The sequence below is a fragment of the Intestinimonas sp. genome, assembly GCF_026169115.1.
Classification (GTDB): domain Bacteria; phylum Bacillota; class Clostridia; order Oscillospirales; family Oscillospiraceae; genus Intestinimonas.
Map to the genome: position 1 here is coordinate 1 of NZ_JAPFEA010000048.1, position 54,530 is coordinate 54,530.

Genomic DNA, 54,530 nt, shown 5'->3' on the forward strand with positions numbered 1-54,530 from the left:
CACCGTCTCCGAAGAGGCCTCCCTCCGGGTCATCAATCAGCTCTATGAGACCCTGGTGGGCACCAATCCCGACATGACCTACTACGGCGAGCTGGCCGAGCGCTGGGAGATCCCCGACGACGTCACCTACATCTTCTATCTCCGCCAGGGCATCAAGTTCCACTCTGGCCGTGAGATGACCGCCGCCGATGTGGTCTACTCCTTTGAGCGGGTCCTGGGCCGCACCGACGCCGGCGACATCGGCGCCCTGGGCAGCAAGGCCAGCTACTACGGCGGCATCGACACCATTGAGGCCGTGGACGACTACACCGTGAAGTTTACTCTCCAGGCCCCCAACGCCGCCTTCCTTGGCACCCTCACCAGCAACTACGGCGCCATCGTGGACAAGGACGTCATCGCCGAAAAGGGCGACCTCATGCGCGCCGACGGCGGCACCGGTCCCTTCATGCTGGGCGAGTGGCTCCCCGACAACTATGTGGAGCTGCCCAAGTTCGCCGACTACCGCCAGGAGGTCAAGCTGGACGGCATCACCTACTACCTCATCGGTGACGAGGCCGCCCGTCTGGCCGCCCTGCGCACCGGCCAGATCGACATCGCCAACCTCTCCTCCACCAACGTCACCGCTGCGGAGAAGGAGGAGAACCTCCAGGTCATCGGCTATCAGACCAACAACTACCTGGCCATCGGCTGCAACCTCTCCACCCCCGCCCTCCAGGACAAGAACGTCCGCCAGGCCATGAGCTACGCCCTGGACCGCCAGGCCATCATCAACGTGGTCTACAACGGCCAGGCCGTGGTCAGCTCCATGATGCCCCCCGCCATGGGCCACTGGTCTCTGGATGTGGCCGGCATGGACCTCTATCAGACCAATGTTGACAAGGCCAAGGAGCTCATGGAGGCCGCCGGCTACAATGACAGCAACCGCCTCACCCTGAAGCTGGCCGCCGGTCTGATGGACGCCATCCGCCAGTCTGCCGTGGTCATCCAGCAGCAGCTCGCCGAGATCTACATCGACGTGGAGATCACCAACCTGGAGTCCGGCGAGTACGTGGACGTCTGGGGCAAGATGAGCACCCCCGAGGCCGGCTTTGACCTCATGGTGGTCCATGACGGCGCCGGCACCGACCCCAACCGCGCCATCTCCTTCTTCTTCGGCACCGGCTCCAGCGCCAACGTCTTCGGCTTCTCCAACGAGCGGGTCGACGAGCTGTGCGCCCTGGGCATCTCCACCCCCGACGAGGCCCAGCGCGAGGAGTACTACAACGAGGCTCAGGAGATCTGCATCGACGACTGCCACAAGCTCTGCATCGCCAGCCCCATGAGCTACTTCGTCTCCAGCACCCGTCTCCAGGGCTTTGCCCCCTCCGCCGCCGACGCCAGCGACTTCCGCGGCGCCTATTTCGCCGAGTGACCTGATGTGACTGGGGGCGGCGGGTAACGCCCCGCCGCCCCATTCCCTATTCTGCCCATCCTCCTCCTTGGAGGTGGACGAGTTTCGATCGCCGCCCGCTGCGCGGTCGGCGCTCGTCGGTCTCCAACGTGTTTTTCCAGGAGTGTGACGATATGAAAAATTACGCCATCCGCCGTATCCTCCAGCTGATCCCCGTCCTGTTCGGCATCAGCGTCCTCATCTTCGCCGTGATGAAAATGGTCCCCGGCGATGTCATCTCCGGCATTCTGGGCATCGAAGCCACCCCGGAGCTCCGGGCCCAGCTGGCCGCCAAATACGGGCTGGACCGCCCCTACGTGGTCCAGTATCTGGACTGGATCGGCGGCGTGCTCCGGGGCGACTTCGGCGAGTCCATCCGGACCTCCGCCCCCATCCTCCCCGAGATCCTCACCCGCTTCCAGGTCACCGCCGAGCTGACCATCCTGGCCGCCGTCATCTCCTGGTTCATCGCCATCCCTCTGGGCGTGCTGGCCGCCGTCAAGCGCAATACCCTGGTGGACCGCTTCGTCCGGGTCTTCGCCCTGCTGGGCGTGTCCGTCCCCGGCTTCGCCCTCTCCATCCTCCTCATCCTGGTCCTCTCTCTGGCCTTCAATTACTTCCCGCCGCTGGGCTATGTGAGTCTCTTTGAGGACCCCCTGCGCAATCTCCAGATGATGATCCTCCCCTCCGCCATCCTGGGCGTCTCCATCTCCGGCTCCGTCATGCGCATGACCCGCTCCTCCGTGCTGGAGGTCCTGCGGCAGGACTTTATCAAGACCGTCCGGGCCAAGGGCGCCAGCGAGCGGGTGGCCATCTTCAAGCACGCCCTCCGCAACGCCCTCATCCCCATCATCACCCTGGTGGGCATGCAGATCGGCTCCCTGCTGGGCGGCGCCGTCATCGTGGAGCAGATCTTCTCCCTGCCCGGTCTGGGTCAGATGACCCTCACCGGCATCAATCAGCGGGATTATCCCGTGGTCCAGGGCTGCGTCCTCTTCATTGCCTTCGTCTACGTCCTGGTCAATCTCATTACCGACCTGCTCTACGCCTACATCGATCCCCGGATCTCTTACGACTAAGGAGGCGCCTGCATGAAACGACTCTCTCAGACCATCCGCGACCTGTGGCGGGACCCTATGGGCCGCATCGGAATGCTGGGCATCCTTCTTGTGATTGTCATTGCCATTCTGGCTCCCATGGTGGCCCCCTTCGGCCCCGACAAGATGGTGGCCCTCCCCAAGGCGCCCCCCAGCGCCGAACACTGGTTCGGCACCGATTACTACGGACGCGATGTTTTCAGCCGTATCCTCTACGGCGCCCGGGTCTCTCTGGAGGTGGGCATCATCGCTGTGGGCATCGGCGCCACCGCAGGATATGTCCTGGGCCTGATCGCCGGCTACTTTGAGGGCTGGGTGGACCGGATCATCATGTGTATCATGGACATCCTCTTCGCCTTCCCCTCCATCCTGCTGGCCATCTTCATCTCCGCCGTTCTGGGCCGGGGCATCGGCCCCACCATGGTGGCCATCGGCATCGTCAACATCCCCGTCTTCTGCCGCACCGTCCGGGCCGCCGTCATCTCGGCCAAGGGCCTGGAGTACGTGCAGAACGCCAAGAGCGTGGGCGTCAAGACGGGCGCACTCCTCATCCGCCACATCTCCCCCAACGTGGTGGCCCCCTTCACCGTCCAGGCCACCCTGGCCCTCTCCAGCGCCATCCTGACGGAGGCCTCCATGAGCTTCCTGGGCCTGGGCATCCAGCCCCCCGACCCATCCTGGGGCTCCATGCTCTCCGAGGCTCGCTCCATCATGGAACAGGCCCCCTGGACCGCCGTTTTCCCCGCGCTTTTCATCATCGTGACCATCCTGCTCTTTAACATTCTGGGCGACGCCCTCCGAGACGTGCTGGACCCCAAGCTCAAAACCTGAGGGAGGAAGTGTGGATATGGAACATCTGTTGGAACTGAGAAATGTGTCCATCGATCTCCCCAAGGGCAAGCGCAAGCCCCCCGTCAAGCTGGTGGAGGGGGTGGACCTCTCCATCCGCAAAAAGCAGAATTTCGGCGTGGTGGGCGAGTCCGGCTGCGGCAAGAGCATCACATGCTCGGCCATCATGGGCCTTTTGTCCTACCCCCTCACGATTGGGGCGGGCAGCTCCATCCGCTTTCAGCGGGAGGACGGCTCTGAGGTGGAGATCACCTCCCTGCCCAAGTCGGAGCTGCGCAAGCTCCGGGGCAAGGACATCTCCATGATCTTTCAGGAGCCCATGACCGCCCTGGACCCCATGTATACCATCGGCGAGCAGATCAACGAGACCCTGCGCTTCCACACCAGTCTCACCAAGGCCGAGATGTACGACACCGCTCTGGAGATGCTCAAAAAGGTCAAGATCCCCCGTCCGGAACAGATCTTGGCCGACTATCCCCACCACCTCTCCGGCGGCATGCTCCAGCGGGTGATGATCGCCATCGCCCTCATCAACAACCCCCGGCTCCTCATCGCCGACGAGCCTACCACCGCCCTGGACGTCACCATCCAGGCCCAGATCCTGGACCTCATGAACGAGCTCCGGGAGAGCTATGACACCTCGGTCATCATGATCACCCACGACCTGGGCGTCATCGCCGAGACCTGTGAGGAGGTGGCCGTCTTTTACGCCGGCCAGGTGGTGGAGCAGGCCAGCGTGGACGTCATCTTCCACGAGACCGCCCACCCCTACACCACCGGGCTGCTGCGCTCCGTCACCTCTCTGGGGGGCGAGCGGAAGGAGCTCTACACCATCCGGGGAACCGTGCCCACAGCCGGTAATTTCAGCGCCGGGTGCCGCTTTGCAGACCGGTGCGAACACTGCATGGAGATCTGCAAAAAGGCGCCTCCCGCCCTGACGGAGGTGGCCCCCGGGCACCTCTGCCGCTGCTGGCTCCACGCCGGCGAGGCGGAACAGGCAGACAAGGAGGCGGCGGTATGAGCGAACATCCCGTGCTGCTGGACGTGCAGCACCTCAAGACCTATTTTCCCGTCAAGGGCGGCGTGGTCCGCAAGACGGTGGGCCATGTCCACGCGGTGGAGGACGTGTCCTTCCAGATCCGGGAGCAGGAGACCTTCGGGCTGGTGGGCGAATCCGGCTGCGGCAAGTCCACCACCGGGCGGAGCATCCTGCGTCTCATCGAGCCCACCGCCGGCACCATCACCTTTGACGGCGTGGACCTCCACGACCTGGACAAGGAGTCCCTCCGCCTCAAGCGGCGGGACATGCAGCTGGTCTTCCAGGACCCCTACTCCTCCCTCAACCCCCGGATGACGGTGCGCCGCCTGCTGGAGGAGCCCCTGCGGACCCACTTCTCCCTCTCCCAGGCGGAGCTGGACGAGCAGGTGCTGTGGATCTCCGGCGCGGTGGGGCTCTCCCCCGAGCAGCTGGAGCGGTACCCCCACCAGTTTTCCGGCGGTCAGCGCCAGCGCATCTCCATCGCCCGGGCCCTCATCACCAAGCCCCGCTTCGTGGTGGCCGACGAGCCGGTGAGCGCCCTGGACGTGTCCATCCAGGCCCAGATCCTCAACCTCCTCATGGCCCTCCAGCAGGAGTTGAAGCTCTCCTACCTCTTCATCAGCCACGACCTCAACGTGGTCCGCCACATCAGCAACCGGGTGGGCATCATGTACCTGGGCCGGATGGTGGAGCAGGGGGAGACCGAGGAGGTCTACCGCAATCCCATCCACCCCTATACCCAGGCCCTTCTCTCCGCCATTCCCAAGCGGGACCCGTCGGAGGACAAGGTCCGCATCCACCTGGACGGCGACGTGCCCAACCCCGCCGATCCCCCCAAGGGCTGCCCCTTCCATGACCGCTGTCCCAAGTGCATGGAGGTCTGCAAAAGCGAGCTGCCCGTCACCCGTGAGGTCGCGCCGGGCCATTTTGTCTCCTGCCACCTCCTGGACAAGTGAACCGCCCAAGACCGCAGCGCCGAAGGGGCGCACCCTGACAGGGGCGGCCCTTCCGGCGTTTGAATCCCCGGCAGATATTGCTTCGGCAGTATTTGCCGGGGATTTTTTTGCTTCCCGTCAGAACTCGTATCCATCATTTTCAAGGGGGGTGGGGAACATGCTCTATGGATATATACGAGTGTCTGCAAAGGACCAGAATGAGGCCCGGCAGCTGCTGGCGATGCGGGAGTTTGGCGTGCCCGCGGGGCAGATCGTGGTGGAAAAGTGCTCCGGGAAGGACTTCCGGCGGCCCTGCTATCAGAAGCTGTCCAAAAAGCTGCGCCCCGGCGATTTGCTCATCATCAAGAGCATTGACCGCCTGGGCAGGAATTACGAGGAAATTCTGGAACAGTGGCGGGTACTGACCAAGGAGAAGGGGGTGGACATCGTGGTGCTGGACATGCCCCTGCTGGACACCCGGCGGGGCAAGGACCTGATGGGGGCTTTCCTCAGCGACATTGTGCTCCAGGTGCTCTCCTTCGTGGCGGAGAACGAGCGCAGCAGCATCCGCCAGCGGCAGGCGGAGGGGATCGCGGCCGCCCGGAAGCGCGGGGCCCATCTGGGGCGGCGGCCCCTCCCCATGCCGGAGGGCTTCGAGGCGCTGGCCCGGGCGTGGCAGAGGGGGGAGGTCTCCGCCCGGTCCGCCGCCGGGCAGCTGCGCATTTCCCATCAGACCTTCCTGCGCAGGGCAAAGGAGCTCTGCATCAAGGGCGCGTGACCACCCGGACAGACAAAGAGCCGGGTCTCTGCTTTTCGCAGAGACCCGGCTCTTTGTGTTTTTTGGCGGAAAGGGCGGTCCCAAAGGTGTACCTTTTGGAACGTGACCCCAGCGACCTTTCCGCTCACTGTTCAATACTGTTATCGTCTGATTTTCCGCAAAGTTAAGGGTCTCCCGCGAAATTTTTTTGCTTCCGGACGGCTGTTCCAAAAGGTACACCTTTTGGAACAGGGCCGCCGGGCCGGTGGACAGATGCGGGGAGGGAGGGCCGTCATGAAGGGGAACAGACAGGGCGGCCAGCCGGACCGGGTCACCCAGTACAACACCATCAAGGTCCGTCTCTACCCCACGCCGGCGCAGGAGGAGCTGTTCCAGAAGACCTTCGGCTGCTGCCGGTACATCTGGAACCGGATGCTCTCCGACCACGAGCGGTTTTATATCGAGACCGACGCCCACTTTATCCCCACCCCGGCCAAGTACAAGAAGGAGGCCCCCTTCCTCAAGGAAGTGGACAATCAGGCCCTGACCCAGGAGTACAACCAGCTCTCCCAGGCGTTCCGCAATTTCTTCCGCAATCCGGCGGCCTTTGGCTACCCCAAATTCAAGCGGAAGAAGGATGACCGGGACAGCTTTACCGCCTGCAACCACGTGATGGGCACAAGCGCCACCATCTACACCACCCGGGACGGGCTGCGCATGACCAAGGCCGGGCTCATCCGGGCCAAGTTCCCCCGCCGCCCCCGCAGCGGCTGGCGGCTGACCCGTGTGACGGTGACCCGGACCAAGACGGGCAAGTATTACGGCTGTCTGCTCTACGCCTGCCCCGTGCGCCGCCCGGAGCCGGTGGCTCCCGCCGAGGAACGCACCATCGGGCTCAAATACTCCCTCGCCCACCTCTATGTGACCGACCTGGGCGACGCCGCGGACCCGCCCCGGTGGCTGCGGCAGTCCCAGGAAAGGCTCTCCGCCATCCAGAAGAAGCTCAGCCGGGCCCAGCCGGGCTCCCGGAACTATCAGGAGCTGGTGCAAAACTATCGCCTGCTCCATGAGCACATCGCCAACCAGCGGCGCGACTTCCTCCACAAGGAGTCCCGGCGGATAACCAACGCCTGGGACGCCGTCTGCATCCGGGGGGACTCCCTCCGGGCCATCTCGGAAGAGCTGGGGGGGAGCGCCGTCCGGGACACCGGCTTCGGGATGTTCCGGGAAATGCTCCGCTACAAGCTGGAGCGGCAGGGCAAGCAGCTTTTGGAGGTGGACCGGCTCTCCCCCACCACCAAGGTCTGCTCCGCCTGCGGCGCGGTCAACGAGACCCTCTCCCCCAGGGCCCGCCGCTGGGTCTGCCCCGTATGCGGGGCGGCGCACGGGCGGGACGTGAACGCCGCCGCCAACATCAAGGCCCGTGGGCTGGGGAAGTACCAGTCGGAACAGGCCCCGGCGGCCTGCTGAGGGCCCCTCTTACACAAACTCATTTTGCCGGTGGGAACGCCGGTGCAGGCCCATGCTCCCCGTCCGGGAGCGTTGAGCGGAGCGGCACAGCCTGTGCCGCCGCGCTCAGCGTTCTCCGGCTGCGGGAGACCGTTGGGAAACGAGAGGCCGCCTCCCCCCTGGGGGCCGCGTCCGAAGCCCCGTTCTGGGGGCGTTCCAAATATTATGACGATGAACCTTTTTTCTCTGGTTTTCACCCAGCCGACGGGCCGGTTGAAATAGACCCCCGCGCAGGGCGGCATGCTTTGCCAAAGGCCACGGCGGACCATGCCGAACTGCACCACGCGACGCGGCGGGAAGGAATCCCGCCGCAAGGGCAACGCCCCAAATATCATTTCTAATATGAAAGGAAGCAATTAGAATGAGGATCCAGCATAACATCATGGCCATGAACGCCTACCGCAACTTTGGCAACAACACTTCCGCCCTGTCCAAGAACCTGGAGAAGCTCTCCTCCGGCTACAAGATCAACCGCGCCGGTGACGACGCCGCCGGTCTGGCCATCTCCGAGAAGATGCGGGCCCAGATCACCGGCCTGAAAGCCGCCCAGAAGAACGTGAAGGACGGCATCTCCCTGGTGAAGACCGCCGAGGGCGCCATGCAGGAGATCCACGACATGCTCAACCGCATGGACTACCTGGCCACCCAGTCCGCCAACGGCACCTATGATAACGAGGTGGACCGCGCCAACCTCCAGAAGGAGGTCGAGTCCCTCAAGTCCGAGATCGACCGCATCTCCAAGTCCGCCAACTTCAACGGCCAGAAGCTCCTCGACGGCTCCCTGGATCAGCCCAAGCTTGAGATTACTAGTAGCCTTGGTGCTACAACAAACGTTCCCGCAACGTCGGCGATCTCCACAACGGGTGCAGTCACTGCCGGCACTACTGACAAAGCTACTCAGACTTTGACAGTTGAGTATCTTGACGCCAACGGCAAATCCCACAAGGTTGATGTCGAGTATGAGAGCAGTACTACTAAAGCGACCAACGCCACTAATATGATTAACGCATTGAAGGGCAACAGCGAGCTGTCCGCTCTGTTTGATATCGGTGGCAGTGACACTGGTATCACCTTCACCAACAAGCAGGCTGGCGATATCGAAATGAAAGTCATCGGTGTTACCGATACCGATGGCAAGGTCGCTGCGATGGCGAATCCTACGTCCGGTGCGAACGCTAAGAGCGAAGTGGCAGTTGGCAATCTGAATGCGGATCCTGCTCAGAGTAATGTACTGGTTGCGAACGCTACCTTTACCATCAACGGCACCACCTACCAGCTGGTGGCTGATAAGAACGCAACCGTCAAAGAAGGCACCGTGGCTGTTCAGGTGGGCAAGACCGATAAGGAGACCCTCGCCAATCTGAACAAGGCCCTGGAGAGCGCAGGCATCGAGGCGAAGGCTGAGACTGGCAAACTGGTATTCAGCGGCACCAAGGACGGCACCCCCATGAAGCTCCAGATCGGCGACACCAGCGCCGACTACGAGCAGCTGGAGGTGCGCATCGGCAACATGAGCTCCGCCTCCCTGGGCATCGGTGACCTGAACATCGGCACCCCCGAGGGGGCCCACGCCGCCATCGACAAGATCAAGGCCGCCATCAACTCCGTCTCCGCCACCCGCGGCGACCTGGGCGCCATCCAGAACCGCCTGGAGCACACCCAGAACAACCTGTCCGTGATGACCGAGAACATCCAGGACGCCGAGTCCACCATCCGCGACACCGACGTGGCCGAGGAAATGATGGCTTACACCAAGAACAACATCCTCATCCAGTCCGCCCAGGCCATGCTGGCCCAGGCGAACCAGGTGCCCCAGGGCGTCCTCCAGCTGATGCAGTAAGAAACTGCCTGAGACGGCGTAATTGTTGTCCCGCCTGGGACAGCATGGCCGCCTGACTGGGGGCCCCGCGCGAGCCCAGCGAAGCGGGTCGCGCGGGGAGAGGAGGGGCAGCGAAGTGAACGAGCTTTGCCACCTGCGGCGAAGCGAGGGATACGGAGCTTGCGACGACGAGGCCCAGGCCAACCAGGTGCCCCAGGGCGTCCTGCAGCTGATGCAGTAAGCACCAGACACCATTTATCGCGCAAAATAACAGAAAACAAGGAGCCGGGCTTTTGCCCGGCTCCTTGTTTTTTTACAGTTCCCGTTCCAGATATACCATATCCACCAACCGGACCCCGCACTCATAGATGGGGTGGTCGTAGTGGTCGGTGAAAAAGTTCCTGACCAGATGATGCCTGCGAAAGCCGCAGGACACATAAAAGGGGACGGTGGCCGGGCTGTCCCCGGTGCCCACCTGCAAGCGGGCATACTGCCCGGCGTAGGTCCGGACGAGAAAGTCCACCAGGGCCCTCCCATAGCCCCGGCCCTGGAATTCTGGCTCCACGGCAATGTTTTTCAGCTCCAGGAGCCCGTCCCCCTCGTCGGTCACCACGCACTCGGCCCTGACGCCCCCGTCCTCCAGCACATACATGGTCCCCCGCTCCAGATAGCGGTCCACCATGTCCTCCTGCTCGTCCGCCAGCAGCAGGAGCGCCAGATGACGCTTCTTGTCACAAGTGACCTCTCTGATCTGCATGCGCCCCCTCCTCTCCAGCGGGCCCACGCGGGCCCCATGCCGCCATTATAGGACAGGAAGGGCGGAAGGGCAAGCCCCGCGCCGTTTTGGGTGACCTGGTCACAGAAAAGGGCCGGGCATTGGGGTATACTGGCCACATCAACCAAAACCGAAACAGGAGGAGACGTCTATGAAGGAAAACAAGAAGAAATGGCTGCGGCCCGCCCTCTTTACCCTGGGCGGCGCGCTGGTGGGCCTGGGTTACTACGCCCTGGTGGGCTGCTCCACCGGGTCCTGCGCCATCACCTCCAACCCCATTACCTCCATGGCATACATGGGCTTTCTCGGCTGGCTGCTCTCCGGCGCGTTCGGCTCATGCTGCTGCGGCGGGAGCTGCCGGAGATGACCGCAAAACTAAACTGGCCGCAGGCGGAAACGCCTGCGGCCGGTTTTTCTGTATCGCTGCCCGGAAGGGGGTCAGACGGGCTCCTCCTGCCGGTCTCCCAGGGCCTTTTTGCTGTCTCTGCCGGCGGGCAGCTCCACCGCCAGCAGGGTCTTAGCCAGCCACACAAAGGACAGCAGCACCAGCACCGGAATGACGCAGCAGGTCACCAGCATTACGGCCAGCGCCTCCATAAAGCGGTTGACCATCCGCCCCGCCTTTTCCGCAAGCCCCGAGACCCCGTCCGTCACCGAGGTGACAAGCCCGGACCAGAAGCCCTTGTCCTCTTTCTCCGCCGTCTCCGCCTGGGCTTCGATCTCCCCGGCGGTCTCCTTCGCCGTCTCGATGGTGGCCTCGATGGAGGTCTGATAGGTCGCCTCGATGAGGTCGGAGACGTAGACGCTGGCCGGAATGACCAGCACGATCATCAGCCCGAAGGCGGCCAGCCTTGTCGCCAGCGCCCGCAGGCTTTTCCTCTCAAACAGGCCATAGAGCAGGAGGAACAGGCAGGAGAGCGGGATGAGGACGGAAAAGGTCACCGCCCCGGTGAGGGTCAACAGATATTTTTCCAGAAACACCGCGCACAGCGCCAGCAGAAAGCAGGCGCTCAGGTCGGCCAGCTTTTCGGCGATGGGGGTGGCCACATCGCCGGGGATCAGGGTCACGGCGGCGGAGGCCGCGGCGGAAGCCGCCGACAGCTCCAGCACGGTGGTCTGCTTTTCCTCCAGGGCGGCCAGGGTCTCCCGGTGGGTCTCGGGCGACGACGCAAAGCCCGACAGGACGAACAGCGACACCAGTGCAGCCGCCACAGGCAGAACGAGCCACGGCCATTTCTTTCTCAGTCGTTCCATGAAAATCATCAGTTTTCTCCCTTTTTTCTGTCTCTTTGGCGGCTCACGCCTGGGCCGGGTGCGGAATGGAGATCTTCTCCACCCGGACGGCTCCGTCCGCAACCTCCGCCATCATCATTGTGATCTCCTGGTGGAACCGCCGGGGGCCGCAGGAGCCGGGATTGAGCCACAAAATGCCGTCCCGCTCCTCCTGCACATATTTGTGGGAGTGACCGAAGACCACCACATCCACTCCCGTGAGGTCCGCCGGGACCTCCTTTTTGTTGTGGACCATGCAGAAGGTCACACCGCCCAGCGTGACAGTGAGGTCGTGGGGAAGGCCCTCCGCCCACTCCTTGTCATTGTTGCCCCGGACCACATAGAGGGGGGCGTACCGCTCCAGCTCGTCCAGGACGCTCTGCCTGTTGATGTCGCCGCCGTGGAGGATGGCGTCGGCGGTCTCCAGATGCCCCAACACCTCGGGCCGCAGCAGACCGTGGGTATCGGAAAGGATGGCAAGTCTCATGGATGCTCCTCTCTTCGGGGCTCCGCAGGGCATAGCACGGCCCCCCGATTTCTCTCAATGTTTCGCGCCAGGATGGCCCGGTAAAATTGCCGGGCGTCTGCCAGGTCTGTTTCCTCCGCTTCAATCCGCCTCCTCATCCAGGGCCTCCACCAGGAAGCTCACCGGGCGGAAGCCGTCGTTGCAGGAGAGCATGGCCGACCTGGGGTCCTTCATCCAGCCGTCATAAAAGTTTTCGCCGCCGTGGCTCAGGGCCAGCACGAAGGGGGAGAGGGTGTCCCAGGCGCTCTGGCAGAAGCCCTCCGGCTTTTCCCAGCCGTTGGCGATGAAGCTCTGGCCCACCTCCATGTCGCAGGCGTGGGCGATGGGATTTTCATACCGGGCCATCAGGTCCTCATATCGGGTGATGCGCATGACGGTGATCTTGCACTTTTTCATATGAGAACCCCCTCGCAGTGGTCGAGCTCGTGCTGGATGATCTGGGCGGTCCAGCCGGTGAAGGTCTTGACCCGCTCCTGAAATTTTTCGTTCTGCCAGCGCACCTTGATGGACTTCCACCGCCGTGCGGGGCGGAGACCGGTGAGGGAGAGACAACCCTCCTCCGTCTCATAGGGCCCGGACCTTTTGACGATCTCCGGGTTGAACATGACCAGATAGCTGCCCTCGTTGTCGAAGGCGATGATCCGCTTGTTCACACCGATCATATTGGCCGCCATGCCCACACAGCCGTCCTTGTGGTGCTCCAGGGTCTCCAGCAGATCGGCGGCGGTCTGCCGGTCCTCCGGTCCGGCGGGCTCCGCCCTGCGGGATAAAAGGACCTCGTCCTTACAGATGTCTCGTATCATTTTGATTCACCTCGCGCTGCGGCGTGGCCGTCGCCCCCGCTCGGGGGCAGCGGCCCGACAGGGGCATTATAGCACAGGGGCCGGAAAAATGCCACGGCCCGCCGCTTCACGGGGCGGGGCTGGGCGTCTGCCGGTCCCCCCGGATGGGGATCTCGATTTGCGTGATGTATTCGTCAAAGGAGTGGATCACGCTCTCATTGATCCCCGTCTCATAGGAATATTCCCCCAGGTCAAGCCCGTGGGCGTCGGCATAGGCCAAGATCTCCTCATACCGCCGGGGCAGATCGTCCCACGGCCCCTTGCTGAAGGCCCGCAGGTAGGCCCCGGCAGGCTGGACATGGAGCCCCTTTTGGGAGACGGGCTGGGACAGCTCTACAAACAGCGCGGCATCATGCTCATAGTCCCCCCGGCGCAGACGGTCAACAAGGACCATGGAGCCATAGACGGCGTCGTGGAGCCGCTGGAGCCTGTGCTGCTTGGTGACGGCGATGACCCGCTCCAGCTCCGTCAGGGTGGGGGCCGCCCCCTCCAGCGGGACCACCGCCAGATAGGCCCGTTCCTTCCTGACGACCTGGATCTCGGTCAGGTCCAGGTCCAGCAGGGTGCGCATATCCCGGTGCCGGCTCTCCAGGGTCTTGTGCATCCGTTTCAGATGGGCCAGCCTGTCCTCCAGCGCCCGCTTTTTCTCCCGCAGCAGCCGCTCCATATTGGCGGCGGAGCGGTGCTCCATAAAGGACTTGATCTCCTGGATGGACACATCCAGCTCCCGCAGCATCAGAATTGTCTCCAGCGCGGAGCTCTGCTGATAGGAATAGTAGCGGTAGCCGTTCCCGCCGATGGCGGCAGGCTTGACCAGCCCCATTTCATCGTACCACATCAGGGTCTTCTTCGTGATGCCGTGTATGGCCGCAAACTGGCCGATGGTAAATAATTTCCGGTTCTGCTCCATCCGAAAAATCTCCTCTTGACCGTCCTGTTACAGGATGGTTTATAGTATAGCACAGATGCAAAATAAAAGCAAAGGAGATACCGGTTCTTACCATGAAAACGATTTTTTTCAAAGTGCGTCTGAACGGGCGGCAGATCGCAGGGCTGTCCTTTCTGATCCTGCTCTCGGCCATCGGGCAGATGCTGCTTCCCTCCCTGCTGGCCCAGATGATTAACGGCGGGGTCGCGGTGGGCTCCGAGCGGATGATCCTGGACCTGGCCGTCGTGATGGCCGTCATTACGGTCTTCGCCTGTCTCGTCAATCTGGCGTCGGTCAGGCTGGCCTCCGGCATTGCCACCGACTTTGCGGCGGGGCTCCGCGGGACGGTCTTTGACAGGGTCCAGACCTTCTCCGCCGCCGAAATGGACAAATTCGGCACCGCCAGCCTGGTGACCCGGAGCACCTCGGACATCACCAACGTGCAGAGCTTTCTCACCATGCTGCTGCGCATCGGCCTGCTGGCCCCCATGATGGCGGTGGCCGGACTGGTGTTCTCGTCGGCCACCGGCGGGAAGGTGAGCTCCGTGCTCCTCGTCGCCGTCCCCCTCCTCATCGCCGCGCTGGCGCTCATCGTGGTCCTGGCCTCCCGCTACTCGGTCAGGCTGCGCCGGAAGCTGGACAGGATCAACCATCTGTTTCTGGAATCCCTGGAGGGCGTGCGCGTCATCCGCGCCTTCAACAAGCAGCAAACGGAGAGCGACCGGTTCAACGAGGCCAACGCCGACTATGCCCGCACCGCGATGCTGGCGGGACGGATCACCGGCCTTCTGCTCCCGGCCATCAATGTGATCTTCGGCGTGACCACGGCGGCGGTGCTGGGGCTGGGCGCCCACTATGTGGAGACCGGGGCCATGGAGGTGGGCTCCCTGGTGGCCAACAGCCAGTACATCAGCATGGTGCTCACCTCCGTCATCATGCTCTCCCTGGTCATCATGATGTTCCCCACCACGTACGCCTGTGCCGGACGGATCGCGGAGGTCTTGGAGACGGAGAGCAGCATCCGGGACGGGGACGCCCCCTTTGACCGGCGGCCTCTCCGCGCCACGCTTGAGTTCCGTCATGTGACCTTTGCCTATCCCGGCGCCGACGAACCCATCCTGAAGGACATCAGCTTCGTCTCCCGCCCCGGCGAGGTCACCGCCATTATCGGCGGAACGGGCCGGGGAAAGTCCAGCATCCTGAAGCTCATCCCCCGGCTCTACGACCCCCTGTTCGGAGAGATCCTGATAGACGGTGTGAACATCAAAAGCTATCGTCTGGAGGACCTGCGCTCCATCATCGGCTATGTCCCCCAGAAAAATGTGCTCTTCTCCGGCGACATCGGCTCCAACCTGAACTTCGGCAAGGAGGACGGCACAGAGGACGAGTGGGCCGAGGCCGCCCGGATCGCCTGTGCGGAAGAATTCATCATAAAGAAGCCGGACGGCTACCACGACAGGGTCGCCCAGGGCGGCTCCAACCTGTCCGGCGGCCAGCGCCAGCGCATGTCCATCGCCAGGGCCCTGATGAAAAAGCCGGAGATCTATGTGTTTGACGACAGCTTTTCCGCCCTGGACATGAAGACGGACCAGACCCTGCGCAAAAACCTCAAGGAGAGCACGGGGGAGGCCACCATCATCCTGGTGGCCCAGCGGATCAGCACCATCCTGGACGCTGACCGTATCCTTGTGGTGGACGACGGGCAGATCGTGGGTCAAGGGACCCACCGGGAGCTGCTGGAGACCTGCCCCCTCTATCGGGAGATCGCGGAGATCCAGCTGGGGAAGGAGGCGGTCTGATATGACGAACAAGTCGGTCTGCAAGCGCCTGATGGGCTATCTGAGGGTCCACCGGGTCCCCCTGTTCTTCTGCATGCTCTTCGCTGTGGTCAGCACCGCTTTCATGGTGCTGGCGCCCTTCCTCATCGGCAGGATCACGACGACGCTGTTCGCCAGCATCGCCGACGGCGTCTTTTATTGGGAGACCATCCTGTGGCTGCTGGCCGGTCTGGTCGCCCTCTATCTGATCTCTCAGTTTTTCACCTTTCTCCAGGGCTTTGGGATGGCGAAGATCACCGCCAGCGTCATGCAGAAGCTCCGCAGCGACATTGACCGAAAGATGCACCGGCTGAAGCTGAACTACTACGATACCCATACCCACGGGGACATTCTGAGCGTTATCACCAACGATGTGGACACCATCAACAACACCATCAGCCAGAACCTCACCGCGGCGGTCACACAGATCACCACCGCCGTGGGCGTGCTGCTGATGATGCTGGCCATCAGTCCGGCGCTGACCGTCATTCCGGTCATCATGGTCCCCCTTTCGCTGCTGGGGGCAGCCGGCGTGATGAAGGCCAGCGAGAAGTACTACGGGCAGCAGCAGGATCTGCTGGGCAGCCTCAACGGCTATGTGGAGGAGATGTATCACGGCCAGCAGGTGGTGCAGTGCTTCAACCACCAGAAAAAGGCGGGGGCCGATTTCGCCGCCCTCAACGAAAAGCTGAGAAACAGTGCCCGGAAGGCGGAGGTCACCGCCGGCTCGGTCAGCCCCATCACGACGCTGGTCAACGACCTGGGCTATGTGCTCTGCGCCACCCTGGGCTGCCTCTGGGCCATCGCCGGCAAGATCGCCGTGGGCAATGTGCAGGCCATGCTGGAGTATACCTGGCGCTTTGCCGAGCCCTTCTCCTCCCTGGCCGGGATGGCGGGGAGCTTCGGCGCCGCAGCTGCCGCGGGACGGCGGATCTTCACCCTGCTGGACGCCGAGGAGGAGTGCCCGGACGAAGCCCATGCAATCATTCCCGAGGAGCGGAGCGGCCGGGTGGTCTTCCGCAATGTGAAGTTCGGCTATACCCCGGACCGTCTGCTGATGAAGGGGGTGGACCTGTCCGTCGCCCCGGGGCAGAAGGTGGCCATTGTTGGACCCACGGGGGCGGGAAAGACCACCCTCATCAACCTCCTGATGCGCTTTTACGAGCTCAGCGACGGCTCCATCGAGGTGGACGGCACAGACATCCGCGACATGCCCAGGGCGGAGCTCCGGGATCGGTTCGGCATGGTCCTCCAGGATACCTGGCTCTTTGAGGGGACCATCGCCGACAACATCGCCTATGCCCAGGAGGGCATGGAGCGGGATGCTGTCATCCGCGCCGCACGTTCTGCCTGCGCCCACGATTTCATCAAGACCCTGCCCGGGGGCTACGACATGGTCCTCAGCAAGGGGGCGGAGAACATCTCTCAGGGCGAGCGGCAGCTCATCACCATCGCCCGCGCCATCGCGTCCGCCCCCGAGATCCTGATTTTGGACGAGGCCACCAGCAACGTGGACACCCACACTGAGGTCCTGATCCAGAAGGCCATGGCAGAGCTAATGAAGGGGTGTACCAGCTTCGTCATCGCCCATCGCCTGTCCACCATCCGGGACGCCGATATGATCCTCTACATGGAGGACGGCGACATCAAGGAGGTAGGCAGCCACGACGAGTTGATGGCCCGGCAGGGAAAATACGCCGCCCTCTATAACAGTCAGTTTGATTGACGGGGCCGCACGCCCCCGCAGCTTCCCCAACCTGTATGCAAAAAGGCCCGCTGCCACAGGCAGCGGGCCTGAGCCTGTCGACAAAGTCGACAGGCTCTCTCAAAAATGCAAGCCTTTTTACCCTCAGCGGTCCTGGCCGCTCTTCCGGCGCTGGACCCGCCAGCACAGCCGGGAGAGCACCGGGTCGGGCACGAAACGCTGGAAGAAGTGGACCGCCTTCATCCGCACTCCCGGCAGGATGAGCAGCTGTCCACGGAGGGTCCCCGCCACCGCCAGCCGGGCCACCGAGCGACTGTCCGTCCCCGGAATAGAGAAACGGACGTCGGCCACCTGGTCAAACTCCGTGGGCACCGGCCCCGGACAGAGGACGCTGACGGTCACCTTGCTTTTGGCCCGGCGCAGCTCCTCCGCCACCGCCTCAGAAAGCCGCAGGACGTAGGCTTTGGAGGCATAATAGGAGGACAGGAGGGGACCCGGCAGGAAGGCCGCCGAGGAGGCCACATTCAGGATGTGTCCCCGTCCCCGGGCCTTCATCTTGGGCAGGAACAGCTTGGTGAGGGTGTGGAGGGCCACGATATTGACCTCCAGCATCTCCAGCTCTGTATTCAGATCGGTCTCGTCAAAGGGGCCGAACAGCCCCCGGCCGGCGTTGTTCACCAGGATGTCGATGTCTTGGTCCCGCACCAGCTCCCACAGGGCCCGGACCTGGGCCCGGTCCGTGAGGTCGGCGGGGATCACCTCCACCCGCACCGGCAGCTCCTTCGCCAGCTCCCGCAGGCGGTCAGCCCTCCGGGCCGTCAGGATGAGGTCATAGCCCCGCTCCGCCAGCACCCTCGCAATCTCCCGCCCGATGCCCGAGCTGGCCCCCGTCACCAATGCCTTCATGGTTCCATCTCCTTTTCCGTTTTCCTCTAGTTTACCACGTCCCGCCCCGTCGGCATACCCTCTTTTTTTCCAGCCCCAGCAGCCCCCGGAAGGAGATGCCCTGGGCGGAGAGGGCGGCCAGGTAGACCACGGCCCCGAAAAGGAGGCAGATCCCGCCGCTCACAGCCCCGGACAGTCCCCTGTCCCGGAGGACCCGGAATAGGAGGTTGACATCCAGCCCCATGAGGAGGGCGGAAAGCCCCGGCGCGACCAGCCAGCGGAACCACGCCGGACGCAGACCAGCCGCCCGACACAGGGAAACCAGATTGAGGCCCAGCCCCAGCAGCTCACTGGCCAGGGCGGCGGCCACATAGCCCTGGAGCCCCACCCCGGGGATCCCCACAGTGAGGGCGGTGAGAAGGAGCTCCGCCGCCCCGGCCAGGAGGGCGTTGCGGGCGGCGGCGGCCTGTCTGTCCACCCCGTTAAGGGCACAGGAGAGGACGGAGCGCCAACAGGAGAGGGCCACCATCACCGCCAAGGGCGGCAGACAGGCCCCGGCCTCCGGCTCCCGGAAGAGACGGACGGCCAGGTCTGGCCCCAGCACCGACAGCAGGGCCATAGCGGGGAGCATGAGCACCGAGGCGGCCAGCATGGCCGCACTGACCCTTCGGCGGACCTCCTCCCACCGGCCCAGGGCGGCGGCCCGGGAGAGCCTGGGCATGAGGACCAGCCCCATGGCCGAGACAAAGGCGGTGGGCAGGCTCAGCATGGGCAGGGTCATGCCGAACATGACGCCGAAGGACGAGACGGCCTGTGAGACCTCCATCCCCCCCTCCACCAGCTTCTGGGGGATGAGGACGGCGCAGGCCGAGCCCATCAGGTTGCCCAGCAGGGCGGTACAGGCCACCGGCAGAGCCACCTGGGCGATGCACCGGTCCAGGACCTTCCCCGGCTCCGGCGTCCCTCCAGCCCCCCGCCGCCGGCGCCACAGCAGCGTGAGGGTGCAGGCTGAGCAGACCTCGCAGATCACCATGCCCGCCACGATGAGCCCCACCGTCCGCTCCGGGTTCTGGGGCAGGAAAAGGAGGAGGAGCCCCAGAACGGCGCAGGTGCGGACCACCTGTTCCAGCACCTCGGAAAAGGCGGGTGGCCGGACCAGCCCCGCGCCGTAGAAGGCGTGCTTGTGTAGGTTTTCCACACCGGTGAGGAGGACACAGGGGGGCAGTAGCAAGAGCCCCAGCCGGGTCCGGGCGTCCCCCAGGATGTGGACCGAGATGGGATCGGAAAGAACGAAGATGGCCAGCGCGGGCAGGACCAGGAGACAGAGGAGCAGCCCCAAACAGCGCCCCAGGACCTGCTCCGCCGCTGTCTCCCGACCCAGGGCCCGATATTGGGCGGTCAGGTTGGCCACCGCCGCCGTCAGCCCCACGGCGGTCACGGAGAGCAGTACCGAAAAGACCGGCATGACCAGCTGATAGAGTCCCATGACCTCCGCCCCCACCAGGCGTGAGAGGAGGATGCGGTAGACAAAGCCCAGCAACTGGTTCACAAGGCCGGAGGCGGTGAGCAGCAGCGTGCCGTAACGTACGGATGTCCGGTCCCACTTCAAGGGAACACCCCCTTCCCGGGCAGTATATTCCACACCCTGTGGAAACTTGCCTGCGGCGTCCTCTCCCATTGTCAAGCGGGCTTCCATGGTGTATAATGGTAGCCACAACTGACCAGACCGCCCGGGCCGCCGCCCAGGGCGCAAAACATGGGAAAGGGTGCCATCACATGTCCATGACCTACAAAGAGGAGTTCATCACCTTCATGGTGCGCTCCGGCGTGCTCACCTTCGGCGACTTCACCACCAAGTCCGGCCGCAAGACCCCCTACTTCATCAATACCGGCAACTACAAGACCGGCGCTCAGGCCGCCAAGCTGGGCGACTACTACGCCGCTTGCATCCAGCAGAACCTGCCCGACGGCGTCACCTGTCTCTTTGGCCCCGCCTACAAGGGCATCCCCCTGGCCGTCTCCGCCGCCGCCTCCCTCTACCGCAACTATGACCGTGACCTCCCCTACTGCTTCAACCGCAAGGAGGCCAAGGACCACGGCGAGGGCGGCTCCATGGTGGGCTACAAGCCCCAGGATGGCGACGACGTGGTCATCGTGGAGGACGTGGTCACCGCCGGCACCGCTGTCCGGGAGTCCATTGAGCTCTTCAAGCAGGTGGCCAAGGTAAACATGAAGGCCCTCATCGTCTCGGTGGACCGGATGGAGCGGGGCACCAAGGACTGCTCCACTCTGGACGAGCTGCGCCAGGACCACGGCATCGCCGTCTACCCCATCGTCACCGTCCGGGAGATCATCGCCTTCCTCCACAACCGGGAGATCGACGGCAAGGTCTACATCGACGACGAGATGAAGGCGAGAATGGAAGCCTATCTGGAGCAGTACGGCCCCAAGGTCTAAGCCCATAGTCCCCCGTCCCCTCGGAGAGCGGAGGGGGGCCTCCGGGGGGAACTGGTTCCACCCGGAAAATGCGGCGCGCGAAGCGCGTTGTCTTTCCCGCAGGAAAGACCCGCATTTGGATGGAAGCCTATCTGGAGCAGTACGGCCCCAAGGCGTAAGCAGGCAATTCAGACATCAGGGCGGCCCTCAGCCCCCGCCGCGGCGGGTCCGGCGGAGGGCCGTTTCTCAACTGCACGGGAAAGGAGGTGCGGCGGTGTGGGACTCCACGACGGCCACCGCAAACGGCTCAAGGAGCAGTTTCTTGACCACGGCGACAGCTTTCACGACCATCAGCTCCTGGAGCTGCTGCTGTGCTACGCCATCCCCCAGGGAGATGTGAACGGTCTGGCCCACCAGCTGTTGGGCCAGTTCGGCTCCCTGGCCGGCGTGCTGGACGCCCTCCCGGAGGCCCTCACGCAGGTCCCCGGCGTGGGTATGCACACCGCCGTCCTCCTCAAGCTCATCCCCGTCCTCGCCGGACGGTACCGGGCCGACCGGGCCGGGATGGGCACCATCCTGAACTCCACCCGGGCCGCAGGGCGGTACCTGCGCCCCTTCTTTTCCATGGGTGGCCGGAATGAGATGGCGTATCTGGTGTGCCTGGACGGGAAATATAAAGTGCTGGGCTGCCACAAGCTGGGAGAGGGCTCGGTCAACGCCGCCGAGGTCACCCCCAGGCGGGTGGTTGAGATCGTGCTGGCCCACAACGCCACCGCCGCCATTCTGGCCCACAATCACCTGTCCAATCTGGCCCTCCCCTCCGACGCCGATCTCATGACCACCCAGCAGCTCCGGTCCATCCTCCAGAGCGTGGGGGTGGAGCTGCTGGACCACCTGATCTTCACCGACGACGACATGGTCTCCCTGAGAGACAGCGGCTTCTTCTCCGGTTGCTGAACCCGTTTGCTTTGGGGTTGCAATAGAACAAATGTTTTGGTAAAATGATGGTACGCCCCACACCCAAAGGAGGTCTTTCCCTGTGCCAGATTTTGAAGTTGTCTCCCCTTATGCCCCGGCGGGCGATCAGCCGGAGGCCATCGCCGCCCTGGCCGCCGGTATCGAAAACGGACTCTCTGAGCAGACCCTGCTGGGCGTCACCGGCTCGGGCAAGACCTTCACCATGGCCAAGGTCATTGAGGCCGTCCAGCGCCCCACCCTGGTGCTGGCCCACAACAAGACCCTGGCCGCCCAGCTCTGCGCCGAATTCAAGGAATTTTTTCCCCACAATGCTGTGGAATACTTTGTGAGCTACTACGACTACTACCAGCCCGAAGCCTATATCCCCCACACCGACACCTTCATTGAAAAGGATTCGGCCACCAACGACGAGATTGACCGGCTCCGCCTCTCGGCCACCGCCTCCCTCATTGAGCGGCGGGACGTCATCGTGGTCTCCTCCGTCTCCTGCATCTACGGTCTGGGCGAGCCCGACGACTACGCCAAGATGATGGTCCCCCTTCGGGTGGGGACTGAGTTCCCCCGGGAGGAGCTGCTGCGGCGGCTCATCGAGATCCGGTACGAGCGCAACGACATCGCCTTCGAGCGCAACATGTTCCGGGTCCGGGGGGACACGGTGGAGCTGTGGCCGGCCTACTACAAGGACACCGCCATCCGGGTGGAGTACTTCGGGGACGAGATCGACCGCATCAGTGAGGTCAACGTGGTCACCGGCACCCCTGTCCGGCGGCTGGAGCACATCCCCATCTTCCCCGCCAGCCACTATATCACCCCCAAGGAAAAGATGGACAAGGCCATCAAAGAGATCTACAAGGAGCTGGAGGAGCGGGTGGCCTTCTTCCAGGAGCGGGACATGCTGGTGGAGGCCCAGCGCATCAAGCAGCGGACCATGTACGACATTGAGATGATGCAGGAGCTGGGCTACTGCTCCGGCATTGAGAACTACTCCCGTCCCATCGCCGGTCGGCCCGCCGGCTCCGCCCCCATGACCCTCATGGACTACTTCCCAAAGGACTTCCTCCTGTTCATCGACGAGTCCCACGTCACCCTCCCCCAGGTCCGGGCCATGTATAACGGCGACCGGGCCCGGAAGACCACTCTGGTGGATTACGGCTTCCGTCTCCCCTGCGCCTTTGATAACCGCCCGTTGAAATTCGAGGAGTTTGAACAGAGAGTCAATCAGGTGGTCTATGTCTCGGCCACACCGGGCGAGTATGAGCAGACCCGCTCGGGCCAGATCGTGGAGCAGGTCATCCGCCCCACCGGTCTGCTGGACCCCAGGATCGACGTGCGCCCGGTGGAGGGCCAGATCGACGACCTCATCGGAGAGATCAACCAGCGGGTGGAGCGGAAGGAGCGGGTGCTGGTCACCACCCTGACCAAGAAGATGGCCGAAGACCTGACCGCTTACCTCAAAAACGCCGGCATCAAGGTGCAGTACATGCACCACGACATCGACACCATCGAGCGCCAGGAGATCATCCGGGACCTGCGCCTGGGGACCTACGACGTGCTGGTGGGCATCAATCTGCTGCGGGAGGGCCTGGACCTTCCCGAGGTGTCCCTGGTGGCCATCCTGGACGCCGACAAGGAGGGCTTCCTCCGCTCGGAGACCTCCCTCATCCAGACCATTGGCCGGGCCGCCCGAAACGCCGACGGACTGGTCATTATGTACGCCGATAAGATGACCCCCTCCATGATGGCCGCCATCGGCGAGACTGAGCGCCGCCGGAAGAAGCAGGACGCCTTCAACCAGGCCCACGGCATCGTTCCCAAAACCATCATCAAGTCGGTACGGGACGTCATCGAGCTCTCCGCCGCCGAAGAGGAGAGCGAGCAGCTCCTGCGCAAGAAGACCCAGCTCTCCAAGAAGGAGCGGGACGCCGCCATCGAAAAGCTGGAAAAGGAGATGAAAGAGGCGTCCAAGCGATTGGAATTCGAGTACGCCGCCGTGCTGCGGGACCGCATCATCGAGCTCAGAGGGAAATAACGGCTGGGAGAGGTGGGTTCATATGGGAAGACTTCACAGGCTACCGCATTTTGATTACAGCCAAGCTGGATACTATTTCCTCACATTCTGTACAAAGGAAAGGAATTGTATCCTATCCTCCATCCTGTCTCCTTCCGCGGGGCGCGGCATCCTTGACGCGCCCACCCTCCAACTTACCGCCTGTGGGCTCCAAGTTGAGTCTGCCCTTCATTTTTTAGATGAACATCTGCCTTATTTGACGATAGATTCCTACGTTATCATGCCCAATCATGTTCACATGATCGTCCAAATTACGCAATCCTTTGAGGAAGGCGCGTCTGGGAAGCCGCGCCCCACAAAAATGGACTGCCCCGCAGATGCGTATATTCCCAAACTGATCTCATCCTTAAAGCGTTACACCAACCGGTCCTGTGGAAGCGACCTCTGGCAGGACGGCTATCACGACCACATCATCCGCAATGAGGCCGACTATCTGCGGATCTGGACCTATATGGACCAAAACCCCGTCAAATGGCGGGAGGACTGCTATTATGAGGAGGGCATCCTGTGAAGAAGGTAAAGATCACGGTGCTGAAAACCGAATTTTACCCTGAGCTGGCCGACCGCTATCTCTCCGACGGCAGGGAGGCCGGCCCTTGCCCCTTCCAGAAGGTCGGGGATGTGTTCTACTATGAGGGTGGCGCGGAGAAGCCGGAGGGCTTATGCCCCTGGGCCTGGATCGACCTTTACCGGGGCATCTCCACCCTGGCCAACGGTCCTCTCGTCAACGACTGGTACTCCCACGAAGACCGGCGCGTCCTCTGCTGCACCGACGGTATCCGCCCGGTGATCTATGAGCTGGCCCTCCTGGACGAGGACACCACTCTGTGACCGCTGGAAAAACAAGTCTAAAGGAGAGGTCCCCGTGAATTTCTTCGGAACGACTCTGCCAGAGACCTTGGGCATCCTGCTGGCCATCTGGACGCCCTTTCTCATTGGGCTGACCGCCCTCGGTCTCATCGGGCTGGCCGCCTCGCCCCGGCCCCCAAAATGGGCTCGGCTGCTGGCCGGGGGGCTGGGCAGTGTCCTCCTGTTGTGGGCTCTGTGGATCTTTGTGTTCCGGCCAATCTTCTTTTAGCTCCTTCCCAACACACATCACAAAAAGGATCTGATCTTATGTGGGTCTGGTTTGCCCTGCTCTCGGCGGTCTTTGCCGCCCTCACCTCCATCCTGGCCAAGATCGGCATCGAAGGGGTGGACAGCACCCTGGCCACCGCCATCCGCACCGTAGTGGTGCTGGTTATGGCCTGGGGCATCGTCTTCCTCACCGGAAAGCAGCACGGCATTGCCGACATCGCCCCCCGGAGCTGGCTCTTCCTGGCCCTCTCCGGCCTGGCCACTGGGGCCTCCTGGCTCTTCTACTACCGGGCCCTCCAGCTGGGCGAGGCCAGCAAGGTGGCCCCCATCGACAAGCTCAGCGTGGTGCTCACCATGGTGCTGGCCTTTGTCATCCTCCACGAGACCGTCACCGTCAAGGGCATCGTCGGCGGCGCCCTCATCGCCATCGGCACCCTGATCCTCATTCTGTAACACCCAAAGGAGACCGACACAGCCATGCTCGACCATATTTACGTCAAGGGCGCCCGCGCCAACAACCTCAAGAACATCGACGTCACCATCCCCCGGGACAAGCTGGTGGTGCTCACCGGCCTGTCCGGCTCCGGCAAGTCCTCTCTGGCCTTCGACACCATCTACGCCGAGGGCCAGCGGCGGTATGTGGAGTCCCTCTCCTCCTACGCCCGGATGTTTCTGGGCCAGATGGAAAAGCCCGATGTGGACTACATCGACGGTCTCTCCCCCGCCATCTCCATCGACCAGAAGACCACCTCCAAAAACCCCCGGTCCACCGTGGGCACCGTCACCGAGATCTACGATTACCTCCGTCTTCTCTGGGCCCGGGTGGGCACCCCCCACTGCCCCAAGTGCGGCAAGGAGATCAAACAGCAGACCATTGACCAGATCATCGATCAGGTGATGGCCCTCCCCGAGGCCACCCGCATCCAGGTCATGGCCCCCGTCATCCGGGGCAAGAAGGGCGAACACGCCAAGATCTTCGAGGACGCCCGCCGCTCCGGCTACGTCCGGGTCCGGGCGGACGGCTCCATCTACGACCTCACCGAGGAGATACGCCTGGACAAGAACAAGAAGCACAACATCGAGGTGGTGGTGGACCGGCTGGTCATCCGCGCCGACATCGCCCGGCGGCTCACCGACTCGGTGGAGACCGCCTCCGCCCTCTCCGGCGGGCTGGTCCTCATCAACATCGTGGGGGAGGACCGGGACATCCTCTTTTCCCAGAACTACGCCTGCGAGGACTGCGGCATCTCTATTGAGGAGCTCTCCCCCCGGATGTTCTCCTTCAACAACCCCTTCGGCGCCTGCCCCACCTGTACCGGTCTGGGCTCCCAGCTCAAGGTGGACGTGGACCTCATCCTCCCCAACCGGGACCTCTCCATCCTGGAGGGGGCCATCACCGCCAGCGGCTGGAACAACGTGAAGGGGGACTCCATCTCCCGGATGTACTTCGAGGCCCTGGCCAAGAAGTACAAGTTCAAGCTCACCACCCCGGTGAAGGACCTGTCCGACGAGGTGCTGGACGTGATCCTCTACGGCACCAAGGGGGAGAAGCTCAAGCTCACCTATGAGCGGGAGAATGGCCAGGGCACCCTGATGCAGGCTTTTGAGGGCGTGGTCAACAACCTGGAGCGCCGCTACCGGGAGACCCAGTCCGACGCCATGCGCCGGGACCTGGAGGAGTGCATGTCCCAGCGGCCCTGCCCCGACTGCGGCGGCAAACGGCTGCGGAAAGAAGCCCTGGCCGTCACCGTGGGGGACATCAACATCGACGACTTCTGCCGCAAGTCGGTGACCGAGGCCCTGGCCTTCATCGACGCCCTGGTGCTCAGCGAGCAGAAGATGCGCATCGCCGAGCGCATTTTGAAGGAGATCAAAAGCCGTCTGGGCTTCCTCCAGTCGGTGGGTCTCCAGTACCTGACCCTGAGCCGGGCCGCCGCCACCCTCTCCGGCGGCGAGAGCCAGCGCATCCGCCTGGCCACCCAAATCGGCTCCTCCCTCATGGGAGTCCTCTATATCCTGGACGAGCCCTCCATCGGCCTCCACCAGCGGGACAACGACATGCTGCTGGACACCATGAAGCATCTGCGGGATCTGGGCAACACCCTCCTGGTGGTGGAGCACGACGAGGACACCATGCGCGCCGCCGACTACATCGTGGACATCGGCCCCGGGGCCGGCGTCCACGGCGGGCAGGTGGTGGCCTGCGGCACCGCCGAGGAGATCATAAACACCCCCGGCTCCATCACCGGCGACTACCTCTCCGGCCGGAAGCAGGTGCCTGTCCCCGCCCAGCGCCGGACCGGCAGCGGCCATTTCCTCACCGTCCGGGGGGCGGCGGAAAACAACCTGCAAAATGTGGATGTGTCCATCCCTCTGGGAACCTTCACCTGCGTCACCGGCGTCTCCGGCAGCGGCAAATCCTCCCTGGTCAACGAGATCCTCTACAAGCGGCTGGCCGCTGACCTAAACCGAGCCAAGACCCGGCCCGGCAAGCACGCCGGCATCGAGGGGGAGGAGTTTTTGGACAAGGTCATTGACATCGACCAGTCCCCCATTGGCCGGACTCCCCGGTCCAATCCGGCCACCTACACCGGTCTGTTCAACGACATCCGGGAACTCTTCGCCTCCACCCCCGACGCCAAGGCCCGGGGCTATGGGCCGGGCCGGTTCTCCTTCAACGTCCGGGGCGGACGGTGTGAGTCCTGCTCCGGCGACGGGCTCATCAAAATCGAGATGCACTTCCTCCCCGACATCTATGTCCCCTGCGAGGTGTGCAAGGGCAAGCGGTACAACCGGGAGACCCTGGAGGTCCGCTACAAGGGCAAGAACATCTATGAGGTGCTGGACATGACGGTGGAGGAGGCCCTTCCCTTCTTTGAAAACCTCCCCCGGCTCTACAACAAGATCCGCACCCTCCAGGAGGTGGGCCTGGGCTATGTGAAGCTGGGCCAGCCCTCCACCGAGCTCTCCGGCGGTGAAGCCCAGCGAGTCAAGCTGGCCACCGAGCTGGCCAAGCGCTCTACCGGTCAGACCATCTATATCCTGGACGAGCCCACCACCGGTCTCCACACCGCCGATGTCCACAAGCTCATCGAGGTCTTGCAGAAGCTGGTGGACGTGGGCAACACCGTGGTGGTCATTGAGCACAACCTGGACGTCATCAAGACCGCCGACCACATCATCGACCTGGGCCCCGAGGGGGGCGACGGCGGCGGTACCATTGTGGCTGTCGGCACCCCTGAGGAGGTGGCGCAATGCGCCGCCTCCTACACCGGGCACTACCTGAAAGCAGTGTTGGAGTAAAAGAGATGCCGTCGCCCCCCTGCCAAGCGTTTTGGCCACAGGCCAAAACCTTGATGCCGGGCGGATTCATTCCGCCCGAGCAGATCAAATCTTCGGGGTCCCCATGGGGCCTGCCCCATGGGGTTGGCGACGGCGGCGGTACCATTGTGGCTGTCGGCACCCCGAGGAGGTGGCGCAATGCGCCGCCTCCTACACCGGGCACTACTTGAAGACGGTGCTGGAGCGGGAGTAAGCCCCGTTTTTGTACCGCAGCCCTTCACCTGTCACCCTGAGCGCAGCGAAGGGTCCGTTTCCCTCCTCCTGTCACCGGCCTTGGGGGACGAGGGAGACGGATTCTTCGGCTTCGCCTCAGAATAACGGGGAGGGGTCAAGCCCCCGGCCCTTTGCTCCAGAAACACTCCGACAAACCGACCCCCGTCCGCAGCCCCAGCACAAAAGCCTGGAGGGAGAAAAACTCCCGGCTCTTATCGAAGTTCACACGCTCCTCCAGGTCCAGATTGCCGTCCATGAGGGAGAGGTCCAGCTCGTAGCCGCTCCCCAGGACGTGCTCCTCCTGGTAGGGATAGATGTAGCGGGCATAGAGCCACGGTAAAAATTGATCCAAAATACCACCTCCTATGTCGTATATTATATACGTCTTTTAATGTCGTGTCAAGTAGGTGAGATGCGATGGAAAAAATCATGGAGCCTTTTGGCGCCCGGCTGAAAGCCCTGCGAAAGGCAAAAAAACTCAAGCAATCGGACATGGCCCTTCTGCTGGACTGCACGGACCGGCACTATCAGCGCATGGAATATGGATATGTCAACGTACCGTCCCTTACCCTTCTGAAGCTGGCGGACTATTTCGGCGTCACTACGGACTACCTTCTGGGACGGGATCTGATGGAATCGTAGAGGCGGCTATTGGTCACCCGCCGGTGCTCCTCTTGCTCCCCGGGCTGCACGGGCGTTACGTCGTCGTGGCAACGTCCGCACCGCTCAAAACACCCTGCGGGTATTTCTCGCTCCGCTCCCTTGCCCCTCATCTCCCAAATGGACCCGCTTCGCTGGGCTCCATTTGGGTCCCCTATGCGAATTGCCTGGCAGTAGAGCAGCCTGGGGGGTACATCCAATAGGGGGGAGCCGCAGCTCCCCCCTGTGCTTGGCCGTTTCAAGGGGGAGAGTCCAGAGAGGGGGGAAATCGGAATCCCCCCTCTCTGGGGTGTCTTTGGTTCCTTTCTGCACAAGCAGAAAGGAACGCCCCCGGCAGGGCGGACAACACCGCAAACAGAAATCACTTTTGCTCAGAAGAAAATCTTCTGCGACCATCTCCGATGGAGAACGGCCTCCGGCGGGCCCCTTTCTGAATGACCAGAAAGGGGCGAAAGAGTCAGTCAAGGAGGGGGATTTCGATTTCCCCCTCCTTGACAATCCTCCCCTTAAAACGACCAACACAGGGGGGCTGCGGCCCCCCTATTGGATGTACCCCCCAAGTCTTCTATTGCTACGTTGTTTGCACCGTCGGCTTACTTCGTAACGCCGCCGGCGCACGGGGGGCTGGTGGACCGCCGGCGGGCGGATGATCGCCGCCCCTACAACACCACTGTAACGTTGGCGTAGGGGCGGCCTGTGTCCGCCCGCCCCCACGGACCTTCCCCCTCCCAGGGGGAAGGTGGCATTTGCGAAGCAAATGACGGATGAGGGTGGGTATCGGAAATGAACTGGACTTTCCCCTCACCCGTCTCCCTCCGCTCGACAGCACAGGTCGAGGAAGATATGGTTTTATCTGACTGTTCCCCGAACAGTCAGCCCCCCAGGGAAGCCTTTATGCACGGCAGGACGGGCCGATGAGGACATCGGCCCCTACGCCAACGTTGCGGTGGTTTTGTAGGGCCACCATATAGGACGGCCACCCAGTTTGGGACCACGTTGCGAGGTGGTTTGGCGCGCCGGGGTCGTCGCGCCCCACAAAAAAGCGTGGTACCGTGGGCACGTCTGGGAAGCCGCGCCCCACACAATCAGGTGGTGCCATATCGATACGGCGGGCGGATAATCGCCGCCCCTGCCGAAAATTTCACAAAATCTTTATCGTCAACTGCCTGTCCGGTATGGTACAATGGTCCCCGAGGTGAACGAACTTTGGATCTCCTGCAATGGCTGACTGATACCGAGCTGGGCGCGATGGTCTCCACCGTCCTGGTCTCCATGGTGCCCGTCCTGGAGCTGCGCTTCGGCATTCCCTGGGGAGTGGCCCACGGGCTCTCCCATTGGACCGCCTTTCTCTGCGCCGTGCTCGGCAATATGATCCCCCTCCCCTTCATCGTGGTCTATATCCGCCGCATCTTCAAGTGGATGCGCCGCCACCTGCCCCAGCTGGACCGGGTGGTGGACAAGCTGGAGGCCAAGGCCCACCTGAAGGGCCGCAAGGTCACGAAATACCGCTATCTGGGCCTGATGATCTTCGTGGCCATTCCCCTCCCCGGCACCGGTGGCTGGACCGGCGCCCTCATCGCCGCCTTTCTGGACATGCGCCTGCGGAAGGCCATGCCCTCCATCCTGGCCGGCATCCTCATCGCCGGATTCCTCATCACCGGTATCACCTACGGCTTCACCTCGATCTTTTGACCCTTTCCCACCTCCGCGCATAGGATGGCGCGGAGGTGGATCGTTTTGCTGTACGCCGCTTTTGAGGTTTTGCTGTCCCTGCTGGCCGTATTCGGCCTCTTTTCCGCCCTGTGGCTTCTCTTCCGCCGGGCCCTGTTCGCCCGGGCTGGGGAAGAGCCCCGCGCCTGCGCCGTAGTGGCCGTCCAGGGGGACGGCTCCGGGCTGGAACAGACTGTGAAGGAGCTTTTATGGCTGCGGCTGGGAGGGGCCCGGCACTATACCGTGCTCATCGCAGACGCCGGCCTGGACGCCAGGGGCAGGGCCATGGCCGCCGCCCTGGTCAACAGTCTGCCCGAGGTGGTGGTCTGCCCCATGGAGCGGCTGGCCGATTATCTGGACCCGAGCTGAGGTCCCATCACGACTGGAAGGAAGTAGGACGACTTGGAGACGACCAAAGAGCTCACCCTGATGGAGGGAACGGTGGAGTCCGTCATTTTCCGCAACGAGGAAAACGGCTACACGGTCCTCCGTCTCAGCGTGGGAGACGGGGAGCCGGTGACGGTGGTGGGCTGTATGCCCGGCGCCGCTCCCGGCGAGGGTCTGGCCGTCCAGGGGACCTGGGCCCGCCACTCCTCCTACGGCGAGCAGTTCAAAGCCGAGATCGTGGAGCGGCGGATCCCCGTGGGGGAAAAGGCCATCTTTGAGTACCTGGCCTCCGGCGCCATCCGCGGCGTGGGGACGGCCACCGCCCGGCGGCTGGTGGAGGAGTTCGGCGCCGACACCTTTACCGTACTGGAGGAGGAGCCGGAGCGCCTGACCAAGATCAAGGGCATCACCCGCAAGCGGGCCCTCCAGATCAGTGAAGCCTTCCGGCTCCAGATGGGCATGCGGCGTCTGCTGGACTTTCTGGGAGAGCACGGCCTGCCCCTCCAGCTGGGCATGCCCCTCTACCGCCGCTACGGCAACCTGGCCCTGGATGTGATCCGGGACAACCCCTATCTGCTGGTGGACGAGGAGCTGGGGGTCCCCTTTTCCACCGCCGACGAGCTGGCCCTGGCCATCGGCCTGGACGGGGAGGACCCCCAGCGGCTGGAGGCCGGCGTCCTCTTCGAGCTCACTCACAACCTCAGCAACGGCCACACCTTTCTCCCCGTCCAGAAGCTGCTCTGGGCCACGGGACAGCTCATCGGAGTGGAGGGGGCGGGGCTCACCGAGGCCCTGGACTCCCTGGAGCACCAGGGGCTCCTCACCCGGGAGGAGGTGGCCGGGGAGGACGCCTGCTACCTCTCCTCCATCCAGGAGGCGGAGGAGTACGTGGCCTGGCGGCTGGAGGAGATGTGCGCCCGGGAGCTGCTGCCCCCCGCCCATCTGGAGCGGCTGCTGGACGACATCCAGGAGACCCAGGGCATCACCTACGCCCCCCAGCAGCGTCAGGCGGTGGCCCTGGCGGCGGAGCGGCAGGTGATGCTCCTCACCGGCGGTCCCGGCACCGGCAAGACCACCTGCCTGCGGGGCGTCCTCGCCCTCTTTGACGCCCTGGGCCTGGAGACTGCCCTAGCCGCCCCCACCGGGCGGGCCGCCAAGCGGCTGGGGGACGCCTGCGGCACCGAGGCCGCCACCATCCACCGGCTGCTGGAGACCCAGTTCGACCAGCACACCGGGCAACTCATCTTCGCCCACGATGAGGACGAGCCCCTCTCCGCCGACGCCGTCATCGTGGACGAGACCTCCATGGTGGATGTGCCCCTGATGCGGGCCCTCCTCTCCGCCCTGCGCAGCGACTGCCGTCTCATTCTGGTGGGCGACCCGGACCAGCTCCCCTCCGTGGGGCCGGGCAACCTCCTCTCCGACCTCATCCGCAGCGGCAGGGTGCCCACCATCTGCCTCACCGAGATCTTCCGCCAGGCCGCCGAGAGCGCCATCGTCCTGAACGCCCACCGGGTGGACCGGGGGGAACTTCCCGACCTCACCAACCACCAGAAGGATTTCTTTTTCCTCCGCCGCCGGGATCCGGTGCGGACGGCGGAGACCATCGTGGAGCTGGTCCGGACCCGGCTGCCAGAGAAAATGGGCATCCCCGCCGACCAGATCCAGGTCCTCTCCCCCACCCGCAAGCACCAGAGCGGCACCCTCTCCCTCAACCAGCGGCTCCAGGAGGCCCTCAACCCGGCCCAGCCCGGCAAGGGGGAGCGGCGCTTCGGACCCTACCTCTTCCGTCAGGGGGACCGGGTCATGCAGGTGAAGAACAACTACGACATCATGTGGAAGGACCGGGAGGGCCGCTCGGCGGGCATGGGGGTCTTCAACGGTGACATCGGCTGCATCACCGACATGGACCCCAGGGGCGAGCTCATCACCGTGGACTTCGACGGGCGGCTGGTGGAGTACGCCCCCGAGATGCTGGGTGAGCTGGAGCCCGCCTACGCCATGACCGTACACAAGGCCCAGGGCAGCGAGTACCGGGCCGTCATCCTGGCCGTCAGCGACGGCTCCCCCATGCTCCTCTCCCGGGGCGTCCTCTACACCGCCATCACCCGGGCCAAAGAGCTCTTCATCCTGGTGGGAGACGAGGAAAAGGTGGCCCAGATGGTCCGCAACGACCGCCAGCAGCGCCGCTACTCCGGTCTGCGGGCCAGACTGGCCAGGGGGTCGTGAGGAGGGGGCGCTACGCCTACGGGCGGGCCGATGAGGACATCGGCCCCTACGCCAACGTTACGGTGGTGTTGTAGGGGCCGGTGTCCTCACCGGCCCGGTGTTTCGGCGCGGTATTTCTTTTGTTGTGGGGCCCGACGACCCCGGCGGGCCCCATAGAATGACGTGGTGCATGGGCGCGTCTGGGAAGCCGCGCCCCACAAAACAGGGATCGCCCGTTGTCCACCGTAGGGGCCGACCTATGTGTCGGCCCGGATGCAGTCCAGCGGGCATCCCGCGGGCGCACACGCAGGTGCGCCCCTACGGGGGGTGGCCGGAGCGCAAAACCACACCCAGTCCCCCCCCTCATCCGTCATTTGCTCCGCAAATGCCACCTTCCCCCTGGGAGGCGGAAGGTCATCTTGGGTCCGGCGTCTCCCCTCATCCGTCTGGCCTTCGGCCAGCCACCCTTCCCCCAGGGGAAGGCGTTGTGGGCCGCTATTAGCCCCCCCTATATCTGAACGGTGTAGTTTCCAAAATTTTAAGCACTAGTAATGCACTAAATTTTATTTAACTTTTATTGCGTGGGATATGCTTTGTTTACCTCATAGGAGAGGAGACAGGGCATATGGAAAAACGGACCCACCTGAGCATCCGCATGGACAGGGAGCTCCACGACAAGCTGCAATATATTGCCGCCTACGATGGTCGCTCCATGAGCCGGCAGATCCTGCATCTCATCACCACCTGTGTCCGGGAATTTGAAAAGGAGCACGGTCCCATCGACCTGGAGGAGCCGTCATGACCGGCCCGGTGGAGGTCCTGCTGGACCTGATCTTCCCGCCCAAGTGCGTTTTTTGCAGGAAGCTGCTGCGCAGGGGCGAAGACGGCATCTGTGCCGGCTGTCAGGAGCACCTGCCCTGGCGCCTGGGGCCGGAGGCGGAGCAGACCCTGGAGTTCATCTCCCTGTGCGCCTCTCCCCTCTGGTACCAGGACCAGGTACGGGAATCCTTCCACCGCTACAAATTCAAGGGTTCACGGGGCTATGCCGGGGTCTATGGCCGGCTCATGTCCCAGTGCGTCCGGGACCACCTGGCGGGGCGGTACGACCTCATCACCTGGGTGCCATTGTCGGCGCAGCGCCGGAAGGCCCGGGGCTACGACCAGGCCATGCTTCTGGCGGAGGCCGCCGCCCTGGAGCTGGGGGATGTGGCCGCCGAGACCCTGGCCAAGGTCCGGGACACCGACGCCCAGTCCGGCCTGGGCAAGGACGACAGCGCCCGCCGGGCCAACGTCCTGGGGGCCTACCGCCCCACCGACCCGGAGCTGATCGCCGGACGGCGCATCCTCCTCATAGACGATGTGGTCACCACCGGCTCCACCCTCTCTGAGTGCGCCCGGACCCTGCGCACCGCAGGCGCCGCCGACGTGGTCTGCGTCACCCTGGCCCGGGCCAGGAGATAGCCTTGTCCCCCTTTTGAGGGTGCTTCACCGCAAAAAGACGGTTTCCGCCCCTTTTTTCGGGTGATTTTCGTATCCTCTTATTTGAAATTAAGGTTGAAATGCGTCGGAACTCCTTATATAATAGTTCTATATTTGGGTCACCCTGCCTGTTTGCGGCCTTTGGGCCGGGTTGACCTTCTTTCATTCGTGTTTTTACAAAGGAGATTAAACCATGGGTCTCTTGGCTAAAATAAAGGAAAAGCTCAAAGTGTTTCGAGGTGCTGGTATGTTCGCGAAAGACATCGGTATCGATCTGGGTACCGCTTCCATTCTGGTATATGTAAAGGGCAAGGGCGTGGTGCTGCGGGAGCCCTCCGTGGTGGCCATGGACAAGGACAAGGGCACCCTCCTCAAGGTGGGCACCGACGCCCAGCAGATGCTGGGCCGTACCCCCGGCAACATCGTCGCCATCCGCCCCCTGCGTGAGGGCGTCATCTCCGACTTTGACATGACCGAGCGTATGTTGAAGGAGTTCATCCGCAAGGCGGCCTCCTTCCGGCTCTTCAAGCCCCGCGTGGTCATCTGCGTCCCCTCCGGTATCACCGAGGTGGAGGAGCGGGCCGTGGTGGACGCCGGCATCCAGGCGGGCGCCCGCCGGGTCTTCCTCATTGAGGAGCCCCTGGCCGCCGCCATCGGCGCCGGCATCGACATCACCAAGCCCGACGGCCACATGGTGGTGGACATCGGCGGCGGCACCACCGACATCGCCGTCATCTCCCTGGGCGGCATCGTGGAGTCCACCTCCATCAAGATCGCCGGCGACCAATTTGACGAGGCCATCATCAAGTACATACGCCGCAAGCACAACGTGCTCATCGGCGAACGTACTGCTGAGGAGATCAAGATGCAGATCGGCTGCGTCTTCCCCCGCCCCGAGGAGCAGACCTTCGAGGTCAAGGGCCGCTGCCTCATGACCGGCCTGCCCCGGGTCTTCACCGTCACCTCCTCCGAGATGATCGAAGCCTTTGAGGAGGTCTCCACCCGCATCCTGGAGGCCATCCACGGCGTCCTGGAGCGCACGCCCCCCGAGCTGGTGGCCGATATCTCCACCAACGGCATCGTCATGACCGGCGGCGGCAGCCTGGTCTGGGGCTTTGACAAGCTCATCGAATCCCACACCGGTATCGAGACCTATGTGGCCGAGGACGCCATCTCCTGCGTGGCCTACGGCACTGGCAAGAGCCTGGAGTGGGTGGGCGAGATGCAGGACGGCACCATGAACATCTCCCGCCGGAAGCAGATGAACTGACCCGGCGCGCTCTTCGCATAACAAAAACGGGATGACGTCAAACGTCATCCCGTTTTTCTCAGGTCTTCCCTGTACCCCTGACGGACAACTCCGTCAACGATGGTCTTTCCACATCTGAGCATGCTCATCTTATCCCATCTCAAGGAGGTCCCCGCCATGTCCGAACGTATCCTCAACGCCCTGCTCCTCACACCGGCGGAGCGGGCCCAGTTCCTGGCCGCCGCCCCCGGCGTGGAGCAGCGGTTCCTCCCCCTCATGGACAACAGCGGCCTCACCGTCCCCCTCTCTGATCCCAGTGCTGTGGAGGGGGCCACGGTGGTGCTGGGCAGTCTGCCCCCTGACGTGCTCGCCGCCACCCCCACCTTGAAGTGGCTCCAGACCTGGAGCGCCGGGGTGGACGTGTATTTGAAGCCCGGCGCGCTCCCCGACGGCGCCATGCTCACCTCCGCTGTGGGGGCCTACGGCCCCTCGGTGGCTGAGCACCTCTTTGCCTGCCTGCTCGCTCTGATGAAGCGGCTGCCCCAGTACCGGGACCGGCAGCGCGGCCACAGCTGGACCGACCTGGGCATGGTGAAGACCCTCTCCGGCGCCACCGTGCTGGTGGTGGGGGCTGGGGACATTGGGCAGCGTTTTGCCGCCCTGTGCCAGGCCATGGGGGCCCACACTGTGGGGCTCAAGCGGACGGCTTGTCCGCCCCCCGCCGGCCTGGACGAGGTCCACGCCCTGGACGGGCTGGACGCCTGGCTCCCCCGGGCAGACGTGGTGGCTCTGGCCCTGCCCCAGACCCCGGAGACTGTCCACCTCATGGACCGGCGGCGGCTCTCCCTCATGAAGGACGACGCCATCCTCCTCAACGGGGGCCGGGGCTCCGCCGTGGACCCCCAGGCCCTGGCCGAGACCCTCCGGACGGGCCGCCTGTGGGGGGCCGCCCTGGACGTCACCGAGCCGGAACCCCTCCCCGCCGACTCCCCCCTCTGGGACATGGACAACCTGCTCCTCACGCCCCATGTGGCCGGCGGCCTCCACCTGGAGGGCACCCGGGAGCGGATCGTGGCCATCGCCCTGGAAAATTTGAAGCGCTATCTGGCCGGGGAACCCCTGAAAAACCGCATGAAGTAAGAAAAACGGCGCGGGAGAAAGCCTTCTCCCGCGCCGTTTTCGTCCTTGACATACCTAGAGCCCCGAGGTATATTATACCTAGAAAGCCGAGGTATTCCATCCATATGTGAAAGGAGTGAGTTATATGAAAGCTGACAAAAGCCTGCTCTCCGGCAGCACCACCCTGCTGGTCCTCTCCCTGCTCTCCACCGGCGACAAATACGGCTATGAGATGATCGCCGAGCTGGACGCCCGGAGCGACCACACCTTCACCCTCAAGGAGGGGACCCTCTACCCCATCCTCCATGGCCTGGAGCGGGAGGGGGCGGTGAAGTCCTACACCAAAGAGGCCGACAGCGGACGGACCCGGAAGTACTACCGGATCACCAAGAAGGGCCTGCGGGCCCTGGAGGAACAGAAGAAGGAGTGGGTGGATTTCTCCCAGAAGGTGAACGCCATCCTGGCGGGGTGCGCCCCCGCCCTGGCCTGATGGACGGCCCCTTCACCCGGTACTGCGCCGCCGTCTGCGCGCAGGTCCGCTTCCGGCCCGACCGGGTGTCCATCCAGTCCGAGCTGTGGGACCACCTGGAGGACCACGCCGCCGCTCTGGAGGCCCAGGGGCTCTCCCGTGAAGCGGCCAAGGAGGCCGCCGTGGCCGCCATGGGGGACCCGGAGGAGGTGGGCAGAGCCCTGGACGCCCTCCACTCCCCTGTGGCCGGGTGGCTGCTGCGGATGCTGACTTGGTGTACCAAGGTCTGCAGCATAGCGGCCCTGATCCTGCTGTTTCTCTCCTGCCGGCGACTTTTTCTCCATGTGACCGGTCCGCTCCGGTCAGTGGAGGTATGGACCGCCGCCACTTCGGAGTGGGCTGATGGCCGTGTGTATCACCCCACCGCCATCTACCGGGGCGAGGACTACACCTATTCCGTGGAGGGGGCGCGGCTGGCTGAAAAGGAGGACTCTTGGACCCTCTACTACCTGCTGCGGGTGGAGCATAAAAATCCCTGGCTCCGGCGCCCGACCCTGCAATATCTCATCCGGGCGGAGGACGATGTGGGGAACCTCTACCCCTGCTTCCGGGAACAGACGTGGGCCGGCAGTTCCACGGGAAATTTCATGAGTGACATCAGCTCTCCCTTTGTTACCTATTACGATATGTGGGTCTCCCCCGTCGATCCCTCGGCCACGGAGATCACCCTGATCTGTGACTACTACGGCCCGCGGGAATTTACCCTCACCATCCCACTGGAAGGCGGTGCGCTGTCATGAAAGGAACCGGCACCACCCTCACCCGCCGCCAGAAGGCGCTTCGGTGCGGCCTGCTACTGCTCCTCTCCCTGGCGGTCATCCTCTATGCCCTGGACTTCCCCATCCCCACCGCCGGGCTGGCCCGCAGGGCCACCGAGCGACGGTACTGCTTCGGCCCCTCGGAGGTCCTCTGCACCCTGGAAGAACCTCTGATTTACAGCCGCTCCTACGCCGTTCGCTGGGAGGACTGGTACGGTGTGGTCAGCGTCCTAAGGTTCGGCCCATTTTGGTGGGACACGGGCCTGACGAAGACGGTAAAAAATGACCCGGACCAGCCCCTGACCCCTCTGGAGGACAGCTTTTACCTCTTCCAGAACGATCCTATCATCGTCTTTTCCAGCGACCCCGCCATCGTCTCGGTGACCCTAGAGTTTCCCGTCCGCCCGCGCGGGGGCGAGGTACAGCTGATCTCCGTCACCCAGGACCAGGGACAAAACGGCTGCTTCTCCCTCTTCCTTCCATACCATGATGGGCAAAGCTGGACCTACTCCTCCCGCTTCCGTCTCTCCGGCTATGACGCCGACGGAAAACTGGTGTGGCGCTCCCCCACCCCTACGGGCGCTCCCGAGGGCTGGGACTATCTCTTCGGCCCCGCCGCTTTGGACCTGTAAGGAGGTACCCCATGGACCGCCGACAATTCTGTGATACCGTCACCCGGCAGCTCCGGTGCCGGTGGGAGGCCCCCGCCGTCCGGCAGGAGCTCTCCGACCACATCCAGGACCACATGGACGCCCTCATGGCGGAGGGCATGGGCCGGGATCAGGCCGAGGAGGCCGCCGTGGCCGCCATGGGGGACCCGGAGGAGGTGGGCAGGGCCCTAGACGCCCTCCACTCCCCCTGGCCCTGGCGGGTCCTTCTCCTGTGCAAGTGGTCCTGCAAGCTGGTCCTGGCCCTGGCGGTGGTGCTGGCCCTCCAGAACCTGATGACCGAGGACCTGCCCTCCCCACGGTTCTTCCCCACTACCACAGCCACCTCCGCCGCTCAGGGCCTCGTCCGGGAGAATTGGGACGAGGAGATCCGGGCCACTGGAACGGTTACCGGCGGCGGCAGACTGGGAGACTATACCTTCCGCCCCCAGGGGGAGGCCCTGCTGGTCTACCGCCCCGACCATACATACGATGACGGCACCGTCCATTCCGGCGGCCTGCGGCTCACCTTTTTGGTCAAGACCGCCCACTTCCAGCCCTGGCTGGACGACGTGGACCTCCCCTGGTATGCCCTCACCGCCCGGGACGACCTGGGCAACACCTACGGCCCGGAGGACCTGGGTTCCTACACCGAATCCACCGGCGGGCGGCTCCTGGGCCACCAGGAATTCTCCCTCTATGACGCCCACCCGGAGGCCCGCCGCTTCACCTTCACCGTGACCGCCGCCGGGAAACAGATCGCCTTTACCGTGACCCTGGAGGAAGGAGGTGCGTCCACATGAGACTGCGGGAGCGTTGGGAGGGCCTGCCTGTCCGCCTTCGGGCGGGGCTGACCGCCCTCCTGCTGGTCCTGACTCTCCTCCTGCTGTGGTGGCTCTCCGGCTGGGCCTGGCCCACCCGTGCCCTAGCTCACCGGGCGCTGGAGCGTGAACACCTCTTCGGCCATGGGGAGATCGTGGCGGAGGGGGAGATCACCCACGCCGAGGACGCCTCTCCTTTCGGTCAGTCGGGCACCCACTTCGTTGTGAGTGAGCGGGATGGCCGCTACGCCGTCTCCGTCCTCCGGCCCAAGTGGGGTTTTCTATGGCGGAGCACCGAGGATCTCTTCTGGTCCTATCAGGTCCTCATCCCCACCGAGGAAAAGCCTCTTACCTACGTTTTCCTGGTCAGCGACCCCATCTACACCGTCAGTTCCGGCCTGGTCCATACCTCCGGCTGGGATTATCTGCTGTTGGTGGCCTCCGCCGACCCGGACATCGTCCGGGTGGAGGTGACCATAGACCTGGTAAGCCGGGACGAGTTGGAACAGGACCCGGACTGGGGCCTCCACCACGGCGTCACAGTCACCGCTACGGAGACCGAACCGGGCAGCGGCCTGTGGCTGGCCCACGCCGTCCCGGACGACAGCAACGGCAGCACCTATGTGGCCCTCCGGGGCTACGACGCCGCCGGAGAGTTGGTCTATACCTACATCCCCCAGTGAAAGGAGGGCTTCCATGTACCGCCACCAATTCTGTGAACGCGTCACCGGGCAGCTCCGGTGCCAGGAGGAGGCCCCCGCCGTCCGGCAGGAGCTCTCCGACCACATCCAGGACCACATGGACGCCCTCATGGCGGAGGGCATGGGCCGGGATCAGGCCGAGGAGGCCGCCGTGGCCGCCATGGGCGACCCGGAGGAGGTGGGCAAGGCCCTGGACGCCCTCCACTCCCCCTGGCCCTGGCGGATCTACTACGCCGCCCTCAACGCCGCCATCCTGCTCTTCGGCCTGACTTTCTGCCTGGTAATCGGCACCTTGTTCGGGAGCGGCACCTCTATCGATGTCTCTTTGGAAGACCTGGGCGACGCTCTGAAGGAGCAGGACCCGCAGTATATTATGGAACACTACGTCCTCAACGACGGTGATACCGTTCAAACCACCGGCACCGTCACCGGCGGCGGGGAGATCCCTCCCTACCGGCTCTCCCCCGCCGGGAAGGCCCTTCTCCTCTCCCAACCGGACGGGAAAGGCGGAAGGGCGCTGCAGCTGGTCTTCCTGGTCTCCGTCCTCCATCCCCAGCCCTGGCTGGAGTCGCTGGACCCGGTGGGCCAGCCCTGCTCCGCCGTGGACGACCTGGGCAACCAATACGGCTCCGATCAGGTCTTCTTTCAAAGCTCCGGTGGACGCCTGCGGGACCTCTGCCGGATCTTTTTAGAGGACCCCGACCCCGCCGCCCGCCGCTTCACCCTCACCCTGGACACCCACCGGGGGTCCGTCACCTTCACCGTTTCCCTGGAAGGAGGAGAGACGCCATGAAAACCCCAAAACGTCCCCTTCCCATCCGGGTCCGGCTGACCCTGAGTCTCATTCTGCTGGTCCTGACCTTCTTCCTGTCCTGGTGGTCCACCGGCTGGGCCTGGCCCACCAGGGAGCTGGCCTACCGGGCCCTGGAGACCGCCAACGGCTTTGGTCCCGGCGAGATCGTAGCCCAGGGGGAGGTCACCTTTGAGGAGGGCTACTCCAATCGCTACCTGCGTCGCCCCTCCGCCTGGATGGTGGGGCGCTTCGGTGGCTCCTTCGCCGCAGCGGTGCTGGAGCAGGCCCCCGGCCCTCTGTGGCGGGAGCATGACATCCGGTACTATGGCTTCCAGGTCCTCACCCCCACCGAGGAAGTGCCTCTGACCGCCGCCGAGCTGGCCCAGGCCGACGCCGCCCCCTATCTCTTCGACGGACAGTGGGTGGACAGAGACACAGAATATCTGTGGGCCATCTGCGCCCTGGACCCCGCCATCGTCCGGGTGGAGATCACCATGAACTACACCTACCGTCTGGCCGTTGGCGAGGGTTACAGCGATTCCATGGAGTCCGACCCCGTCACCGCCCAGGCCCAGCCTGTGGCAGAGGGCGTGTGGCTGGCCCGTGTCCGGCTCCCAAACCCCCTGGAGGGCCGCGCCGGCGGTTACTCCGCCAACCATACCCTCCGGGGCTATGATGCCGACGGCAAGCTGATCTACGACTCCGGCCTTTCCTGACGGGAGCTCATATTTCCCACCCGCCCCCGACAGCCTTCCCCTTGACCCGCCTCCCATTAAATGGTATTTTATGGCACACCACTTTGAAAAGAGGGAGTGCCATGCGAACCTCCGCCGCCCTGCTTCTGCTGCTTTTGCTGCTCTTACCCCGTGTCCGGGCCGCCTCCCCCGACGCCGTCACCCGCGGAGACTTTGTGGTCCTGCTGTGGGAGAGCGCCGGGGCTGTCCCCGGAGACGCCGCCCAGGGCTTTTCCGACGTCCACCGGGACGACCCCTGCTCCACGGCGGTAGGCTGGGCGGCGGAGCAGCGGCTGGTGCTGGGCACCGGCGGGGGCCGCTTTGAGCCGGACCGCCCCATCACCTGGGAGGAGGCCGCCGTCCTCCTCCGCCGCTGGGCCGCCCTCCAGGGCCGGGACACCACCCTCCCCACCGGGGCAGCCGGGTGCATCGGCTGTCCCCAACCGTCTCCCTGGGCGGACGACGCCCTCTGTTGGGCCGCAGACACCGGACTGCTGGATCGGTCCCCGGACAGCCGTCTGGACCCCGGCGGCACCCTGACCTCCGCCGAGGCCGCCGACCTTTTTCACCGGTTCTGCTGTGAACAGCCATAAAACTTCATGCGCCAAGAGAGCGGCATAGGGCCAATTTTGCTATGCTTTTGCATAGCAAAAAGAGGGCGTCAGATTCCATTTTGGAATCTGACGCCCTCTTTTTACATATCGCAATCATTTTGTCCCCGGTCGTTCTGCTCTTTGAGCACGTCCAGCGCCTCCCGGAGGAAGGCCGGGTAGGGCACCCCCATGAGCCCCAGGTTCTCCAGGATGGACAGTCCCTCGTTGCCGATGAAGAACAAAATGACCGCCATTCTGGCCCAGTCGCCCCCCAGCAGGTGGTCCAGCCGGGCCCCCACCAGCACCAGGGCCAGCTCGGCCCCCTTCTTGCACAGTCCTCGGAACCCCGCCCGGCTGTCCAGCGCGCCGTCTCCGCTCTTGTCGGACCGCTTGAAGACGCCGGCCACCACCACCCCGGAGAGGTAGTCCAGCGCCATGCAGACCAGCAGGGTCTGTAAGGCGGCGTCCCATCCCCCCAAGGCGGCAGAGAGTGCGCTGCCTGCCATGGCGGCCAGGGCCAATGCAGCATCTTTCAGTCTGCTCACAGCTCCACCTCGATCCATCCAGTCACTCCGGGTTCCCATACGTTTCCATCCATGGTGCTCTCATAGATCTTACCATGATATTTCACCCGATCTCCCTTATGGTAGGCGTCGTGTGCCCCGGCGGGCTGCCGCCACTCGGGAATGGCGTCCGGCTCCTCCGTGGTCACCCCAAGGGGGGTGTAGAGGGCAGGGGTCTTCTCCATGGGCCAGTCGGCCTGACTGGTGTGATTCTGGACCACCCGGTAGAGGTTCCCCCGCTCGTCGGAGATCCGCTCCCCGGCGGTGTAGGCGGTCCCCGCCTTCCACTCCGGGAAGAGGGCGCCCACCTGAGCGGCCTCCTCGTCGCCGAGGGCGGCGGCCTGCCGCCTGGACAGCAGAAGGGCCGCCTCCTGCTCCAGGTCATACCGGTCCTTTTCGTAGAGGATCACCCCCCGGGCGATCTGCTCTGCTCTCATGTTTCCTCTCTCCCTTCTAGGTATCCCGCACCAGCGTCTCCAGCGTCTCCCAGGTATAGTCCCCAGCCTCAATGTCGCCCCAGGTGTTGAACAGCCGCTCCAGCCGCTCCCAGGTGACATACCAGAAGACATACTCGATCTCCAGGTGGCAGGGCAGGATGTCCTCAATGATCTGCCGCAGCTCCTCAAAACCGTCGGGTATGCCGGGCACGTCGGGGAAGCGCACTTCCACATAACCCGGCCTGCCGGTCTCGCTGGCCACGGCGTTGAGGCCGCAACCGGACAGGTTGTCGTTGATGGCCGTCAGGGTAAAGCTGTCCCCGCCAATGCGCAGCAGGGCGGCCAGGGCCGCCCGACGCCGCTCCAAAGAGGTTGTCACGGGCCGCCGGACCAGCAGTTCCTCCACTGCCTCCAATCCGGTATCCTGTGCGGTGGTGAGGAGCATTTCCCGTTCCACCCGGTCCAGCGCGGCGCCGCAGCCGTCCAATGCGGTCCCGGCACCGACAAGCTCCCCAGCTCCAAAGCCCCTTTCCAGCTGATAGACCCCCAGGGGCCGCAGCAGCCCCTTCAATGCCTCAGCATAGCTCATGCCATCGCCTCCACAGTCAGGGCGGACAGCCGGGGCAGCTCGTCGGCGGCCACCACCACGTCGGCAGCGGGCTCCAGGAGCCGGTAGTTCTCCACGCCCTCCACGGCGTAGATGATATCTCCCAACCTGGCCCGCAGCACGTCCTCCCCCAGTCGTTGTCCGTCAAACCAGGCCCGCAGGGCGGACTCCACCGCACCCCGCACTTGTCCGGCGTCCTTGTTGGCGGCCGCCGCCACCTGGACGGAGACCGCCAGCTCCTTCATAGTGGGAGCCCGGACTTGGAGGTCCACGGCGATCTCCCGCCGCTCCTCGAAATAGTCCGTCAATGTCTTCAACAGCTCAGAGCCGGGAGCTCCGGCCCCGGTGGCCACTACTACATCCACCGTCCCCACCCCCCGAGGCCGGGGGATCACCGTGGCCGCCGCCACCTCCTCAAAGGAGAGGGCGCCCTGCTGATAAAAGGCGGCGTTTGCACCGTTGGGCATCCGGCGGTAGGTCTCCAACACCCTGGCCCGCAGGGTCTCGTCGTCCTCCCGGTCGGTGCCGCCGGAGAAGGCCGCCGGATTGGTGCACCGGCTCACCCCCACCGGGGCCACAGCCATGGTGAGGACGGTCCCCGCCGCCACATTGCCGGCGCTGCCCGGCTCCAGAGCCCTGGCCCGGACATCGGCCTGGGTGGTCCCTGCCCGGAGCAGGCCGGGCTCCACCGTCTCAAAGCGCACCAGTCCCGCCGTCATGCACACCGTGCCAGCGGGGATCTCCCGGTCCTGACCCGCCGCAGCGTCCACCGTGAAGCGCAGGACGCCCTCCGCCGCCGTGGCCGCCCGCCGCTCCAGTCCCCGGAGCTGGGCGTGCATATCCAGGCTCGTCCCCTCCGCCGTCTGGGGAAAGCATTGCCGCTCCACCCACTCACACTGGACATAGAGGGAAAACACCTGGGCGGCCATGGCGTACATCCGCACCGCCAGGTCGCTGCTTGCCGCGGCCTCGGCGCCGGTGGCCCCGGCGTAGTCCGCCATCATCTCATTGTAGATCTCCTCCACGCTCTTCACGCCAAATTCCTCCCTTGTCTCACAGGGTCACCGCCGCTTCCAGGCGCGCTCCCTCCCATTCCAGCGATACCAGGACTCTGAGCCTTCCCCCATGCTCCTCCTCCACGGTCACCTCAGCGACCTCCACATCCTCCCCCCGAAGGGCCTCGGCGGCGTACTGCCGGGCCAGGGCCTGACGAACGCCGGGCTTCTCCCGGGGCAGCAGGTAAAGCCGGCTGCCCAGCTCCGGGAGGAAGGGGAAGCTCCCCCGCCGGACCTGGAGCCGGAAGAGGACCCGCTGGAGGAGGTCCTGCGCCCCCTCCACGGTCCGGAGCCCGCCCCGCTCATCGGCCACATAGTCGCCGTCCTTAAGCAGCAGCGCCATTCAATTTTCCCCCCCTTCCTCCTTTTTGGGCTCAAACAGCTTCTCAATGGGGACGCCGTTGAGCTTCACCGTCCCCCGCAGGTCCACCGCCCCGTCGTTGCCCAGAAAGACCGCCGCCCGCCGGCTTTGGATGCACACCTCGCCGGGGGAGAGCTCCCCGCCGCCGGGTACTCCGGCCACCCACAGCGTCTCGCCGTCAACGCCGGATTTGAGCACCAAAACGGACTCCCCCTCCGCTGGCCGCCAGCAGTAACCGCCGGGGCTGAGCACGGTCAGGTCCCGCCGCTCGCCGGTGAGACAGACCGCAGCCTTTTCCCCCTCCAGCGTGACCGTCCCCACCTCTGCCGGCTCGCCGTGTACCGGCAAGCGTCGGCTCTGTCTGGAAAGCCACATGCTCCTTCCTCCTCTCTCAAATGGCCCCGTTGGGCGCGCCCAGGGTAAGGGTGGTGCCGCCCCCCAAGGCATTGGCGGCCACCCTGGCCTCCAGCACCCGCCAGACGCCGCAGCAGTCCCAGCCGGGCCGCTCCAGCCGCAGCAGGTCCCCCGGCCAGGCGCAAAAGAGCTCCGGCACTTTGACGATGAGTCGTTGGTACTCCTTTTCTGACTGCCGGAGCTGGAAATCGCCGCTGTACCGCATGGCCTGATAATTGCTTTTACCCGGCATGGTCATGACCTGCCGTCTCTGGATCTTCCGGGCGAGAAACACCTGGTTTTCCACCTGTTCCACCGCCGTCCGGGTCCTGTCCCGGACCCAGATTTGGGACAGGACGCCGTAGCGCCGTACCCGCCACGCCATACCGGTCACGGCGGTATCTCCCCCCAGAACCATGGTCTCGCGGTCTGCGAAGGGTGCAATGACCAGCCGTCCCTCCCGGTCAAAGCGGGGGGTGATGCCCCCGTGGTAGCAGGCGAACTGATAGAGAACCTGCCACTCGCTCTGGCCGCTCTGTACCGAAAAGCCGCTCACCGCCGGAAGGCCGGTCACCTGGGATATCTGGATGCCGTAGGGCTCCACATGGTCCCGGAGGATATCCTCCGCCGTGGCGGTGAGGTAGTCGGCCGGCATGGCCTCGTTGTCCAGCAGCAGGGCGGCCATGCCCCGGCCGCTCACCTCCAGGCAGCCGCCGGAGCCGTCCATCCGGTGCTCCACCTCGTCTACAAGGCCCTTGAAGTATGTCGCACCGTCCACCGTCAGCGTGAGCGTGACCGCCTTTTCCACCCCGCTGGCCGCCCCCGGCTCCCAGGCGCACAGCAGCCGGAAGCTGTCGCAGGGCGTCCCGGCAGTGTATTCCACCTCCCACTCCAGTGGCTCCGGCAGCAGCAGGACGGCCCCGTCCCAGCAGGACAGTCTCCACTCCATCATCCCACCCTCACCTTCTCTCCGGGCAGGATCAGGTTGGGATTTTTGATCTGGGGATTGAGGGCGATGAGCTCGGTGAGGTCCAGGCCGCAGTCCCGGGCGATGCCCCAAAGGGTCTCCCCGGCGGCCACCGTGTGGAGTTTTCCCGTACTGTCCGGGCTGACCGTTCCGCCGCTGTCGGCAGCGGAGGTTTCCTCCCGCCGGATGGCGGTCTCGGTCTGGGTGCTGCTCTCCCAGAAGGTAAAGGCATAGCTCACATAGTCCGCCCTGGGCTCCTGTCGGAGACGAAGCTCCACAAAGTAGACCTCCGCCGCCTGCCACACCGGGTGGATGAGGGGCCCCGGCCCCGGCAGGTAAAAGACCGACGCCAGCTTTTTGAATTCCTCATAGGCCGTCGGCCCCACAAACTCCCCTTCCCCCCGCATGACCCGTCTGGTAAGGCCCAGATCCTGCAAGTGATAGCGGCCAAAGGGCACCTTCTGCGCCGCCATTTTTCTCTCATAGTCAATGGTGTAGGTCCTTGGATTGTGGGGCCAGACATAGTCCTTGTAGCGCATAGCCGCCAGCTTCACGGCGGACCACCTCCCTCAGAAAAGTGTGAACCCGCCGTCGTAGCGCCGGGCGTCCCGCTGGAAGATCCGGTCCAGCTCTGCCGGGGTGGGCCCCTGTCCGCCCACCGGCTCCAGCTCCCGGACCACCACCTGTCCGGGCTGCCGCAGATAGGGCACCTGTTCTGCGGCCATCCCAGCCCGGCGCACGGAGTCATAGAGCGCCGCCGCTGTCAGGGCTCGCTCCCTCTCTTTTCTTCCGGCGTCCGCTGTCTGCTGTCCCGGCTTTCCACCGCCTTCCGACAGCCGGACCACTCCGGTCCCCGCCAGCGCCCCCGCCAGCTCAGGTCCTTTGCTCCCCAACTGATGGGCCTCCTGTTCCAGCCGAGCCCGGCTCAGGCGGATGAGCCTTTGTGGAAGGTCCTCAGGCCCTCCGGGCTCGTCTTTCTCCTCGCTCTGATCCTCCCCCGAACCTTTCCGCGCTCTGGCCGTTTCCCCAGAGGCCCCTTCGGCCCGCAAATCTGTGGGACCACCGCTGTACGCTTCCGTCCAAGGGCCATCCCCACTTCTTTCTTCCAACACGCAGGGCAGGATGTATCCGCTCAGGTCCAGGTCCTCCCCCTGCTCCCCGTCCTCCTCCAGTTCCTCCAGGAGCCAGGCGAGCCAATCGGTCATGTCGTCACCCCCCGCCGTAGTGCTTCAAAGCGCGCCCGGTCAAAGGCGGGGTTCTCCCCCGTCACGTCCCCGCCCGTGGGTGTGCCGCATACAGGGCAGCGTTCCTCCATCGCCTGGGCCCGGCAGGACGGGCACAACTGGTCCAGGGTCTCCTCGTCGTCCAGCAGCAGATTGACGGCGCACCAGAGATAATCCCCGGCGGTCATCTCCCTGGCCCGCGCCTCCGTGGGCAGCGCCCCAAAAGCCCGGAGCACACGCCACTGAAGGCGCGCATAAGGCGTGTGCTCCAGGCTTTTTTTAGGCGTTCCACCGCCTTCGGATCTCTGGGGGAGGGATCATGCTCCCTGGAAAACTCCGCCCACTGCCGGGCAAGGTCGGCGATCTGTGCCACACTGAGCGCCCGGAGGACCGCCTCCCCGTCGGGAAAGAGGGCCTTCCCCCTCCGCTCCAGGGCCCTGGCCAGAATGCAGGCATTGACACACAGGGCGGTCTCCCGGTCTGTCTGCTCCAGGGTCTCGGCCTCCCGGCCTGCCTCCACGGCCTCCCAGGCGGAGAGGGTCCGCAGCTCCAGCTCCTGCTGCCCTTTGACCGCCGTCCGCCTAGTCCCGCAGGGCGGAAAGGGGCTCATCTCCCACCTTTTCAAGCGGTGGTCTCCAGCCGTTTGGCGGCCACAATGGTCACCTTCTCCACCACCATATCCCCCAGGGTGCCGGTCTCGCCGATGGCGCTCCACTGGCACCCGGAGTAGATGACCCGCCGGTCGGGCTTGCAGATCACCAGGGAGAAGTCCTCCAGGGTGTGAAAGTCGATGCCGTCCCGGATGGCCTCATCGGTGGCGTAGAGGCGGGTGAGCTCCACCACATGGTTTTGCTGCCCGGGGATGGTGGCCACCGGCTGATCCTCGCCGAAGGCTTCCACCGTTCGGCTGGTCTTGGTGGTCTTGGCGGTGTAGCCCTGCACTACGGCGATTTTTTTCCCATCGGCCTCCAGGTAGATGTCACTGCTGGTGGGAAAACCTGTCGTCTTCATATATCTTCTCCTCTCTCATGGGCGGGTCAGACCGTGATGTGTGCGCTCAGCCAGATCTGGTTGAGGCCGTGGGCCACAGTGAAGGAGAACTCCACCAGGCAGACGGTTGGGTCCTCGGGCAATGCCGAGACAGTGACAGCGTCGTAGCCGGTGATGATTTCCCGGCTGCGCTTGTTCTCCAGCTCCACCACCACCTGATCCCGGATGGCGTTCCGGCCCTGCTCTGTGTTCTTGGCCCGGTTGAATCGGCTGCGCAGGCTGTTGCGCACCGTAGGGATCACATCATCCACGATGCGGATGGTGGTGAGCTCCCTCCAGGTGGCGTCGCTGACCTCCCCAGTCTTGGTCCGGGAGGTGACGGCCCGCACGATGGAGACTCCGCCTCCCACGTTTTCCACAGCGGTGACGCCGCCTCGGACCAGCAGATCGATCTCGTTGTCGCTGTACCGGGCGGCGATGTCCCCCACGCCCTTGAGGGCCGCGCCGCCCATGGGAACCGCGGGGTCCCGCTCCCCGGCGATGGCCCCGGCCACTGCGGCGGCCACCCGGGCGCCGTCTCCGTCCTGGGGGCTGGGGGCGGTGACCACCGCCCGCTCGCTGTTGATGGCCTGGGCCCGGGTCACCAATGCGCTCACGTCCTCCCCCTTCCCGCCTGGGACCACACAGATCCGCTCCTTTCGGGCCTGGGATGCAGCGGTCACGCTGTCCCGCAGGGCCTGCTGTACCGTGAGCGTCTCGCTGTCGCACACCACGATGCTCACGTCCTCCTCCCCCTCCAGGGCGGCAAAAGCGGCGGCATAATCCTCCGTATCCGTCACTGCCACGGCCCGAACGGCGGCGGCCCCGTTGAGAAGGAGGAGCCGTACCAGCTCCGTCAGGGCGGCGTTACCGCCGAAGGCAGTTACCGCCTCCTCCTGCCGGCTGATGGGGATCACCGTCCCCATCTTCTCGCAGACGCCGACGCCCACCAGTCCCACAGTCTTCCCCGCACCGCTTCCGCTGACGATGGCGGAGGCGTCGTAGGAGGAATATACACCTGGCCGCTCATGGTCGGTCATATTCATAAAATCGCTCCCTTCACCACAAAGTCTGTAAAGCTCCCGCTCTCCTCTGACGAAGCGTAGAGATAGGCATGGCAGAGGGCCTCCACCGGGCATTTGAGCACGTCCAGGTCCTGGTCATAGTCCACCACCCCCCGGGTGAGCGTGCGTACCCGCAGTCCGCCGGAGCCGCCGGCGCTCAGAGCTCCGGCCAGGGCGTCAAAGCCCTCCTGAAAGGCCCCTCCGCCAGCTTCGCCTGGCGCGTAGAGGTCCAATCCGAAGACCACCTCCAACCTCCGGCCATAGCGCTCCCGCCATGTACCGGCCTCCGGGTCCAACTCCTCGCCCAGATACTCCCAGAACGCGCCGGGCTCCGCCCGGCAGGACCGGATGGAGACCGCCGCCGTCACACCGGAAAGGCGCTTCCTTCCTTCCCGGGGCCAGGCGTCCATGGCCTCCACCCCCTGGGCCCGAAGGAGGTCCGTCATATGGGCCCGCAGAGCATCCAGCTCGGTCCTCTCATTGCCCACTCTGCTCCCCTCCCTCCCTGTCCCGTATTCTGAGCACCGCCCACCAGTGGGAGAGGGTCTCACCCACCCGGATGGGCTGTGCCGCCTGGACCTCGTAATCCACGCCCAGACAGGTCACCTTGTCCCCCATACCCAGGGGAAGCCCCGGTTCCCCCAGATAGAGAAACCGGTCCCTGCGGGCCAGGCCCAGCGGGCTTGGCCGCCGCTGTTTCCAATCCTCCCGCCGGTCCAGGATGGGCTGGAGAAAGGCCCGTCCGAGGGCAGTTGTCTTTTCACCGTCCCGCAGCACCGTGACCCTCTGGCCGTACCGGTCCAGCAGCCCCTGTAAGATGCCCTCCATCATCAGCCCTTCACCCCCCGGAAGCAAAAGCCCTCGTCGGGCAGATAGGGGGCCATCAGTCGGCGCGCCCGGTGGCGCAGGACGTCTCCGGCTCCCTGTTCTCCGGTCTGGATGGAGATGTTCCCCGCCGAAAAGGCGGTGACGCCGGCAGCGGCCTCCCCGGTCCGCAGGTCGGCCAGGGCCAGCCAGGCGGCGGCGAGGGCCAAAGCGTCACCGCAGTCCTGGGGGGTCACCCCGGCCCGAAGTCCCCTCTCCAGCTCCTGTCTGGCGTTCCTGCACAGCACCGCCAGTCGCTCCCGGTCGCTCTCGCTCACATTCCCTAGCGTCATAGCCAGGGTAAGGATCTCCTGCTCCACCGGCTCACCTCCCTTTTCTCTCTCCTCAGCCAGAGATCTTCAGCACCTTAGCGGCGTCCTGGAAGAGCTTGGCAAAGCCGGCGATGGTGGTGATGGCGGCCCGCTCCAGCTGCCGGTCAATGAGCTTGTCGTACTCCACGGTGACCTCAGATCCCTGCACCATCTCCAGAGCAAAGCGGCTGTCCAGACCGATGAGCTTGCCACTCTCCATGGCAGAGGTCCGCAGGAGCTTGGCCCCCATAGGGGTGGAGAGTTTGCCGGTGCCCTGGAAGTTGAGCCCGGTGAGGGGGTTCTGGAACTCGGGCAGCTTGAGCATGCTCACCATGACATCGGTAGGGACCAGCAGGGTGTTCATCTCATAGGGCTCGAACTGGGCCCAGAAGTCCACCAGAGCGTCATAGTCCAGGGTGCCGGAGGAGCCGCCGATGGCGCCGGCGCCCACGGTGTGGACCTGGGCGGGGTTCCCGTTGCCGTCGCCGTTTACCAGTACGTCGATGGCATCCTCCAGGAGCATCCGATTGATGTGGGCGCCGATCTGGCGCAGGGTGACAGAGAAGAGGTCCAGCTTCTGGTAGCGGATGGCCTCGTAGGAGGCCACCAGCATCCGCCCCCGCTTGTGGAGCTTGACCAGATTCTCCTGGGTCTTGACGGTGGTGGCGGGAATGGCTGCGCCCTCCTCCACCCGGCGCAGCTCCTTTTCCTCGCCGGGAACGGAGGCGATGGAGCGGTAATCCAGGCCATCAAAGCGGGTGACGGCAGCGGTGATCTCGGGGAGGAGGTTTGCCTCCTCCATGCCCTGCCGGACGGAGCGGGCGATGTACTCGGGGAAGAGGACGGCGGAGTCCGAGGTGCGGAAGAACTTCTCCACCACATCGGAGCCGGTGCCCTTCACCTTGATGTCAAAGCGTTTGAGCTGCCGCTGATAGGCGTCCAGGCCCTCCAGCGCGGTCCCCTTGTAGGCTTCGCTGGGGTCGCATTGCTCCAGCACCTGGGTAAAGCTCTTCCCGGCCTCGTGGTACATCCCCTTTTCCAGCTTCAATGCGTCGTAAGTGTAGGCCATATTCAGCATCCTCCCTTTCTCATCAAAGCAGCACCACGGCGGTCTGTCCGTCGGTGCTGACCACCAGATATTCCCTGCCGCCGCTGGCGGCCTTCTTCACGCCGCCCTTTCCGTCCGCGGCCAGCGCCACCCAGCCGGGGGTGACGCCGGCGTCGCTGCACGGTACCCGGGCAAAGCCTGCCACCTGGACACAGGCCATGCCGTCCTCAGCCACATCCAGGGCCAGACCGCAGAACCTGCCGTCGGCGGAGCAGCCATCCACGGTGTCGGCGGTGGAGATGTTCACCATCTGACCCTTTTGGGCGTTGTCGCCGGCCAGAAAGGTGGCCGCCACCGCGCCGATCTCCTCAAACGAAACCTTCTTCATGCTCTCGACCTCCATATCTTATCTATCTTGTGTGTGCGCTCAGATCAAAAAAGCGCCGTCCTGCCTCTCGTCACACTCCCGTTCCCCCCGGTAGGGGAGCTGTACCGATACTGGGAAGCGTTGGGCCACTCTGGCCTGGTAGGCTTTTTTGAGGGCCAGCAGCTCGGGCTCCTCCAGCTTATCCACCACGGGCCGGAGGGCGGCAGCGTCCAGGCCGGTGCCGGCCAGCCCGCCCAACCGGGCCACCTCCTTCCGAAGGTCCTCCAGGTAGCGCCGGCCCAGCCCGGCCTCCCGCTCCAGCCGCTCCAGGGCCTCCATGGGCGCGCTCTGTCCTGCCAGTGCCTTTCGCAACACCCCGGCCTCCTTGGACTTTTGGAGGACCCCAGCCTCTGGCTGGGCAGGAACGGCCACGAAGGACCACTCGTAAACGTCGGTGAGTCCGGTGAGCTCTCCCCAGCACAGCTTTCCGCCATAGGTGCGCCCCTTCACATGTCCGCAGTCTCCGGCAGCCATGTCCCCGCCGCAGATGGAGCAGACGGTCCGCTCCACGGCGCAGCCCACAGAGACCTCCTTTTTGATGCCCCCTTCGATCTCAGCGATGAGGTCGGCGTTGGTCCGTGTGCGGAGCATGTAGGCCCAGCCCTTGAGGTAGCGGTAGGGGTCCCCCGCCCTTGTAAGGCGGTCTGGCTCGGTCACCACCTCCGCCCGGTAGATCCGGGCCGCCTGCCCCCGGGCACTCCACTGGTGGTCAAAGATCCCGCTCTTGCCCACGAAGGCCCCGGCCAGGGCCTCCAGGGTCTCTGGGGCGAACCGCTCTCCGTCCCGGTCCACCTCGTTGTCGCACAGCCGCACCGTAAAGAGATAGACCTCCTCTGCGGTGAGCTTTTTCCGGCTCAGCCGGTTGATGAGCTCCAGTTCCGTCCCGTCGGCGGCCTGTCCGGCGTCCACACCGGCGGCTTTTCTTACCTCCAAATCCATCCCTCCATTCATTGCTCTCCATGGTTCTGGGCGGTCAGCGCCCTGGCCTGTTCCCGGTAGAGGGCGGCCCTGGCCTCCTCCACCTCATCCTGCAAGTTGATGTCAGCCCACTCGATCTGAACGGCGGTGCCGAAGCCGTGGAGGGCCAGCCACAGCCGGCAGATCCGCCGGACCACCGGCTCCAGAGAGCGGCGGATGGCGGTGATCTCGCTGGTCATCATATCGGCCTGTTGGGCGCTCATCCGCTCGGTGGAGGACCAGGACAGGCCCAGCAGGAAGGGCGGGATGCCCGTCCTGGCCACCAGCTGTTCCAGGATCTGCCGCACGGGGACCTGACTGTCCAGGATCTGGTTGTCGGCGCCGATGACCTTGATGTCCACATCGCCCACGGCCACGAAGTCCCGGACGCTGCCGTCCCTGCCGGCCTGCATGGCGGCCGACCACTCTCGGGCCAGAGCAGCGCACCGCTCCTGGGCGCCGGCGCCGTCCAGCCCCTGTTCCGGGCGGTTGATGACAGCAAAGCGCAGGTTGCCCACCCGCTCCCAGTTCCTGCCCA

64 protein-coding genes (1 of these 64 running past the window's edge) are annotated in these 54,530 nt (G+C 64.4%); 35 read left to right on the forward strand and 29 right to left on the reverse strand.

Features of this window, described 5'->3' with window-relative positions; translation table 11 throughout:
• From Q0Y09_RS04215 to Q0Y09_RS04250, 8 genes are all read left to right on the forward strand, one after another.
• The coding region (locus Q0Y09_RS04215; RefSeq protein WP_297718085.1) for an ABC transporter substrate-binding protein at positions 1-1,411 on the forward strand (1,411 nt) is incomplete at its 5' end.
• Between the two features lie 152 nt (positions 1,412-1,563).
• Positions 1,564-2,508: an ABC transporter permease gene (locus Q0Y09_RS04220; RefSeq protein ID WP_297718089.1), complete on the forward strand. Its 945-nt coding sequence runs from the start codon at positions 1,564-1,566 to the stop codon at positions 2,506-2,508.
• A 12-nt stretch (positions 2,509-2,520) separates the two neighbouring features.
• Positions 2,521-3,357, forward strand: coding sequence for an ABC transporter permease (locus Q0Y09_RS04225; protein WP_297718092.1), 837 nt, complete (start codon positions 2,521-2,523; stop codon positions 3,355-3,357).
• 16 nt (positions 3,358-3,373) lie between these two features.
• Positions 3,374-4,396 (forward strand): ABC transporter ATP-binding protein, encoded by a 1,023-nt coding sequence (locus Q0Y09_RS04230; protein ID WP_297718095.1) that lies wholly within the window; start codon positions 3,374-3,376, stop codon positions 4,394-4,396.
• On the forward strand, positions 4,393-5,370 hold the full coding sequence (locus Q0Y09_RS04235; protein ID WP_297718098.1) for an ABC transporter ATP-binding protein: 978 nt from the start codon (positions 4,393-4,395) through the stop codon (positions 5,368-5,370). Before Q0Y09_RS04230 ends, Q0Y09_RS04235 begins: the two co-directional genes overlap by 4 nt.
• 148 nt (positions 5,371-5,518) lie before the next feature.
• Positions 5,519-6,127, forward strand: a complete 609-nt coding sequence (locus Q0Y09_RS04240; protein WP_297718101.1) for a recombinase family protein — start codon at positions 5,519-5,521, stop codon at positions 6,125-6,127.
• A 273-nt stretch (positions 6,128-6,400) separates the two neighbouring features.
• Positions 6,401-7,576 carry a transposase gene (locus tag Q0Y09_RS04245; protein WP_297718104.1) on the forward strand — a complete coding sequence of 392 codons (1,176 nt, stop codon included), beginning with the start codon at positions 6,401-6,403 and terminating at the stop codon, positions 7,574-7,576.
• 400 nt (positions 7,577-7,976) lie between these two features.
• Positions 7,977-9,455 (forward strand): flagellin, encoded by a 1,479-nt coding sequence (locus tag Q0Y09_RS04250; protein ID WP_297718108.1) that lies wholly within the window; start codon positions 7,977-7,979, stop codon positions 9,453-9,455.
• Between the two features lie 292 nt (positions 9,456-9,747).
• On the opposite strand, the gene Q0Y09_RS04255 is transcribed toward Q0Y09_RS04250, so the two are convergent.
• Positions 9,748-10,191, reverse strand: coding sequence for a GNAT family N-acetyltransferase (locus tag Q0Y09_RS04255; protein WP_297718111.1), 444 nt, complete (start codon positions 10,189-10,191; stop codon positions 9,748-9,750).
• Between the two features lie 169 nt (positions 10,192-10,360).
• On the opposite strand from Q0Y09_RS04255, the gene Q0Y09_RS04260 reads away from it, so the two are divergent.
• Positions 10,361-10,576: a hypothetical protein gene (locus tag Q0Y09_RS04260; RefSeq protein WP_297718113.1), complete on the forward strand. Its 216-nt coding sequence runs from the start codon at positions 10,361-10,363 to the stop codon at positions 10,574-10,576.
• A gap of 71 nt (positions 10,577-10,647) precedes the next feature.
• Here Q0Y09_RS04260 and Q0Y09_RS04265 read toward each other — a convergent pair whose 3' ends face one another.
• The 5 genes from Q0Y09_RS04265 to Q0Y09_RS04285 form a co-directional block, all read right to left on the reverse strand.
• Positions 10,648-11,463, reverse strand: coding sequence for a hypothetical protein (locus tag Q0Y09_RS04265; RefSeq protein WP_297718115.1), 816 nt, complete (start codon positions 11,461-11,463; stop codon positions 10,648-10,650).
• 43 nt (positions 11,464-11,506) lie between these two features.
• Positions 11,507-11,968, reverse strand: coding sequence for a metallophosphoesterase family protein (locus Q0Y09_RS04270; RefSeq protein WP_297718117.1), 462 nt, complete (start codon positions 11,966-11,968; stop codon positions 11,507-11,509).
• Positions 11,969-12,088: 120 nt separating this feature from the next.
• Entirely contained in the window at positions 12,089-12,403 is a 315-nt protein-coding gene (locus Q0Y09_RS04275; RefSeq protein ID WP_297718120.1) for a TIGR04076 family protein, read from the reverse strand.
• Entirely contained in the window at positions 12,400-12,810 is a 411-nt protein-coding gene (locus tag Q0Y09_RS04280; protein ID WP_297718122.1) for a peptide deformylase, read from the reverse strand. The genes Q0Y09_RS04275 and Q0Y09_RS04280 overlap by 4 nt, the downstream gene beginning before the upstream one ends.
• A gap of 106 nt (positions 12,811-12,916) precedes the next feature.
• Positions 12,917-13,759, reverse strand: coding sequence for a MerR family transcriptional regulator (locus tag Q0Y09_RS04285; RefSeq protein ID WP_297718124.1), 843 nt, complete (start codon positions 13,757-13,759; stop codon positions 12,917-12,919).
• 92 nt (positions 13,760-13,851) lie between these two features.
• Here Q0Y09_RS04285 and Q0Y09_RS04290 point away from each other — a divergent pair, with 92 nt between their 5' ends.
• Together Q0Y09_RS04290 and Q0Y09_RS04295 are read left to right on the forward strand one after the other, a co-directional pair.
• Positions 13,852-15,576 (forward strand): ABC transporter ATP-binding protein, encoded by a 1,725-nt coding sequence (locus Q0Y09_RS04290; protein ID WP_297718127.1) that lies wholly within the window; start codon positions 13,852-13,854, stop codon positions 15,574-15,576.
• Between the two features lies 1 nt (position 15,577).
• On the forward strand, positions 15,578-17,320 hold the full coding sequence (locus Q0Y09_RS04295) for an ABC transporter ATP-binding protein (RefSeq protein WP_297718128.1): 1,743 nt from the start codon (positions 15,578-15,580) through the stop codon (positions 17,318-17,320).
• A 123-nt stretch (positions 17,321-17,443) separates the two neighbouring features.
• Here Q0Y09_RS04295 and Q0Y09_RS04300 read toward each other — a convergent pair whose 3' ends face one another.
• Both Q0Y09_RS04300 and Q0Y09_RS04305 read right to left on the reverse strand, forming a co-directional pair.
• Positions 17,444-18,205: an SDR family oxidoreductase gene (locus Q0Y09_RS04300; RefSeq protein WP_297718132.1), complete on the reverse strand. Its 762-nt coding sequence runs from the start codon at positions 18,203-18,205 to the stop codon at positions 17,444-17,446.
• 31 nt (positions 18,206-18,236) lie between these two features.
• Positions 18,237-19,793 carry an oligosaccharide flippase family protein gene (locus tag Q0Y09_RS04305; protein WP_297718135.1) on the reverse strand — a complete coding sequence of 519 codons (1,557 nt, stop codon included), beginning with the start codon at positions 19,791-19,793 and terminating at the stop codon, positions 18,237-18,239.
• Positions 19,794-19,966: 173 nt separating this feature from the next.
• On the opposite strand from Q0Y09_RS04305, the gene pyrE reads away from it, so the two are divergent.
• From pyrE to uvrA, 8 genes are all read left to right on the forward strand, one after another.
• Complete coding sequence (gene pyrE, locus Q0Y09_RS04310; protein WP_297718273.1) at positions 19,967-20,641, forward strand: orotate phosphoribosyltransferase; 675 nt, start codon at positions 19,967-19,969, stop codon at positions 20,639-20,641.
• A 255-nt stretch (positions 20,642-20,896) separates the two neighbouring features.
• Positions 20,897-21,577, forward strand: a complete 681-nt coding sequence (locus Q0Y09_RS04315) for a RadC family protein (protein ID WP_297718138.1) — start codon at positions 20,897-20,899, stop codon at positions 21,575-21,577.
• Positions 21,578-21,659: 82 nt separating this feature from the next.
• Positions 21,660-23,627 carry an excinuclease ABC subunit UvrB gene (gene uvrB, locus Q0Y09_RS04320; RefSeq protein ID WP_297718142.1) on the forward strand — a complete coding sequence of 656 codons (1,968 nt, stop codon included), beginning with the start codon at positions 21,660-21,662 and terminating at the stop codon, positions 23,625-23,627.
• A gap of 259 nt (positions 23,628-23,886) precedes the next feature.
• Positions 23,887-24,177: a transposase gene (locus Q0Y09_RS04325; protein ID WP_297718144.1), complete on the forward strand. Its 291-nt coding sequence runs from the start codon at positions 23,887-23,889 to the stop codon at positions 24,175-24,177.
• A complete protein-coding gene (locus Q0Y09_RS04330; protein ID WP_297718147.1) occupies positions 24,174-24,497 on the forward strand; it encodes a TIGR04076 family protein in 324 nt (107 codons plus the stop codon). Before Q0Y09_RS04325 ends, Q0Y09_RS04330 begins: the two co-directional genes overlap by 4 nt.
• A gap of 34 nt (positions 24,498-24,531) precedes the next feature.
• Positions 24,532-24,744 (forward strand): hypothetical protein, encoded by a 213-nt coding sequence (locus Q0Y09_RS04335; RefSeq protein WP_297718150.1) that lies wholly within the window; start codon positions 24,532-24,534, stop codon positions 24,742-24,744.
• Between the two features lie 38 nt (positions 24,745-24,782).
• The gene (locus Q0Y09_RS04340) at positions 24,783-25,196 is read left to right on the forward strand and encodes an EamA family transporter (protein ID WP_297718153.1); all 414 of its coding nucleotides are present in this window, start codon (positions 24,783-24,785) and stop codon (positions 25,194-25,196) included.
• A gap of 24 nt (positions 25,197-25,220) precedes the next feature.
• Positions 25,221-28,046: an excinuclease ABC subunit UvrA gene (gene uvrA, locus Q0Y09_RS04345; protein WP_297718156.1), complete on the forward strand. Its 2,826-nt coding sequence runs from the start codon at positions 25,221-25,223 to the stop codon at positions 28,044-28,046.
• A gap of 367 nt (positions 28,047-28,413) precedes the next feature.
• Here uvrA and Q0Y09_RS04350 read toward each other — a convergent pair whose 3' ends face one another.
• On the reverse strand, positions 28,414-28,650 hold the full coding sequence (locus tag Q0Y09_RS04350) for a hypothetical protein (protein WP_297718159.1): 237 nt from the start codon (positions 28,648-28,650) through the stop codon (positions 28,414-28,416).
• 65 nt (positions 28,651-28,715) lie between these two features.
• On the opposite strand from Q0Y09_RS04350, the gene Q0Y09_RS04355 reads away from it, so the two are divergent.
• The 16 genes from Q0Y09_RS04355 (at position 28,716) to Q0Y09_RS04430 (ending at position 42,686) form a co-directional block, all read left to right on the forward strand.
• Entirely contained in the window at positions 28,716-28,940 is a 225-nt protein-coding gene (locus Q0Y09_RS04355) for a helix-turn-helix domain-containing protein (RefSeq protein ID WP_297718162.1), read from the forward strand.
• Positions 28,941-30,164: 1,224 nt separating this feature from the next.
• Positions 30,165-30,650: a small multi-drug export protein gene (locus Q0Y09_RS04360; RefSeq protein ID WP_317380359.1), complete on the forward strand. Its 486-nt coding sequence runs from the start codon at positions 30,165-30,167 to the stop codon at positions 30,648-30,650.
• Between the two features lie 45 nt (positions 30,651-30,695).
• Complete coding sequence (locus tag Q0Y09_RS04365; protein ID WP_297718165.1) at positions 30,696-31,037, forward strand: hypothetical protein; 342 nt, start codon at positions 30,696-30,698, stop codon at positions 31,035-31,037.
• Positions 31,038-31,070: 33 nt separating this feature from the next.
• Positions 31,071-33,284: an ATP-dependent RecD-like DNA helicase gene (locus Q0Y09_RS04370; RefSeq protein ID WP_317380360.1), complete on the forward strand. Its 2,214-nt coding sequence runs from the start codon at positions 31,071-31,073 to the stop codon at positions 33,282-33,284.
• A 604-nt stretch (positions 33,285-33,888) separates the two neighbouring features.
• Complete coding sequence (locus Q0Y09_RS04375) at positions 33,889-34,065, forward strand: hypothetical protein (RefSeq protein WP_297718168.1); 177 nt, start codon at positions 33,889-33,891, stop codon at positions 34,063-34,065.
• Entirely contained in the window at positions 34,062-34,724 is a 663-nt protein-coding gene (locus Q0Y09_RS04380) for a ComF family protein (RefSeq protein WP_297718170.1), read from the forward strand. Before Q0Y09_RS04375 ends, Q0Y09_RS04380 begins: the two co-directional genes overlap by 4 nt.
• Positions 34,725-34,989: 265 nt before the next feature.
• A complete protein-coding gene (locus Q0Y09_RS04385) occupies positions 34,990-36,012 on the forward strand; it encodes a rod shape-determining protein (protein ID WP_297718173.1) in 1,023 nt (340 codons plus the stop codon).
• Between the two features lie 156 nt (positions 36,013-36,168).
• Positions 36,169-37,131 (forward strand): D-2-hydroxyacid dehydrogenase, encoded by a 963-nt coding sequence (locus Q0Y09_RS04390; RefSeq protein WP_297718176.1) that lies wholly within the window; start codon positions 36,169-36,171, stop codon positions 37,129-37,131.
• A 124-nt stretch (positions 37,132-37,255) separates the two neighbouring features.
• The gene (locus tag Q0Y09_RS04395; RefSeq protein WP_297718180.1) at positions 37,256-37,600 is read left to right on the forward strand and encodes a PadR family transcriptional regulator; all 345 of its coding nucleotides are present in this window, start codon (positions 37,256-37,258) and stop codon (positions 37,598-37,600) included.
• Positions 37,600-38,379, forward strand: coding sequence for a permease prefix domain 1-containing protein (locus tag Q0Y09_RS04400; RefSeq protein ID WP_297718183.1), 780 nt, complete (start codon positions 37,600-37,602; stop codon positions 38,377-38,379). Before Q0Y09_RS04395 ends, Q0Y09_RS04400 begins: the two co-directional genes overlap by 1 nt.
• Positions 38,376-39,029 carry a DUF5044 domain-containing protein gene (locus Q0Y09_RS04405; RefSeq protein WP_297718186.1) on the forward strand — a complete coding sequence of 218 codons (654 nt, stop codon included), beginning with the start codon at positions 38,376-38,378 and terminating at the stop codon, positions 39,027-39,029. The genes Q0Y09_RS04400 and Q0Y09_RS04405 overlap by 4 nt, the downstream gene beginning before the upstream one ends.
• 11 nt (positions 39,030-39,040) lie before the next feature.
• Positions 39,041-39,847 carry a permease prefix domain 1-containing protein gene (locus Q0Y09_RS04410; protein ID WP_297718188.1) on the forward strand — a complete coding sequence of 269 codons (807 nt, stop codon included), beginning with the start codon at positions 39,041-39,043 and terminating at the stop codon, positions 39,845-39,847.
• Positions 39,844-40,548 carry a DUF5044 domain-containing protein gene (locus Q0Y09_RS04415; RefSeq protein ID WP_297718191.1) on the forward strand — a complete coding sequence of 235 codons (705 nt, stop codon included), beginning with the start codon at positions 39,844-39,846 and terminating at the stop codon, positions 40,546-40,548. Before Q0Y09_RS04410 ends, Q0Y09_RS04415 begins: the two co-directional genes overlap by 4 nt.
• Before the next feature lie 13 nt (positions 40,549-40,561).
• The gene (locus Q0Y09_RS04420) at positions 40,562-41,359 is read left to right on the forward strand and encodes a permease prefix domain 1-containing protein (RefSeq protein ID WP_297718194.1); all 798 of its coding nucleotides are present in this window, start codon (positions 40,562-40,564) and stop codon (positions 41,357-41,359) included.
• Positions 41,356-42,075, forward strand: a complete 720-nt coding sequence (locus tag Q0Y09_RS04425; protein ID WP_297718198.1) for a DUF5044 domain-containing protein — start codon at positions 41,356-41,358, stop codon at positions 42,073-42,075. The genes Q0Y09_RS04420 and Q0Y09_RS04425 overlap by 4 nt, the downstream gene beginning before the upstream one ends.
• A 101-nt stretch (positions 42,076-42,176) precedes the next feature.
• Complete coding sequence (locus tag Q0Y09_RS04430) at positions 42,177-42,686, forward strand: S-layer homology domain-containing protein (protein WP_297718201.1); 510 nt, start codon at positions 42,177-42,179, stop codon at positions 42,684-42,686.
• Positions 42,687-42,787: 101 nt separating this feature from the next.
• Here Q0Y09_RS04430 and Q0Y09_RS04435 read toward each other — a convergent pair whose 3' ends face one another.
• The 20 genes in view from Q0Y09_RS04435 to Q0Y09_RS04530 are tightly spaced (at most 39 nt apart) and all read right to left on the reverse strand, a layout consistent with a single transcriptional unit that may run on beyond the window.
• Positions 42,788-43,231, reverse strand: a complete 444-nt coding sequence (locus Q0Y09_RS04435) for a holin family protein (protein ID WP_297718204.1) — start codon at positions 43,229-43,231, stop codon at positions 42,788-42,790.
• Complete coding sequence (locus tag Q0Y09_RS04440; RefSeq protein WP_297718207.1) at positions 43,228-43,686, reverse strand: carbohydrate-binding protein; 459 nt, start codon at positions 43,684-43,686, stop codon at positions 43,228-43,230. Before Q0Y09_RS04440 ends, Q0Y09_RS04435 begins: the two co-directional genes overlap by 4 nt.
• 16 nt (positions 43,687-43,702) lie before the next feature.
• The gene (locus Q0Y09_RS04445) at positions 43,703-44,275 is read right to left on the reverse strand and encodes a DUF2313 domain-containing protein (RefSeq protein WP_297718209.1); all 573 of its coding nucleotides are present in this window, start codon (positions 44,273-44,275) and stop codon (positions 43,703-43,705) included.
• Positions 44,272-45,327 carry a baseplate J/gp47 family protein gene (locus tag Q0Y09_RS04450; protein WP_297718212.1) on the reverse strand — a complete coding sequence of 352 codons (1,056 nt, stop codon included), beginning with the start codon at positions 45,325-45,327 and terminating at the stop codon, positions 44,272-44,274. The genes Q0Y09_RS04445 and Q0Y09_RS04450 overlap by 4 nt, the downstream gene beginning before the upstream one ends.
• A 19-nt stretch (positions 45,328-45,346) precedes the next feature.
• Positions 45,347-45,691 carry a hypothetical protein gene (locus Q0Y09_RS04455; protein ID WP_297718215.1) on the reverse strand — a complete coding sequence of 115 codons (345 nt, stop codon included), beginning with the start codon at positions 45,689-45,691 and terminating at the stop codon, positions 45,347-45,349.
• Positions 45,692-46,084, reverse strand: coding sequence for a hypothetical protein (locus tag Q0Y09_RS04460; RefSeq protein WP_297718217.1), 393 nt, complete (start codon positions 46,082-46,084; stop codon positions 45,692-45,694).
• Between the two features lie 16 nt (positions 46,085-46,100).
• On the reverse strand, positions 46,101-47,051 hold the full coding sequence (locus Q0Y09_RS04465) for a hypothetical protein (protein ID WP_297718220.1): 951 nt from the start codon (positions 47,049-47,051) through the stop codon (positions 46,101-46,103).
• Positions 47,051-47,623, reverse strand: a complete 573-nt coding sequence (locus tag Q0Y09_RS04470) for a LysM peptidoglycan-binding domain-containing protein (RefSeq protein WP_297718222.1) — start codon at positions 47,621-47,623, stop codon at positions 47,051-47,053. Before Q0Y09_RS04470 ends, Q0Y09_RS04465 begins: the two co-directional genes overlap by 1 nt.
• Positions 47,624-47,638: 15 nt before the next feature.
• A complete protein-coding gene (locus tag Q0Y09_RS04475) occupies positions 47,639-48,274 on the reverse strand; it encodes a hypothetical protein (RefSeq protein WP_297718225.1) in 636 nt (211 codons plus the stop codon).
• Complete coding sequence (locus Q0Y09_RS04480) at positions 48,271-48,480, reverse strand: molybdopterin oxidoreductase (RefSeq protein WP_297718228.1); 210 nt, start codon at positions 48,478-48,480, stop codon at positions 48,271-48,273. The genes Q0Y09_RS04475 and Q0Y09_RS04480 overlap by 4 nt, the downstream gene beginning before the upstream one ends.
• The gene (locus tag Q0Y09_RS04485) at positions 48,477-48,917 is read right to left on the reverse strand and encodes a hypothetical protein (RefSeq protein WP_297718231.1); all 441 of its coding nucleotides are present in this window, start codon (positions 48,915-48,917) and stop codon (positions 48,477-48,479) included. The genes Q0Y09_RS04480 and Q0Y09_RS04485 overlap by 4 nt, the downstream gene beginning before the upstream one ends.
• Positions 48,914-49,303 carry a hypothetical protein gene (locus Q0Y09_RS04490; protein ID WP_297718234.1) on the reverse strand — a complete coding sequence of 130 codons (390 nt, stop codon included), beginning with the start codon at positions 49,301-49,303 and terminating at the stop codon, positions 48,914-48,916. Before Q0Y09_RS04490 ends, Q0Y09_RS04485 begins: the two co-directional genes overlap by 4 nt.
• A 26-nt stretch (positions 49,304-49,329) precedes the next feature.
• Positions 49,330-50,367, reverse strand: coding sequence for a phage tail sheath subtilisin-like domain-containing protein (locus Q0Y09_RS04495; protein ID WP_297718239.1), 1,038 nt, complete (start codon positions 50,365-50,367; stop codon positions 49,330-49,332).
• Positions 50,364-50,873: a hypothetical protein gene (locus tag Q0Y09_RS04500; protein ID WP_297718242.1), complete on the reverse strand. Its 510-nt coding sequence runs from the start codon at positions 50,871-50,873 to the stop codon at positions 50,364-50,366. Before Q0Y09_RS04500 ends, Q0Y09_RS04495 begins: the two co-directional genes overlap by 4 nt.
• A complete protein-coding gene (locus tag Q0Y09_RS04505) occupies positions 50,863-51,216 on the reverse strand; it encodes a hypothetical protein (RefSeq protein WP_297718245.1) in 354 nt (117 codons plus the stop codon). Before Q0Y09_RS04505 ends, Q0Y09_RS04500 begins: the two co-directional genes overlap by 11 nt.
• A complete protein-coding gene (locus tag Q0Y09_RS04510) occupies positions 51,216-51,569 on the reverse strand; it encodes a hypothetical protein (protein WP_297718247.1) in 354 nt (117 codons plus the stop codon). The genes Q0Y09_RS04505 and Q0Y09_RS04510 overlap by 1 nt, the downstream gene beginning before the upstream one ends.
• Before the next feature lie 25 nt (positions 51,570-51,594).
• Entirely contained in the window at positions 51,595-52,629 is a 1,035-nt protein-coding gene (locus tag Q0Y09_RS04515) for a phage major capsid protein (RefSeq protein WP_297718250.1), read from the reverse strand.
• A 22-nt stretch (positions 52,630-52,651) separates the two neighbouring features.
• The gene (locus Q0Y09_RS04520; RefSeq protein ID WP_297718253.1) at positions 52,652-52,996 is read right to left on the reverse strand and encodes a hypothetical protein; all 345 of its coding nucleotides are present in this window, start codon (positions 52,994-52,996) and stop codon (positions 52,652-52,654) included.
• 39 nt (positions 52,997-53,035) lie between these two features.
• Positions 53,036-53,968, reverse strand: a complete 933-nt coding sequence (locus tag Q0Y09_RS04525; protein WP_297718257.1) for a hypothetical protein — start codon at positions 53,966-53,968, stop codon at positions 53,036-53,038.
• A gap of 14 nt (positions 53,969-53,982) precedes the next feature.
• Positions 53,983-54,530 carry the final stretch of a serine/threonine protein phosphatase gene (locus tag Q0Y09_RS04530; RefSeq protein ID WP_297718260.1) on the reverse strand. The gene runs 604 nt beyond the window's last position, so only the last 548 of its 1,152 coding nucleotides appear in the window; the start codon falls outside the window, past its right edge — the gene reads right to left on this strand; its stop codon occupies positions 53,983-53,985.

Bases quoted from the DNA above. Each gene is read 5' to 3' on its own strand.
- Q0Y09_RS04395 (WP_297718180.1), top strand. From the start codon at position 37,256: ATGAAAGCTGACAAAAGCCTGCTCTCCGGCAGCACCACCCTGCTGGTC.
- Q0Y09_RS04260 (WP_297718113.1), top strand. From the start codon at position 10,361: ATGAAGGAAAACAAGAAGAAATGGCTGCGGCCCGCCCTCTTTACCCTG.
- Q0Y09_RS04300 (WP_297718132.1), bottom strand. From the start codon at position 18,205: ATGAAGGCATTGGTGACGGGGGCCAGCTCGGGCATCGGGCGGGAGATT.
- Q0Y09_RS04405 (WP_297718186.1), top strand. From the start codon at position 38,376: ATGAAAGGAACCGGCACCACCCTCACCCGCCGCCAGAAGGCGCTTCGG.
- Q0Y09_RS04455 (WP_297718215.1), bottom strand. From the start codon at position 45,691: ATGGCGCTGCTGCTTAAGGACGGCGACTATGTGGCCGATGAGCGGGGC.
- Q0Y09_RS04425 (WP_297718198.1), top strand. From the start codon at position 41,356: ATGAAAACCCCAAAACGTCCCCTTCCCATCCGGGTCCGGCTGACCCTG.
- Q0Y09_RS04465 (WP_297718220.1), bottom strand. From the start codon at position 47,051: ATGGAGTGGAGACTGTCCTGCTGGGACGGGGCCGTCCTGCTGCTGCCG.
- Q0Y09_RS04340 (WP_297718153.1), top strand. From the start codon at position 24,783: ATGTGGGTCTGGTTTGCCCTGCTCTCGGCGGTCTTTGCCGCCCTCACC.
- Q0Y09_RS04440 (WP_297718207.1), bottom strand. From the start codon at position 43,686: ATGAGAGCAGAGCAGATCGCCCGGGGGGTGATCCTCTACGAAAAGGAC.
- Q0Y09_RS04430 (WP_297718201.1), top strand. From the start codon at position 42,177: ATGCGAACCTCCGCCGCCCTGCTTCTGCTGCTTTTGCTGCTCTTACCC.
- Q0Y09_RS04515 (WP_297718250.1), bottom strand. From the start codon at position 52,629: ATGGCCTACACTTACGACGCATTGAAGCTGGAAAAGGGGATGTACCAC.
- uvrA (WP_297718156.1), top strand. From the start codon at position 25,221: ATGCTCGACCATATTTACGTCAAGGGCGCCCGCGCCAACAACCTCAAG.
- Q0Y09_RS04420 (WP_297718194.1), top strand. From the start codon at position 40,562: ATGTACCGCCACCAATTCTGTGAACGCGTCACCGGGCAGCTCCGGTGC.
- Q0Y09_RS04220 (WP_297718089.1), top strand. From the start codon at position 1,564: ATGAAAAATTACGCCATCCGCCGTATCCTCCAGCTGATCCCCGTCCTG.
- Q0Y09_RS04250 (WP_297718108.1), top strand. From the start codon at position 7,977: ATGAGGATCCAGCATAACATCATGGCCATGAACGCCTACCGCAACTTT.
- Q0Y09_RS04285 (WP_297718124.1), bottom strand. From the start codon at position 13,759: ATGGAGCAGAACCGGAAATTATTTACCATCGGCCAGTTTGCGGCCATA.
- Q0Y09_RS04445 (WP_297718209.1), bottom strand. From the start codon at position 44,275: ATGAGCTATGCTGAGGCATTGAAGGGGCTGCTGCGGCCCCTGGGGGTC.
- Q0Y09_RS04380 (WP_297718170.1), top strand. From the start codon at position 34,062: ATGACCGGCCCGGTGGAGGTCCTGCTGGACCTGATCTTCCCGCCCAAG.
- Q0Y09_RS04275 (WP_297718120.1), bottom strand. From the start codon at position 12,403: ATGAAAAAGTGCAAGATCACCGTCATGCGCATCACCCGATATGAGGAC.
- Q0Y09_RS04520 (WP_297718253.1), bottom strand. From the start codon at position 52,996: ATGAAGAAGGTTTCGTTTGAGGAGATCGGCGCGGTGGCGGCCACCTTT.
- Q0Y09_RS04375 (WP_297718168.1), top strand. From the start codon at position 33,889: ATGGAAAAACGGACCCACCTGAGCATCCGCATGGACAGGGAGCTCCAC.
- Q0Y09_RS04225 (WP_297718092.1), top strand. From the start codon at position 2,521: ATGAAACGACTCTCTCAGACCATCCGCGACCTGTGGCGGGACCCTATG.
- Q0Y09_RS04290 (WP_297718127.1), top strand. From the start codon at position 13,852: ATGAAAACGATTTTTTTCAAAGTGCGTCTGAACGGGCGGCAGATCGCA.
- Q0Y09_RS04295 (WP_297718128.1), top strand. From the start codon at position 15,578: ATGACGAACAAGTCGGTCTGCAAGCGCCTGATGGGCTATCTGAGGGTC.
- Q0Y09_RS04280 (WP_297718122.1), bottom strand. From the start codon at position 12,810: ATGATACGAGACATCTGTAAGGACGAGGTCCTTTTATCCCGCAGGGCG.
- Q0Y09_RS04460 (WP_297718217.1), bottom strand. From the start codon at position 46,084: ATGTGGCTTTCCAGACAGAGCCGACGCTTGCCGGTACACGGCGAGCCG.
- Q0Y09_RS04475 (WP_297718225.1), bottom strand. From the start codon at position 48,274: ATGACCGATTGGCTCGCCTGGCTCCTGGAGGAACTGGAGGAGGACGGG.
- Q0Y09_RS04390 (WP_297718176.1), top strand. From the start codon at position 36,169: ATGTCCGAACGTATCCTCAACGCCCTGCTCCTCACACCGGCGGAGCGG.
- Q0Y09_RS04270 (WP_297718117.1), bottom strand. From the start codon at position 11,968: ATGAGACTTGCCATCCTTTCCGATACCCACGGTCTGCTGCGGCCCGAG.
- pyrE (WP_297718273.1), top strand. From the start codon at position 19,967: ATGACCTACAAAGAGGAGTTCATCACCTTCATGGTGCGCTCCGGCGTG.
- Q0Y09_RS04385 (WP_297718173.1), top strand. From the start codon at position 34,990: ATGTTCGCGAAAGACATCGGTATCGATCTGGGTACCGCTTCCATTCTG.
- Q0Y09_RS04415 (WP_297718191.1), top strand. From the start codon at position 39,844: ATGAGACTGCGGGAGCGTTGGGAGGGCCTGCCTGTCCGCCTTCGGGCG.
- Q0Y09_RS04245 (WP_297718104.1), top strand. From the start codon at position 6,401: ATGAAGGGGAACAGACAGGGCGGCCAGCCGGACCGGGTCACCCAGTAC.
- Q0Y09_RS04400 (WP_297718183.1), top strand. From the start codon at position 37,600: ATGGACGGCCCCTTCACCCGGTACTGCGCCGCCGTCTGCGCGCAGGTC.
- Q0Y09_RS04410 (WP_297718188.1), top strand. From the start codon at position 39,041: ATGGACCGCCGACAATTCTGTGATACCGTCACCCGGCAGCTCCGGTGC.
- Q0Y09_RS04255 (WP_297718111.1), bottom strand. From the start codon at position 10,191: ATGCAGATCAGAGAGGTCACTTGTGACAAGAAGCGTCATCTGGCGCTC.
- Q0Y09_RS04505 (WP_297718245.1), bottom strand. From the start codon at position 51,216: ATGATGGAGGGCATCTTACAGGGGCTGCTGGACCGGTACGGCCAGAGG.
- Q0Y09_RS04490 (WP_297718234.1), bottom strand. From the start codon at position 49,303: ATGAAGACGACAGGTTTTCCCACCAGCAGTGACATCTACCTGGAGGCC.
- Q0Y09_RS04325 (WP_297718144.1), top strand. From the start codon at position 23,887: ATGCCCAATCATGTTCACATGATCGTCCAAATTACGCAATCCTTTGAG.
- Q0Y09_RS04480 (WP_297718228.1), bottom strand. From the start codon at position 48,480: ATGACCGCCGGGGATTATCTCTGGTGCGCCGTCAATCTGCTGCTGGAC.
- Q0Y09_RS04265 (WP_297718115.1), bottom strand. From the start codon at position 11,463: ATGGAACGACTGAGAAAGAAATGGCCGTGGCTCGTTCTGCCTGTGGCG.
- Q0Y09_RS04355 (WP_297718162.1), top strand. From the start codon at position 28,716: ATGGAAAAAATCATGGAGCCTTTTGGCGCCCGGCTGAAAGCCCTGCGA.
- Q0Y09_RS04235 (WP_297718098.1), top strand. From the start codon at position 4,393: ATGAGCGAACATCCCGTGCTGCTGGACGTGCAGCACCTCAAGACCTAT.
- Q0Y09_RS04495 (WP_297718239.1), bottom strand. From the start codon at position 50,367: ATGAATATGACCGACCATGAGCGGCCAGGTGTATATTCCTCCTACGAC.
- Q0Y09_RS04230 (WP_297718095.1), top strand. From the start codon at position 3,374: ATGGAACATCTGTTGGAACTGAGAAATGTGTCCATCGATCTCCCCAAG.